Source organism: Sphingomonas sp. BL2 (assembly GCF_056680015.1).
The window spans coordinates 1200343-1257171 of the sequence record NZ_CM155261.1 but is presented as its reverse complement, the minus strand read 5'-3'; the positions used below and the strand labels follow the sequence as shown (position 1 = coordinate 1257171).

The following is a 56829-nucleotide window of genomic DNA, read 5'->3' as shown; positions in this document are numbered from 1 at the left end:
CAGCGTTACGCCGGCAAGACGTTCGTCGTGAAATACGGCGGCCACGCGATGGGCGACCCCGAACTGCAGCGCGATTTCGCCGAGGACATGGTCCTGCTCAAGGCGGTCGGCATCAACCCGGTGGTGGTGCACGGCGGGGGGCCACAGATCGGCGCGATGTTGAAGCGCCTCGGCGTCGAATCGCGCTTCGTCGACGGCTTGCGCGTCACCGATGCGGAGACCGCGCAGATCGCTGAGATGGTCCTGGCCGGCTCGATCAACAAGGAAATCGTCGGCTGGATCGGCCAGGCTGGCGGTCGCGCGGTCGGCATTTCCGGCAAGGACGCTGGCCTCGTCCTCGCGCAGAAAGTCGGCCACGGTCGCGAGCCCGACAAGCTTCAGGGGATCGAGCGCCACGTCGACCTCGGCTTCGTCGGCGAGCCGATCGCGGTCGACCGGACGATCCTCGACACGCTGATCGCCGCCGACATCATCCCGGTGATCGCGCCGATCGGTATCGGCGCGGACGGCCACACCTACAACATCAACGCCGACACGATGGCGGGCGCGATCGCCGCCGCGATGGGCGCGGCGCGGTTCTTTCTGCTGACCGATATCGTCGGCGTGCTCGACAAGCAGGGCGAGCTGCTCACCGACCTCGACCCTGCGCGGATCGCCGAACTGCGCGCCGATGGCACGGTGACCGGTGGCATGATCCCGAAGCTCGACACCTGCGTCGCGGCGGTCGAATCGGGCGTCGATGCCGCGGTCATCATCGACGGCCGCGTGCCCCACGCGATGCTGCTGGAGATCTTCACCAAGCAGGGTGCAGGCACGCTGGTCAGCGCCAACGGGCGCTCGCGGTAAAGGGGGTAGCCCTGGCCAACCCAACGATCCTCCCCCTGGCGGGGGAGGATCGCTCGGGGCGGGCATATGTGATGACGGTCCGTCGGTAGAATAGAGTTGGTACACCTCCCGACACCACAGGGCTTCTCGTTCTCCCCCCGCCACCTTATATCGGCAACACACCAGCGGAGACCCTTGCCTTGATCGCCCTTCTTCAGATCGTCCAGTTGCTGCTCACCGTCATCTGGTGGATCATCGTCGTGCAGGCGATCCTGTCGTGGCTGATTGCGTTCAACGTCATCAATACGCACAGCGATTTCGTCCGCACCGTGTGGACCGCGCTGCAGCGCATGACCGAGCCGATGTACCGCCCGATCCGCCGCGTGCTCCCCGATTTCGGCGCGCTCGACCTGTCGCCGCTGGTCGTGCTGCTGATCCTCTATATTCTCAGCAACATCGTCATTCCGAACATCGCGCAGAACTACCTCGTCGCGACCTATTGAGCGGGAAGGCCGCTTGGCGAGCGCTGGCTGACGGCTTGGCGCTGACCGCCGGGACTGACGAGCGTGTCGCTGGCAAGGTCGCTACGCTGGCGGAAATTGCCGCCGCGCTCTATGGGCCGCGGGCATGAGCGCAACCATCATCGACGGCAAGGCCTTCGCCGCCGGCCTCCGGGCCCGTATCGCAGACGGCGTCACCGCCTTCAGGGCGCAGGCCGGCCGAGCGCCGGGCTTGGCTGTGGTGCTGGTCGGCGAGGATCCCGCCTCCAACGTCTATGTCCGCTCGAAGGGCAGGGCGACGCGTGAAGCCGGAATGGAGAGCATCGAGCACCGCCTTCCCGCCGATGTGCCGGCCGACGAGCTGCTGGCGTTGGTCGCGACACTCAACGCAAACCGGGCGATCGACGGCATCTTGGTCCAGTTGCCTCTGCCAAAGCATATCGACGAGCAGGCGGTCATCTCGGCGATCGACCCGGAGAAGGACGTCGATGGGTTCCATCCGATCAACGCGGGGCGGCTCGCAACCGGCCTGCCCGGCTTCGTACCCTGCACACCGTTCGGCTGCGTGATGCTGTTGAAGAGCGTGTTGCCGAGCCTGAGCGGACTCGAGGCGGTCGTGGTCGGTCGTTCGAACATCGTCGGCAAGCCGATGGCGCAACTGCTGCTCCGCGAGAGCTGCACCGTGACCGTCGTGCATAGCCGCACCAAGGACGTGCCCGCGCACATTGGTCGCGCGGACATCGTCGTTGCTGCGGTCGGTATCCCGCAGATGATTAAGGGCGATTGGCTGAAACCCGGTGCGACCGTCATCGACGTCGGTATCAACCGGACCGATGCCGGCCTCGTCGGCGACGTGGACTTCGCGAGCGCGGTGGAGGTTGCGGGTGCGATCACGCCGGTGCCGGGCGGCGTCGGGCCTATGACGATCGCGTGCCTGCTGCGTAACACACTCGTCTCCGCAGGCCGCCGCGAAGGCGTCGCGATCGAGGAGGCAAGCCTGTGATCGAACTCTATATCTCGTCGCTGATCACGTTCTTCGTGGTCATCGATCCGCCCGGTTGCGCACCGATCTACGCCGGGCTGTCGGCGAGCGCCTCCGCGCTCCAGAAGCGCGCGATGGCGATCCGCGCGGTCGGCGTATCCGCGCTGATCCTGTTCGTCTTCGCGCTGTTCGGCGAGGCGTTGCTGAAAGGTCTAGGGATCAGTCTCGCCAGCTTCCGGATTGCCGGCGGCATCATGCTGTTCCTGATTGCGCTCGAAATGGTGTTCGAGAAGCGCACCGAGCGCCGCGAGGATCGTGCCGCCAAGGTGGCGAGCGATCCCGAGGTCGAGGACGTCTCGATCTTCCCGATGGCGATGCCGATGATCGCTGGGCCGGGCTCGATCGCGTCGGTGATGCTGTTGATGAGCCGGAACAGCGGGATCGAGCGTTCGCTGGTCGTGCTCGGCGCGATGGTGACGATCCTGCTGCTGACTTTGGTCGCACTGCTGGCGGCCGGGCCGATCATGCGCATTCTCGGCGCGAAGATAGAGGCGGTGATCACACGGTTGCTCGGCGTGCTGCTCGCCGCGCTGGCGGTGCAATTCGTGCTCGACGGCTTGTCGGTGGTGCTGCGCTGAGCCGTTCTCCCGCGGCAGCGGGCGAGCTCAGTCCACCTTGAACAACCGCAGCGGCGACTTAGCCGGCAGCGGGAGTGGGGTCAGCCACGCCGGGATCTTGTTCTTCGCCAGTTCCGAGTAGAACCCCTTCGGACTGCGCGCCTTATAGTTGGTCGATTCGGCCGCGTTCGGACACAGCAGCAGCATCGTCGCGCCGTGGCGCTTGATGATCGCATGCGCCTCGTCCGCAGACCGCCCGAACGCGTGCTGGACGTCGAGGATGGCGTCACCGTTCCGATGATACGGCCCCGCAATCGCGTCGTGATGCGTGATCGTGATCAGCCGCGGGCCCATGTCGACGAAGGTGAAGATCGTCTGCGCGGGATACTTGTTCAAAGCCAGTAGAACGGTCGTGCGCAGGCAGTCGCCGGTCGCCATGTTGACGCGCTTTTCATACGGCTTCGGCCGGTCGATCGGCAGGTATTTGAGCACCATACCGGCGAACATGCCCGAGACGATCAGGAACGCGGCAGCCGTCCCCAGTACGCGCACCGCAAGCGATCGGATGCCGAGCAACCGCGGGATGATCAGCCACGCCAGCGCGGTCGCCCCCGGGATCGCCAGCATCTGCGCGGCGGGTCCGGCACGGACCTGCCATAACAGCATCGCGCAGGCGAACGCGGTGAACAGCGCGACCGCCGCCCAGCCGACCGCGCTCGGTTCGCGACGTGCGCGCCAGGCTGCGATCACGGCCCCGATCAGGCCGATGATCGGTAGCGTCGCCAGCGCGAACCCGACGCGGAAACTATGGTTGTAGATCGGCTTGGCCTCGCGGACATTGTTCAGCCAGTTGCGCTGCAGCTCGGGTGAGATGCCTTCGGGTCGGCCCAGGCACTGCGGGAAGACGAGGGCAAAACCGGCGACGATCGCCGCCCCGGCCGCCACTGCGAGCGCCAGTCGCATCCCGCGCGACGCCGGCCCGAACCGCGCGAGCAGGAACAGCAGCATCCCCGCCGCGATCATCACGCTCAGCCATACCGGCGTCAGCGCATCGCAGCGCATCGCCTGGTTGGCGTTCGACGCGAACAGCGCGAACCCGAGCGTGCTGCCACCGCCCAGTGTCAGCGCGTAGATCGACAGACGCTCGGCTTCCGACCGGTCCCACACCCAGCGCAGCGCGATGATCGCGCCCGCCATCGCCGCATAGGGCAACAGTTCGAGCCCGATCGACAGCGACACCGCGCTCGCGATCCCGACCATCGCGCCGCCACGACGGCCGTTCGTATCGCACAGGCCCGCTACCGAGAGGCTCAGCATCGCGAGCTGCCAGCCGTGGTGATCGATCCGCTCCGGCATGAACATCAGCATCGTGCCTGTCGCGCCGACCATGAACACGACGGCGAGCGGCCACGCATATGGGCTGATCAACCGCCGCACCGTCGCGCCGATGCCGAGCATCGCGATCGACAGCGGCAGCAGCGGCGCGATCCCGCAGGCGAGCCTCTCCGCCCAGCTGTTGCTGGTGAAGAGGCGGAAGAACAGGATGAGGCCGGCGATCGGCAGGTCGACGATGCGGCTCCAGTGGATGTCGAAGCCGACCGGCGGGTTCATCCGGTAGTTGCGCAGATCGTACCAGCCCTGGCCGTCGAGCAGCGCGCGGACCTGCATCAGCCGCATGTTGTCGTCGGTATCGCCGAGCGACAGCCAGCGGATCTGGCCCCAGCGATCGACCATCGACCACGCCGCCACCGCCACCCAGGCGAGCAGCGTCAGCGCGATCCAATGCCGATCGAGCCAATGCCGATCGCGTTCGTCCAGCAACGTCCGCCGCTGAAGTGGTGCCTGATCCAAAACGCTTTCCTCCGGCCCGCACGCACTCTAGATGCGCGGGCTTGTCTTCGCGGCCGCTCTATCGCGGTGCGGGTAAAGAACAAGGCGGGCATGCAGGCGATTTGGCGACAGATGGAGCAGATGCGGGCGAGCGGCGTGCTCGGTCAGCTCGTGCGCTTCGGGATCGCCGGCGGGATCTCCAGCGTGGTGTATTCGCTCGTCTACCTGCCGCTGACGGCTTATGTGTTCCCGCCCCGGCAGGCGGTGGCGGCGGTGCCGTTCGCGTTTGCGGTCGCGGTGGTGGTCGGGTTCTTCCTGCACAGCCGCTGGAGCTTCAAGGGGCACGCGAAGGAACCGGGCGCGGGGCGGCATTTCAAGTTCGTGATCGTCCAGGGTTCGGGGCTCGCGCTCAATGCGATCATCACCTGGATCGGTACGGCGCTGCTGCACCTGCATCCGTGGATACCGCTGATTCCGGCCGTATTCCTTGCCGCGATCGTGACGTTCGTGCTCAACCGTTTCTGGGTTTTCAACTGATGCTTCCAATGAATTGGGCGACTTACTGATGGACCGCATCGTCTACGACCGGATGGCCGCCCACGATTCCACCCACTGGTGGTACCGCGCTCGTCGCGACATCCTCGCCGACTATTTGACGCGGTACGGGGCGTTGCCGAAGGATGCGAAGATCCTCGAGATCGGCTGCGGCACCGGGCATAATTTGCCAATGCTCGCCGCGTTCGGCAGCATCGACGCGATCGAGATCGACCCGGCCGCGCGCGAGATCGCGAGCGAGCGGCTCGGCAAGCGGGTGGGCGCGGCGCCCTTGCCCGAACTCCCGGGCGTGCCGCGGAAGCATTACGACCTGATCGCGGTGCTCGATGTTGTCGAGCATATCGAGGACGACGTCGCGGCCTTGAAGGCTATGGCGGATTGCCTCGCGCCCGGCGGCAAGATCCTGATCGCGGTGCCGGCGCATGCGTGGCTGTGGAGCGCGCACGACGTCGTGAACCACCACCATCGGCGTTATTCGAAGGCGACGTTGCAGTCGGCGATCGAGGCGGCCGGGTTGAAGCCGGAGAAGCTGGGGTATTTCAACTCGCTGCTGTTCCCGCTGGCGGCGGCGGCGCGGATAGCCGGGCGGATGACGGGGCGCGACGACAGCGACGATTCGCCGCCGCCGAAGCTGGTGAATGCGCTGTTCGAGAAGATCTTTCGGCTGGAACGCCATCTGGTCGGACGGGTGCCGATGACGCCGGGGGTTTCGATCGTGACGCTGGCGGTGCCACGGTAACGATCGAGGAACCGGGCGGCCCCCTTCCGTTCGTCCCGAGTAGCCGTCGAGTAGTGGCGAAGCCACGTATCGAGACGGCGTATCGAAGGATGGGTTGGCGCGCGGTACTCGTACCTCTATGCGAGCCCTCGATACGCTCCTTACGGAGCTACTCGGTCTCTACTCGGCACGAACGGCGTTGGGGGCACTCTTTGGTATTTCAGTCTCCACCGGCTCCGCGCGAAACCCCAAGGTCGCTTTCCCCTGGATCGGGCCGGCGACGTCGGCGACGATATACAACGGCCGACGCTTCGACTCGACGTACAGCCGCCCGAGATATTCGCCGATCATCCCCAGCACGAACATCTGCACCGCGCCGAGGAACACGGTGACCAGCATCGTCGAGGTCCAGCCCTGCACCGCGCTGCCCGAGAGCCAGCCGATCGCGATATAGACGAACAGGAGCAGCGACACGCCGGTCAGCGCGAGCCCCGCGTGGCTGGCGAAGCGCAGCGGCGCGGTGGAGAAGCCAGTGACGGCGTCGAACGCGAGGCGGATCATCTTCGCTAGCGGGTAGTTCGTCTCGCCCGCCAGCCGCTCGGCGCGATCATACGGGAAGGGCACCTGCTTGAAGCCGATCCAGGCGACCATGCCGCGGATGAAGCGGGCCTGCTCGGGGAGTGACAGGAACGCATCCAGCGCGCGCCGGCTCATCAGGCGGAAGTCGCCGGTGTCGAGCGGGATCGGCGTTTCGGTCATCCGGGTCAGCAGGCGGTAGAAGGCGGCGGCGGTGGCTTTCTTGAACACCGTCTCGCCCGCGCGCTGGCGGCGCACCGCGTAGACGACGTCGGCCTGACTCGCCGCCATCGCCGCGCGCATGTCGGACAGGAGTTCGGGCGGGTCCTGGAGATCGGCATCGATGATCAGGATCTGCTCGCCCGCGCACAGGTCGAGGCCGGCGGTCAGCGCCAGCTGGTGGCCGTGGTTGCGCGAAAGGTTGATCGCGACCAGCCGCGGATCGGCGGCGGCAAGGCGCTGCATCACCGGCCAGCTATCGTCGCGCGAGCCGTCGTTGATCAGGACGATCTCGTAATCGTCGCCGACCGCGACCTTCGCCGCGCCGGAAATGCGGGCGTGCAGGATGTCGAGGCACGCCGCCTCGTTATAGCAGGGGACGACGATCGAAAGAGACGGACGGTTCATCGCCCCCGTCTAGCGCCCGCCGCGCCCGCCGTCATCGGCAGATGTTTCTACACCCGCTCCACGGTATGCACCGCATCCGCCGCGCGCAAGCCCGCCATCAGCCGCATCAGCTGCTGCACGTCGTGCACCTCGACGTCGATCTCGTTGGTGTGGAAGCTCTTGTCGCGCGTGTCGAGCCGCAGGTTGATGATGTTGGCCTTGTGCCCGCCGATGATCGACGAGACGATACCGAGCGAGCCGGGCTCGTTCTTCACCATCACCGAAATCCGCGCCACCGCGCCCTCGGTCTCGTCACCCCAGGCGACGTCGACCCAGTCGGTCTCGTTCTCGGAGCGCTCGGCGAGTTCGCCCAGCACGCGGCAGTCGATCGCGTGGACCTCGATCCCGGCATCGGGCCGACGCAACCCGACGATGCGGTCGCCCGGTACTGGATGGCAGCACGTCGCCAGATCGTAGGCGACACCGGGGGTGAGGCCCTTGATCGAGATCGCGCTCGATTGCGGGGCGAGCGCATGCGTCACGTCCGCGCCTGCCGAGCCCGGCATTAGTGCTTCCATTACCGCAGCATCGGACAGCGTCCGCCGCGCGATCGCGACCATCAGCGATGAATCGTCGGGCAGCTTCAGGCGCTTCAGCGCGTGGCTCAGCGCATCGGTGCCGATCTGCGCGGGCAGGCGAGTGACGATATCCTCGTACAAGGTCTGGCCGAGCGCGATCTGCTCAACACGCTCCTTCTGCCGCAGGTGCCGGCGAATCGCGGCGAGCGCCTTACCCGTGGTCGCGACGTTGAGCCATTGCGGTTGTGGGGACTGGCCCTTCGAGCGCAGGATCTGCACTTGATCCCCGTTCTCGATCACCGTCGACAGCGGCACGACGCGGCCGTTGACCTTCGCACCGACCGCCTGGTCGCCGAGATCGGTGTGCACCGCGTAGGCGAAGTCGATCGAGGTCGCGCCCTTGGGCAGCTGGATCAGCTCGCCCTTCGGCGTGAACGCGAAGATGCGATCGGTGTACATCGCCATCCGCGTGTGTTCGAGCAGCTCTTCCGGGCTCTCGGCGGTGTCGAGGATCTCGACGAGATCGCGGATCCAGCTCACCTGCCGGTCGCTGCCGTTGATCTGCTGCTTGTACGCCCAGTGTGCTGCCAGCCCGAACTCGGCCTGCGCGTGCATGTCTGCGGTGCGGATCTGGATCTCGATCCGTGCGCTGTCGGCATGGATTACCGACGTGTGCAGCGAGCGGTACCCGTTGCGCTTGGGGGTCGAGATGTAATCCTTGAACCGGCCGGGCACCATCGGCCAACGCTGGTGGATGATCCCGAGCACGCGGTAGCAATCCTCCTCGGTCGGCACGATCGCGCGGAACGCCATCACGTCGGACAGCTGTTCGAAGCTGATGTGCCGCTCGGACATCTTTCGGAAGATCGAATAGGGGTGCTTCTCGCGGCCCGAGATATCCGCCTCGACCCCGGCGCGCGACAGGACCAGCTTGAGCCCGGACGCGATCTTGGCGATGCGGTCGCCGTCGCCCTTCTTCAACTGTTCGAGGCGGCGGTTGATCGATTCGGAGGCTTCAGGCTCGAGCTGTTCGAACGCCAGCGACTGCATCTCGCGCATGAACTCGTACATGCCGATCCGCTCGGCGAGCGGCGCGTAGATGTCCATCGTCTCCTTGGCGATGCGACGGCGCTTCTCGGGCTTGGCGATGTGGTGGAGCGTCCGCATGTTGTGCAGCCGGTCGGCGAGCTTGACCAGCAGCACGCGGATGTCGTCGGACATGGCGAGCAGGAATTTGCGCAGGTTCTCGGCGGCGCGTTCGTTCTCGGTCTGCGCCTCGATCTTGCTGAGCTTGGTGACGCCATCGACGAGGCGCGCGACGGAGGCACCGAACAGCCGCTCGATCTCCTCGGGCGTGGCGACGGTATCCTCGATCGTGTCGTGGAGGATCGCGGTGGCGATCGTCTCCGCATCGAGGTGGAGGTCGGTGAGAATACCCGCCACCTCGATCGGATGGCTGAAATACGGATCGCCGCTCGCGCGCTTCTGGCTCCCGTGCGCCTGCATCGAGAAGACATAGGCGCGGTTCAGCAGCGCCTCATCGGCATCGGGATCGTAGTCGAGGACGCGATCGACCAGTTCATATTGGCGCAACACCGGCCATAGATGGGGCCGGGTTGCGATGCATTGCAACAAATTCCTCGTTATTTCGCGTGGTTGTTGCACGCGGCCAGCGCGTCGGCGTCATAGGCCTTGCCGGCGACCGTGAAACTGGCGAGCGGCCCGACGCGCTTGGCGACCGCGGCGCAGAGGATCACGTCGCGCTGCGGTGCCTTGCTGGAGACGAACGCCGCGTTCTCCCAGCGCCACGGCGTGCCGTTGGTGATCAGCCGCGTCGAGGTGGGCGCCGCGGCGGGCACGGCTACATAATAATTGATGGGGGTCTGGGCCGATACCGGTGTCGCGACCAGTGCGGCGAACCCCGTCGTCAGGGCGGGAACGGCGGTCAGAAGGGCGCGGGTGATGACGGACATCGGTAGACTCCTAAAAGGTTTCTAATCGAGACCTATTCCGACTAGTTGCGAGTTGCAACTGAAATCCGAGGCATTTCGCTCCGGCCTTTTATGCGGTACCGTTGCTGTCCAATAAGGAAGACGCCGTGGGAAAATTGCGCGTACCCCAGCTCGAATGCAGCCTGCCTGCCGCGCTGGAGGCGATGGGCGAGCGCTGGTCGTTCCTGATCCTGCGCGCGTCGTTCAACGGCCTGCATCATTTCGAGGAGTTCCAGTCGGAACTGGGGATTGCGCGCAATATCCTCGCGAACCGGCTGGCGCGGCTGGTCGAGCACGGGATCCTGGAGCGGCAGCCTATCCCGGAGGATCGACGCAAGATCGCCTACGGTCTGACCGATAAGGGGTTCGCGCTGCTGCCAACGATGATCGCGCTGCGGCAATGGGGCGAGCGGTGGGAGACGTGCGTGCCGGCGTTCCCGATCCTGGTCGACGCGCGCGATCGGCGGCCTTTGCAGCCGGTGTCGGTGCGGTCGCATGACGGGCGTGTGCTGGGGAAGGGCGACCTGATCTGGGCGCTGCCTGGGGAGGTTGCCGGGGACGGGGTGGAGGCCGAGGCGGCGGAATAGCACCTCACTCCGTCATTCTGTCGGCGGTAGTGTCAGGTCAGGACGGTAGCGCTTCCAGCACCGTGCGGATCACGTCGGGCAGCGGGACTGGGCGGCCGGTCTCAAGATCGACGTGCACACTGACCATCGTGATCACCGTGTGCAACTCCCCAGTCTCCGCATGCGCGAGTTCGAAGCGCTTCGTCAGGCTCGTCGTCCCGATCTTCTCGATCCGCACGAACGCTTCGACCGTGTCGCCGAGGCGGAACGGCTTGAGGTAGTCGATCTCGGTCCGGCGGACGTTGAACTCGGTGGTCGGCCAGACGTCTGGCAGGGCCTCCGCGATCCCGGTCCATTCCCAGAACTCGGTGACCGCGACGTCGGCATATTCGAGATAGCGCGAGTTGAAGACGATGCGCTGGCCGTCGATCTCGGCATAGCGCACGCGGAACCGCGTCGAGAAGGCGAACCCCGGCCGCATGTCAGAAGATCAGCTTCACGCCGACCAGCGCCAGCACGGTCGCGAGCACCGGGACCAGCACGCGGTCCGAGACGCGCGTCGCGATCAGGCTGCCGACGATGATGCCCGGTATCGACCCGATCAGCAGCGACACGAGCAGGTCGACGTCGACCGAGCCGAGGATCCAGTGGCCGATCCCGCCGAGCAGCGTCAACGGCACCGCGTGGGCGATGTCCGACCCGACCAGCCGGTTGATCGGGAGGGTGGGATACAGGATTAACAGCGCGGTCATGCCCAGTGCGCCGGCGCCGACCGAGGTCAGCGAGACGAGCACGCCGAGGACGGCGCCGAGCAGGATCGTCAGCATCGCCTGACGCTCGCCGCCGACCGTGCCCACGCGAGGCGTCAGCCACGCGACGATCCTGCCGCGGAAGAAGGTCGCGACTGCCGAGAGGATCAGCGTGACGCCGAGCACGACGGTGATCGCATGGCCGGTGTCGGAGGATTTTTCGCCGAGATGGTTTAGCACGAGCAATGTCGCGATCGCGGCGGGGACGCTACCGGTAGCGAGCCGGCGCACGACCTGCCAGTCGACCGTGCCGCGCCAGCCATGCACCGTCGTCCCGACCGTCTTGGTCGCCGACGCGTAAAGCAGGTCGGTGCCGACCGCGGTGGCGGGGTGGAAGCCGAAGACGAGCACCAGCAGCGGCGTCATCAGCGACCCGCCGCCGACACCCGTCAGCCCGACGATGAGGCCGACGAGCACGCCGGCCACCGAATATAACGGATTGATATCCACGCTGGCGGGTTAGCCGGCGCCACGCGCGGGCGTGTTGACGCCCATCGACTGGAGATATTTCTTCACGTTGCGCGCCGCCTGGCGGAGCCGCTGTTCGTTCTCGACCATCGCGATCCTCACATAACCCTCGCCATTTTCGCCGTAGCCCACGCCTGGGGCAACGGCGACGTGCGCGTGAGTCAGCAATTGTTTGGTGAACTCAAGGCTACCTAAATGCGCGAGCGCCGGCGGCAATGGGGCCCAGGCGAACATGGATGCGCGAGGGCTTGGGATGTCCCACCCGGCGCGGCCGAAGCTCTCGACCAGTACGTCGCGGCGCTTGTGGTAGAGCTGGCGGTTGCGCTCGACGATGTCCTGCGGGCCGTTGAGCGCGGCACACGCGGCGGCCTGGATCGGCGTGAACGCACCGTAATCGAGATACGACTTCACGCGCGTCATCGCCGCGATCAGCGTCTTGTTGCCAACCCCGAAGCCCATCCGCCAACCGGCCATCGAATAGGTCTTGCTGAGCGAGGTGAACTCGATCGCGACGTCCTTCGCGCCCGGCACCTGGAGGATCGAGGGGGTCGGTTTGCCGTCGAAATACAGCTCCGAATAAGCGAGGTCGGAGATCACCCAGAGCTTGTGCCTCTTCGCGAATTCTACGACTCGCTCGTAGAAGGCGAGGTCGACGACTTCGGCGGTCGGGTTCGACGGATAGCCCATCACCAGCACCGACGGCGCGGGGACGGTGAACGCCATCGCACGCTCGAGGCTCTCGAAATACGCCTCGTCCGGCGTGGTCGGCACCGCGCGGATCGTCGCGCCGGCGATGATAAAGCCGAAGGTGTGGATCGGATAGGACGGGTTAGGCGCGAGCACGACGTCGCCGGGCGCGGTGATCGCGGTGGCGAGACTCGCGAGGCCCTCCTTTGAGCCCATCGTCACGACGACCTCGGTCTCGGGATCGACGTCGACCCCGAACCGGCGACCGTAATAGTTCGCCTGGGCTTTTCGCAGGCCGGGGATGCCCTTCGACTGCGAATAGCCGTGCGCGCTGGGCTTGCGCGCGACTTCGACGAGCTTCTCGATGACGTGCTCGGGCGGCGGCAGGTCGGGATTGCCCATGCCGAGATCGATGATGTCCTCCCCGCCCGCGCGCGCCGCCGCCCGCATCGCGTTCACTTCGGCGATGACATAGGGGGGTAAGCGTTTGATGCGGTAGAAGTCTTCGGACATGATCAGCCTCTAGCTGGAGGAGCGGGTGCTGTACCGCAGGTGAGCGGGGGCGTCATCCGCCTCATTCGTCGAGGGGGCGAAAGCTGGGGTATTCTGGTTGGGCTCCATTTTCGATCCTCCCCCGCCAGGGGGAGGTGGCACCGAAGGTGACGGAGGGGGAGGCAGGCGCAACCTCTGCTCCGTGTCCTCCCCCTCCGTCTGGCAAGGGCCAGCCACCTCCCCCTGGCGGGGGGGGATCGCGAAGTTTCCTGCGACCAACAATCGTCGATGTGACCATGGCTTCCGCCGAGCCGGTGTCTGCGTTAAGCTCCCGAAAAAGCAGAGGATGCCATGGCCGATACTCCTCCCGACGCCTCCACGCCGACCCTCCCCGATCTCCAGCATTGGACGTGGGTGATGGGGCGTGCGCAGCAGATGATGATGGAGCAGGGGCTCGCGGCGATGCAGGCCAAGCCCGAGGGAATGCCGGCGATTCCAGGCTTCACCGACCCCGCGACGCTGGAACGCGCGCGCGATTTCTGGGCCGAGAGCCTGACGTTGTGGCAGCGGTTTCTCGATCCGGCCAAGGCGCCCGAGGCCGCGCCGGTGACCGACAAGCGCTTCAAGGCGCCGCAGTGGCGCGAGCCGGTGTTCGATCTGATCCGGCAGAGTTATCAGTTGATCGGCGACCACATGCTCCGCGGCGTCGAGGCGGTGGACGGGCTCGACCCCAAGCAGAAGGAGCAGTTGCGGTTCGCGACCAAGGGGTTCGTCGATGCGATGAGCCCGACCAATTTCGCGCTGACCAACCCGCAGGTGATCGAGAAGACGATCGAAACGCGCGGCGAGAACCTGCTGAAAGGCCTGCAGAACATGATGGCGGATCTTGCCCGCGGGCAGGTGACGCATACGCCCGACGGCGCGTTCGAGCTCGGGCGCAACCTGGCGATGACGCCGGGCAGGGTGGTGAAACGCACGCCGCTCTACGAGCTGATCCAGTACAGTCCGACCACCGAGCGCGTGCTGGCGACGCCGCTCGTCATCTTTCCGCCGTGGATCAACCGGTTCTACATCCTCGACCTTACGCCGGAGAAGAGCTTCATCCGCTGGGCGGTCGAGCAGGGCATCACCGTGTTCATGGTGTCGTGGAAGTCGGCCGATTCGAGCATGAAGGATGTGGTCTGGGACGATTATGTCGGCGCGCAGGTCGAGGCGATCGACACGGTGCGCGCCGCGCTCGACGTGCCGGCGGTGCACACGATCGGCTATTGCGTGGCGGGAACGACGCTGGCCGCGACGCTGGCGCTGCTGGCGGCGCGGGGCGAGGCCGCGAAGGTCGCGAGCGCGACGTTCTTCACCGCCCAGGTCGACTTCGCGCAAGCTGGCGAACTGCAGCATTTCATCGATGACGAGCAGTTGAAGATGGTCGCGTCGCTGTCGCCCGAGGGGTTCCTCGACGGGCGCTACATGGCGACGACGTTCAACCTGCTGCGCGGGCGCGACCTGATCTGGAACTACGTCACGCAGAATTACCTGCTGGGGCAGGATTACGTGCCGTTCGATCTACTCCACTGGAATGGCGACACGACCAACCTGCCCGCGAAATGGCATCTGAGCTATCTGACCGATCTCTACCGCGACAATCTGCTCGTGACGGGCACGATGACGGTGGATGGTACACCGATCGACCTGACCAAGGTCGCGACGCCGAGCTATGTCCAGGCGGGGCGCGAGGATCATATCGCCCCGGCCGAAAGCGTCTGGAAACTCACGCACTTGTTTGCCGGGCCGCTGAGGTTCGTACTGGCCGGGTCGGGGCATATCGCGGGTGTGGTCAACCCGCCGGCTGCGGGGAAGTATCAATACTGGACCAATCCTGGCGCGCATACGACGCTTGAGGACTTCGTTGCCGGTGCGACCGAGACGAAGGGGAGTTGGTGGCCGGATTGGGTCGAATGGTTGCGTGCGCTGGATGACGAGACGGTGGCCGCGGACGGTGCGCGGCTACCGGGAGAGGGGGCTCTGAAGGCGCTTGGCGAGGCGCCCGGCGAGTATGTGAAGAGCCGATAGCGCTACCTTACGTTTGCGTCATGGTGCAGTGCACAATTTTATTGTGCGGCGCGAGAATTGGTGTATGAAGACCGCGACATAACTCCGAAGAGAGGTGCGTGGATGGTGGATATCGTGAAACGGACGGCCAAGGCCGGTTCGAAGCCTGCCGCCATCGCGAAGGCTCCTCGGACCGTCGCCAAGCCGGCGAAACCGGCATTCGAGCCGATCGCCAAGACGCCGGCACCTCAACCTCTCGCGGCTGCTTTTGTATCGCCGCACACGGACATTCCCGCCCCGATTCAGGCCGCCGCGCCAACGGGGATCCCAGCTAGCGAAACCCTAGCCAGCGAAACAAAGGACGCCACGATGGACACGATCCAGAGCATCACCGAGAAGACCAAGGCCCTCTTCAGCGGTTCGAACACTGCCGAATTCAACGAGCAGGCCAAGGGCGCGATGGAAAAGTCCGCGAAGATGGCGGAAGATTTCGTCGCATTCGGCAAGGGCAACATCGAGGCACTCGTCGAATCGTCGAAGATCGCTGCGAAGAACGTCGAGGCGCTCGGCCAGGAAGCTGCCGACTACGCCAAGACCTCGTTCGAGAGCGCGACCGAAGCCGCCAAGACGCTCGCTGCCGCCAAGTCGCCGACCGAGTTCATGAAGCTCCAGGGCGATTATGCGCGCACCGCGTTCGACACGATGATCGCTGAGGGTTCGCGCTCGACCGAGCGGATGCTGAAGATGTTCGGCGAGTTCGCGCAGCCGATCTCGAACCGCGTTGCGGTCGCGACCGACAAGATGAAGATCTCGGCCTAAGTCGACAGCGCGCCGCCTTCGGGCAGTGCGTTACGAAAGGGGCGGCCGTCACGCGACGGTCGCCCCTTTTGCGTTTGCGGTTTTCGCGCGACGGGTGCCGGCGCCCCCTTGCCCTTGCCCCCCGGCATGCCATATTTTGGCAGCATGCTTTTGACCCCTGAAATGACGACTCCCCAGCGGACGGGCGAGCAGATGGCCGAGCGCCGCGACGATAATGGCGAGGACGGCCATGATGGCACCGGGGGTGGCACCGGCGCCGGTATCGCGACCAAGACGCGCGCGAAGACCAAACAGCCGACGCCGTACCGCGTACTGATGCTCAACGACGACTATACGCCGATGGAGTTCGTCGTGCTGTGCCTTCAGCGCTTCTTCCGGATGGACATGGAAGCCGCGACTCGCGTGATGCTGCACGTCCACCAGAAGGGCGTCGGGGTGTGCGGCACTTTCAGCTACGAGGTGGCGGAGACGAAGGTGAGCCAGGTCATGGATTTCGCCAAGCAGAACCAGCATCCGCTACAGTGCACGCTCGAGAAGGCGTGAGCTCTACCGTTTGAGCCTTCTCGCTGATCCTCCCCCGCTAGGGGAGGTGGCACCGAAGGTGACGGAGGGGGAGGCAAGCGCCACCCCTGTTTCGTATCCTCCCCCTCCGTCTGGCCAGAGCCAGCCACCTCCCCCTTGCGGGGGAGGATTGAGAGTTACCGCGCTGGCGGCAACCAGCGCAGATCGAGCCCTTCGAAGCGGTCGATGTAGTTCGCGGCCTGCGCCAATTGCACCTCGTTGAGCAGCGTGACGCGACCCATTTCGCGGCGAATCAGGCCGTCCTCTTCTAGCTGGCGCAGCATGCGGTTGACGTGGACCGCCGTGAGCCCGGTGGCGTCGCCGATCTCTTCCTGTGTCAGACCGAGCGTGAAACTGTTGCCCATAGCGCGATCGCGCATCCGCATCCGATTGCGCATTTCGAGCAGCAACGCCGCGATCCGCGCCTTGGCCGAGGTGCGGCCGAGCGCGGCGAGGCGGTCGGTCAGCGCGACCTTCTCCATCTGGTTCATCACCATGATGAGCGCCGACAGCCGCGGATGATCTGTGACGAGCCCGGTCATCGCCGAGCGATCGAACGAACACACCGTGCAGTCGGTCAGCGCCACCACCGTCTCGGGCGAATCGCGGTACACGAGCGCCGAAACCGCCAGCATGTCGCCGGCATAGAGGAAGCGCAGAATCTGGCGGCTGCCGTCGTCGAGCAGCACATAGCTCATCGCCATGCCGCGTTGCAGGATGAAGAGCTCGGCCTGCGGATCGTTTTCGCGCACGAGGACCGCACCGCGACGCAAGTCTCGCGGCCGCTCCTCCAACCGCGCTAACGCAGCCTTCTCGTTCATCGACAGGTCGATGAGATCGCCGACGCGGTCGGCGAAGCAGCTGTCCGGCACTCTGTAATGGTCCCCAATGTTCGAGAACCACAGAGCAAAGCTAGGATTTCTGCGCATTAAAGTCGATCAAGCGGGGTGTGTTAGCGCTTCGGAAGGCGCGCCCGGTCCCGACACGGGACTCTACCCCCGGCCAGCATCCGCCTGTCGCCCGATCGATGCGCGGCCCTTGCGCAGAACGCCAGCCGCGATAGACACCCGGGATGGACCGTATTCTCATTCGCGGCGGCAATCGCCTGTCCGGGCGCTTGCCCATCTCCGGCGCGAAGAACGCCGCGCTCACGCTGATGCCGTGCGCGTTGCTGACCGAGGAACCGCTGACGCTGCGCAATTTGCCGCGGCTGGCGGATGTCGACGGCTTCGGCCACCTGCTCAACCAGCTTGGCGCGTCGACCGCGATCCAGGGCACGCGGCCCGAGGATTTCGGCCGGGTGATGACGGTCCGCGCGGGCAATCTCACCTCGACCGAGGCGCCTTACGACATCGTGCGGAAAATGCGCGCGTCGATCCTGGTGCTCGGGCCGTTGCTCGGGCGTGGCGGCGAGGCGACGGTGTCGCTGCCGGGCGGCTGTGCGATCGGCAATCGTCCGATCGATCTGCATCTGCGCGCTCTGGAGGCGATCGGCGCCGAGCTGGAGATGGCGGCGGGCTATGTGAAGGCGATCGCGCCGGGTGGGCGCCTGCCGGGCGGCCGCTTCCGCTTCCCGATCGTGTCTGTGGGTGCGACCGAGAATGTCGTGATGGCGGCAGTGCTCGCCAAGGGTACGAGCGTGATCGAGAACGCGGCGCGCGAGCCCGAGATCGTCGACCTTTGCAACTGCTTGGTCGCGATGGGCGCGTCGATCGACGGGATCGGCACCGAGACGCTGACGATCGAAGGCCGCGATCGGCTGCACGGCGCGACCTATGCGGTGATGCCCGACCGGATCGAGGCGGGCAGTTACGCGTGCGCGGCGGCGATCACCGGCGGCGATCTGGAGCTGGTCGGCGTGGCGATCCCGGACATGGGTGCGACGATCGATGCGCTGGTCGAGGCGGGCGTATCGGTGACGCCGACCAAGGACGGCGTGCGCGTTGCGTCCGACGGCGTGCTGAAGCCGCTGACGCTGTCGACCGCGCCGTACCCCGGGTTCGCGACCGACATGCAGGCGCAGTTCATGGCGATGCTGTGCAAGGCGGACGGTGCCAGCGTGCTGACCGAGACGATCTTCGAGAATCGCTACATGCACGTGCCGGAACTGGCGCGGATGGGCGCGGATATCCAGGTGCGCGGGCGGACCGCGGTTGTGCGCGGCGTCGACAAGCTGGTCGGAGCGCAGGTCATGGCAACGGATTTGCGGGCTTCGATGAGCTTGATCCTGGCGGGGCTTGCGGCGGATGGCGAGACGTCTGTGGGTCGGGTGTATCACCTGGATCGTGGGTATGAGCGGTTGGAGGAGAAGCTGAGCGCGGTCGGCGCGGATATCGAGCGGGCTAGCGATGGGTGATTATGGCGGGGTAGCTTGAGCCGGGGTTAGCCCTCTCCCCTTCGGGGAGAGGGTTGGGTGAGGGGCTCCACGGGCGACAGCGTTTGGAACTGCCCCTCTCCCCGGAGGGGAGAGGGAGTAGGTTGCCGAGCGTTTTGTGGTGGCATCCTTGTTCGTCGCGGACGCTGGGGTTCGGTCTCTGCAGCTACTCTTGCTCGTTCCCCCGCGAAGGCGGGGCCCAGTATCAAGCGATACCGTCCTCGGTAATCCGGTAGACATCTACTCAGCGCCGCCGGCAAAGCCGCCGTCGGACGGGTTCGGCCTAGCCGACCCGCCGGCCGTGCCGGGCGCTGCCCGCTCGCTTCGCTTGCCGGCATCGGCGCGGACGTTGCCGCACCTGCGCCCGTCAGTACATGTGCTGACCGCCATTGATGCTCAACGTCGAGCCGGTGACGAACCCGCCCTCCTCCGAACACAGGAACGCCACGCCGCGCGCGATCTCGGTAGCTTGGCCAAGGCGCCCGACTGGGATCTTCGCCACGATCTTCTCCAGCACGTCGGCCGGCACCGCCGCCACCATGTCCGTATCGATATACCCCGGCGCGATCGCGTTGACCGTTACGCCCGCACGTGCGCCCTCCTGCGCCAAGGCTTTCGTAAAGCCGTGGATGCCCGACTTGGCCGCAGCATAGTTCACCTGGCCGTACTGCCCGGCCTGGCCGTTGATCGAGCCGATGTTGACGATCCGCCCCCATTTGCGCGTGCGCATGCCGGGGAAGACGGCCTTGGCCATGTTGAAACAGCCGCCGAGATTGGTGTCCATCACCTCTTTCCAATCCTGGTACGTCATCTTCAGGATGGTGCCGTCGCGGGTAATGCCGGCGTTGTTCACGACGATGTCGACGTCGCCCAGATCGGCGGCGACCTGCGCGCAGCCGGCCTGGCACGCATCAAAGTCGGCGACGTCCCACTTGTACGCCTTGATCCCGGTGCGCTCGGTGAACTCGCGCGCGCGGTCGTCGTTGCCAGCATAGGTGGCAGCGACGGTCAGGCCCATGTCCTGCAATGCGAGACTGATCGCTTCGCCGATTCCGCGCGTACCACCGGTTACAATTGCGACGCGTGCCATCAGTCTCTCTCCTCAGTGTTTTGCCGAAGGCTAGCCAGCCCGCACCCATCCTTCAAGCTCGCGCGCCAAAATGCTGCGCAACATTTCCACGCCGACGGGGCTGTCGTTGAGGCAGGGGAGATAGGCGAAGTGCGTCCCGCCAGCCTCTTCGAAGCTCTCGCGCCCGCGGATCGACAGTTCCTCCAGCGTCTCCAGGCAATCGGCGGAGAAGCCCGGCGCGAAGATCGCGACCTTGGTCTTGCCCGCCTTGGCGAGCGCGACGAGCGTCTCGTCGGTCGCCGGCCCCAGCCACTTCTGCGGCCCGAACCGCGACTGGAAGGCGATCGTCAGCTCGCGCCCCATGCGCTCGCCGAGCAACCGCGAGGTCTTCTGGCAGTGGCAGTGATACGGATCGCCCTGCTGCAACGTCCGCTTCGGCATCCCGTGAAAGCTGGCCACGATCGCGTCGGGCGTGAAATCGAGCGCGGAAAGCCCCTCCTCGAGCGAGTCCTTCAGCGCGTCGATGTAGAGCGTGTCGTCGTAATAAGGTGGCAGCGTGCGGATAGCTGGCTGCCAACGAAGCCCCGCCAGATGCTTGAACGCCTTGTCGTTCGCGGTCGCGGTCGTTGCTGCGCAATATTGCGGGTAGAGCGGCGCGAGCAGGATGCGTTCGCAGCCCGCCGCCTTCATCGCCGTCAGCCGGTCCGAAATCGACGGATTGCCGTAGCGCATCGCCCAGTCGACGAGCACTTCCGGCCCGAACGAATCCTTCAGCGCGGCTGCCTGCAACCGTGTGATTGCGGCTAGCGGCGAGCCGTCCTCGCGCCAGACCTGCGAATAGGCGTGCGCGGACTTTTTCGGGCGGGTGTTGAGGATGATGCCGCGGAGGATCGGCTGCCAAGCGATCTGCGGGATCTCGACGACACGCGAATCGGACAGGAACTCGCCGAGATAGCGCTTCACCGATTTCGCATCGGGGCCATCGGGCGTGCCGAGGTTCATCAGCAACACGCCGATCTTGGGTTTCGGAATCGGGGGATGATCGGGGGGCAGGGTCATGGCGCTGGTCTTAAAGGCAAATTGCGGATGCGGAAGCCCGTTGACGCATAGAGTGCGTTGGCGATCGCGGGCGCGACTGCGGGGACGCCGAGTTCGCCGACGCCGCCGGGGGCTTCGTCGCTGCGGATGACCTCGACGGTGATGTCGGGCGTGTCGGCAAGGTGGGGCAGGGCGATCGTGTCGAACCCGCGCGCGTCGGCGAGGCCGCGGGTGAAGCCGGTCGAGGCGCCGAGTGCGGACGCCATGCCGAAGATCAGCCCGCCCTCGATCTGCTGGCGGACGATGTCGGGATTGATCTGCGCACCGCAATCGACCGCGGCGACGAGGCGGTCGACCACCGGGCGCTGGTCGGGGCCCATATGCGCCTCCGCCATGACGGCGATGTAGCTGCCGCGGAAGGCGTGCGCTGCAATCCCCTGGCCGCTGCCGGCGACGCCTCCGTCCCAGCCGCCGAGCGCCGCGGCGGTCGAGAGGCAGCGTGCGAGTCGCGGTTCGCCGCCGAGCATGGCGATGCGGAACGACATCGGTTCGGACTGCGCGGTGCGCGCGAGTTCGTCGAGGAAGCATTCGGTGAAGAATGCGGTGTAGCCATGCGCGCCGCCGCGGAGGTTGCCGGTCGGGATGCCGATCTCGGCGGGGTGGTGTTTAATCGCATAGGCGGGGATGCGATAGATGGGCGTCGCGCCCGCGACGGCGTAGCGGTCGCCTTTGACGCCGATCAGTGCGGCTTCGGTCGCGAGGCCCGGCATCATCCGGCGTGCCATCTCGGCGCCGGTGGAGGGGGCTGCGATGTTCGCGCTCCAGCCCATGATTGCGCCGTTGGGGGCGAGCCGCGCGGCCATTCTTGCGACTGCGGGTGGGCGGTAGTGATCGTGGAGCGAATCTTCCCCGCGCGACCAGACGAGACTGACCGGGCGGCGGAGCTTGACCGCGAGCACCGCGGCCTGCTCGGCGACGTCGTGCTCCAGCGCAGCGCCGAACGATCCGCCGATCAGCATCGGATGGACGACGACGGCGTCTTCGCTGAGGCTCGCCGCGCGCGCTGCTGCCGATCGTGCGAGCCCCGGCGCTTGAGTCGCGAGCCAGAGTTCGAGGCGGCCGTTCGATAAGGAGGCGGTCGCGCTGCGGGTCTCGATCGCTGCGTGCAGGCCCAGGCCAGCGCGGTAGGTTGCGGTGACGAGCTTGGCGCCTTGGAACGTCGCCGCGACGTCGCCTGCCGACGCCATCTGCGTGCCGGGACGGGCTAGCGCGGCGTCGAGTGCTGCGTCGATCGACCTGGTATCGGGGAGCGGGGCGTCGTTCTCGAATCGCGGGGAGAGCGCGTCGAGCGCCTTTTGCGCGGCCCACCCCGTCGTCGCGACGGCCGCGACCCAGCGCGGGTTCTCGACCACCGACAGCACGCCGCGGATTCGCTCGGCGGCAGCGCGGTCGACCCTAGTCAGGCGACCGCCGACGGGGCCCTGGCGGATCGCGGCGTGGACCATGTCGGCGAGGCGGACGTCGCCCGCAAAATTGGCCGAGCCGTCGACTTTCGACGGCGTGTCGAGGCGGGGGACGGATTTGCCGACCAGCTTGCCTGCACCCTGGATGCCGAGCGGGAGGGGATCGGGGAGGGTGAACTTCGCGGCCTCCTCGGCGAGTTCGGCGAAGCGGATGCGCTTGGTTTGGTAGGTGCAGAAGCCTGCGTCGACGTTGACCTGGGTCCAGTCGGCGTCCCAGCGCTTGGCCGCCGCCATGCAGAGCAGCGCGCGGGCGCCCGCACCAGCCTCGCGACAGGCTTGCTCGAACATCCGGATCGAGCTCGATCCGCCGGTCAGCATCGGTGGTTGCGGGGTGCCTTGCGGGAGGCGGTCGAACAGGCCTTCGAACACGTCGTGCACACCGATTGGGTTGGCGTAGAGCGGATTGAGCGGGGCGGGCTCGACGCCGATCGTGCGCCAGTCCGCGCCGAGCTCGTCCGCGACGATCTGGGGGAGGGTCGTGTAGACGCCCTGGCCGTGTTCGACCTGCGGGACGGCAACGGTGACGTGGCCGTCGGTGCCGATCTTGAGCCACGCGCCGAACGGGGTTTCGCCGGGGTTGGCGACGAGGTTGGGGGCGTAGGTTCGTGGCCACAGACCCCAGGCGACGACGAGTCCGATCCCCGCGCCGCCGCCGACTAAAATCTCACGCCTGCTGATCATGAGGTGGCTCTAATCCTTCTCCCCCACGGGGAGAAGGTGACGCGGTAGCGTCGGATGAGGGGAGTGGGTCTCCGGGGCCGTGCCGGGAGTCTCACGCCCCTCTCCCTTCCGTCGCCAAGCGGCTCCTCCCTCCCTCTCCCCGGAGGGGCGAGGGACTTTAGGTCAGGGCTCTATACGTGGCTTTCAGCGTCACCTTGTCGATCTTCTCCGTTCCGAGCCTCGGCAGCGGCTCTTCCGAAATCCAGATGCGCTGCGGTGTCTTGAACGCGGCGATGTGTTGGTGGAGGAACGCGGTCAGGTCGTCCGGGGTCAGCGTCTCGCCGTCCTGCGGGACCACCACTGCGCCCGGCACTTCGCCGAAGCGCTCGTCCGCCAGCCCGAACACGGCGGCCTCCGCGACCGCCGGATGTTCGTACAGTGCGGCCTCGACCTCCTGGCACGAGATGTTCTCGCCGCCGCGGATGATGATGTCCTTCTTGCGATCGACGATGAACAGATAGCCGTCCTCGTCGAGGTAACCGATGTCGCCGGTGCGGAAATAGCCGTCGGACGTGAACGCCGCGGCGGTCGCGTCGGGGCGGTTCCAGTATTCCTTGAAGTTGCAGATCGAGCGGATGCAGACCTCGCCGCGCTGGCCCTGGTCGACCGGGTGGCCGGCATCGTCGAGGATCGCGAGGTCGACCAATGGCGCGCCGGGGCGGCCGGCGGAATTGGGCTTGGCGAGGTAATTGCCGCGCCAGTTGCCGGTGCCGACCGCGTTGGTCTCGGTCAGGCCGTAGCCGATCAGCGGCGCGCTTCCGCCCATTTCCTCGTCGATGCGGCGGACGTGATCGACCGGGCGGGGTGCGCCCCCCGCGGCGAAATCGGTGACGGTCGACAGGTCGTACTTCGCGCGATCCGGATGGTTGAGAATCTCGAAGCTCATCAGCGGCACGCCGACGAAATAGGTGACGCCTTCCGCCTCGATCAGCCGCATTGCCTCGCCTGCATCCCATTTCGGCATCAGCACCAGTTTGCGCCCCATCGCGAAGCTCTGGAGGAACACGGGCACCTCCCCGGTGATGTGGAACAGCGGGATCGTCAGCAGCGTGACCGGCTGGCCGACCGGCGGATTGCCTTGCGCGGTGGCGATCCCGACCATCATCATCGCCTGGCCGAGATAATTGAAGATGCCCTGAACGACCGCACGGTGTTCGGAGAGCGCGCCCTTCGACTGGCCGGTCGAACCGCTCGTGAACAGGATCGTCGCGTGATCCTCGGGTCCGAGCAGCGGCAGGTCGGCGGTGTGATCGTCTTTCGCGAACACGGCTCCAAGCGCGGCGTCGAGCTCGCGCGAATCGTCGATCTCGACCACCGGCGCGCGTAGGCCGGCGATTTGCGCGAGCCGCTTCACCCGCGGCGGATCGGCGAACACGAGCGCGCAGTCGACTTCGCCGATCGCGGTCTCCAGTTCCTCCGCCTGCCACCAGCCGTTGAGCAACGTCGCGACGCCGCCGGCCATGATGATGCCCATGTACAGCACGATCCACGACGGTGAATTGCGCATCGCGATGCCGACTCGGTCACCCTTGGCGATGCCGTAGCCACCGACAAGCGCCCGCGCGGTGCGCTCGGCGGCGGCGTAGACCTCGCCGAAGGTCAGCCGTTCATTGCCCGAGACGAGGAAGACGGCGTCGCGGTGCTCGTTGGCATAGTGTGCGAAATAATAGCTGAGCGCGGGCGGGGCGGCGGCGATCGTCGGCAGCGTGACGCCGAACCGCTCGACCGATCCGAGCGCGAGCATCCCGTCGGGCGCGGTCAGCGCGGCCATCGTCGAATCCATAGCTAGGTCTAGCTCGGTCCGCATATCGCTCTCCTACTTGGTCTTATCGTTATCGGTCTTTATGCAGGGGCGAACGCGTGGGGAAAAGCCTTTGATCCTGTCGACCATAACCGCCGCTGCGGGTGCCGTAGCGCCTGCCGTCGGCAGTCACATCCGCTTCGAGGATCTGGGGCTGCACCCCGATGTCTTCTCGATCGGCTTCTTCACGCTCCGCTGGTATAGCCTCGCCTATATCGGTGGGATCCTGCTCGGCTGGTGGTATCTGCTCAAGCTGCTGGCCCAGCCCGGCGCACCGATGGCGCGGCGGCATGCCGACGACCTGGTGTTCTACGCGACGCTCGGCATCATCCTCGGCGGGCGGCTCGGGTACGTGATCTTCTACGCGCCCGAGATGTTCCTGCATCCCTTGCGTATCTTCCGGCTGTGGGACGGCGGCATGTCGTTCCACGGCGGGGTGATCGGCACGTCGATCGGGCTGATCCTGTTTGCGCGGAAGCACCAGCTCAACTGGTTGCGCGTACACGATTATATCGCGTGCTGCGTACCGTTCGGGCTGTTCTTCGGACGGCTGGCGAACTTCGTGAATGGCGAGCTGTGGGGCAAGCCGACCGACGTCGCGTGGGGCATCATCTTCGAGCGCACCGTGCCGTTCGGGATGGTCGAGCCGGCGCGGCATCCGAGCCAGCTTTACGAGGCGGGGCTGGAGGGCGTGCTGCTGTTCGCGTTGCTCTGGTTCGCGTTCTGGAAGACCAAGGCGCGCTATGATCCGGGCAAGCTCGTCGGTCTGTTCGTGCTGGGCTACGGCCTCGCGCGGTTTACCGTCGAGTTCTTCCGCGAGCCGGATTCGCAGCTGCGGGCGTTTGCCGAGCATACCGGGCTGCACATGGGGCAGTGGCTGTGTGTGCCGATGATTGTCGGTGGCGCGTATCTGGTGGCGACGTCGGCGAAGCGACGCGTGCGCGTGGAGTCGATCGCGGGGACGGCGAGCGTCGCTTAAGCTAAGTTTTTGATTGGAAGCACCACCCCGGCGGAGGCCGGGGCCCAAGTGGAATGTCCATAGTGACGTGCGTTGCGCGTCGTTACATCGACCTTTCCAATTGGGCCCCGGCCTCCGCCGGGGTGGTAGAGATTTAAGATGACTGACACCGCCCTCCCCGAACGTCTCGCCCGCGCGATTGCGCTCGCGGGTCCGATCCCCGTTGCGCAGTATATGGCGGCGGCGAACGCGCACTATTATGCGACGCGCGATCCGTTGGGGGCGGGGGGCGACTTCACCACTGCGCCCGAGATCAGCCAGATGTTCGGCGAGCTTGTCGGGCTGTGGTGTACGGATCTGTGGGATCGCGCGGGGCGCCCCGAGGTGGCTTGGGTCGAACTTGGACCGGGCCGCGGGACGCTGGCCGCCGATGCCGCGCGGGCGATGGCGAAGGCCGGGCTCGAGCCGCCGGTACATTTCGTCGAGACCAGCCCGGCGTTGAGAAAAGCTCAAGCCGAGCGTGTGCCCGCTGCGACGTGGCACGACTCGATCGATTCGCTGCCGACCGATCGTCCGCTGATCGTCGTCGCCAACGAGTTCTTCGACGCGCTGCCGATCCGGCAGTTGGTGAAGCGCGAGCAGTGGCACGAACGGCTCGTCGCGGCGCAGGACCTGCTGTTCCTGCCGATCGCCGGCAAGCCGCTTCCGGATGCCGTCATCCCCGAGCCGTTCCGCGACGCGCCCGCAGGCTCGATCCTCGAAACCTCGCCTGCTGCCGTGACGATCATCCGCGGTCTCGCCAAGCGACTCGCCGCGCAGGGCGGTGCGCTGATTGCGGTCGACTATGGCTATGAGGGGCCCGCGCTCGGCGACACGTTGCAGGCGGTGCGCGGGCATGCGTTCGCCAATCCGTTCGAGGCGCCCGGCGAGCATGACCTGACCGCGCATGTCGACTTCACCACGCTGGCCGCTGCGGCGCAGACCGAGGGCGCGGTCGCGTGGGGGCCGGTGACGCAGCGCGACCTGCTCGGTGCGCTCGGCATCGATTCGCGGACATCGGCACTCGCCAAGGCGTCGCCTGCGCGGGCGGAGGCATTGGCAGCGGATCGAAGGCGGTTGATGGACGATATGGGTACGCTTTTCAAAGCGCTGGCGATCACCGCGCCGTCCTGGCCGACCCCCGCGGCGTTTGCATGATCGCCTATCGCGATGCGGTGCCCGCCGACGGTGCAGAACTCGCTGCGATGGCGAAGCGGTCGTTCACCGACACGTTCGGTACACTGTATCGGCCCGAAGACCTCGCCGCGTTCCTCGAACAGACGTTCGGCGAGAAGGGGCTGCCGGCGCAGCTGTCCGATCCCGCCTTCACGGTGCGTGTCGCGGTGGACGAGGCGGGTGAGATCGTCGGATTTGCGAAGATCGGCCCGGTGGCGTTTCCTGGCGATTGGCCTGCAACGGCGATCGAACTTCACCAGCTTTATGTGCGCGGCGACCAACATGGTGCGGGTGTCGGCCCGGCGTTGATGGATTGGGCGATCGATGTCGCGCGCGCCGAGGGGCGGACGGAGATGATCCTCAGCGTGTATGTGGATAACCACCGGGCGCACCGGTTCTATCAGCGGTACGGCTTCGTCGAGATCGGGCGGTATGTGTTCATGGTGGGCGAGCAGCCTGATGATGACCGGATCATGCGGCTTGTGCTGTGATGCTTGATGCCTCCAGAGATATCGTAGCGAAAGGCCACCACCCCGGCGGAGGCCGGGGCCCAGTTGGAAAGGTCTTGGTAACGGCGCGATGCCTGCTGTTAGCAACGTCACCCAACTGGGCCCCGGCCTCCGCCGGGGTGGGGGCTGTGTTTGATGTTGGGTGACCTAAAATGACCATCGACCTCCTCCGCGCGAAGGCGCTTGGCAACATTCCGCATGGCTTTCTCGGCCGGCGTGGTGGCGTCTCGACCGGCGCGTATGCGAGCCTCAATGTCGGCATCGGGTCCGACGACGACCCCGCCGCCATCGCCGAGAACCGTCGTCGTGCGACCGAAGCCGTCCTGCCTGGCGCGAGACTCGTCGGTCTCTACCAGGTCCATTCCGCCGACGCGGTCACCGTGATCGAGCCGTTCGACGACGCGATCCGTCCGCATGCCGATGCGCTGGTCACCAACCGTCCCGGCCTGGCGCTCGGCATCCTTACCGCGGACTGCGCGCCCGTGCTGTTCGCTGACCGCGAGGCCGGTGTCGTCGCGGCGGCGCATGCCGGGTGGAAAGGCGCGCTCGGGGGCGTCACCGATTCCACGATCCTCGCGATGGAGGCGATCGGTGCGCACCGCGACCGGATCGTCGCCGCGGTCGGGCCGTGCATCGCGCGCGCCAGCTATGAGGTCGACGACGGCTTCATCCGCCGGTTCTGCGAGGCCGATCCGGAGAACGAACGCTTCTTCGCGGACGGTCGCGCCGTCGAGAACAGGGGCGATCATTACCAGTTCGACCTGGAGGCCTATGTCGTCAGCCGTCTCGCGGTCGCCGGGATCGGCCGGATCGAGGCGCTCGGGCTCGACACTTACGCCGATGACGATCGCTTCTTCAGCTATCGGCGCGCGACCCATCGCGGCGAGCCCTCCTATGGGCGTCAGATCAGCATCATTGGCCTATAGCGGGTCCCAAATCCCGCATCGCTCGTTTAGGCTCCGCACATCGGCCCGCATAAGACGGGCCACGCAGGAGCATATTGATGTCCGATACCCCCGAAAACGCCGGCGCCGTACCCGCTGAGACAGAAGCGGACCTGACCGGTGTAGCGGCGCGCGTCGCGCCGAAGCCCGAGGTCGAGAAGATCGGCGGGCGCAAGTTGAAGCCGTCGACGCTGATGATGGGCCACGGTTACGACCCCGCGCTGTCGGAAGGCTCGCTGAAGCCGCCGATCTTCCTCACCTCGACGTTCGTGTTCCCCAACGCGGCGGCGGGCAAGCGCCACTTCGAAGGCGTTACGGGCAAGCGTCCGGGCGGGGCCGAGGGCCTCGTCTATTCGCGCTTCAACGGGCCGAACCAGGAGATTCTCGAGGATCGCCTTGGCGTCTGGGAAGAGGCGGAGGATGCGCTCGCCTTCTCGTCGGGCATGTCGGCGATCGCGACGCTGTTCCTCGCGATGGTCAAGCCGGGCGACACGATCGTCCATTCGGGGCCGTTGTACGCCGCGACCGAGACGCTGATCGGCCGCGTGCTCGGCAAGTTCGGGGTCAAGTGGCTCGACTTTCCGGCGGGTGCGACTCGTGAAGAGATCGACGCCGTGATGACCGAGGCGGCGACCGGTAACGTCGCGCTTATCTATCTGGAAAGCCCCGCGAACCCGACCAACGCGCTGGTCGACGTCGAGGCGGTCGCGGCCAGCCGCGATGCGATCTTCAAGGGTGAGAAGCCACCGATCGCGATCGACAACACCTTCCTCGGGCCGCTGTGGTTCCAGCCGCTCAAGCATGGCGCAGATATCGTGGTGTACTCGCTGACGAAGTATGTCGGCGGGCATTCGGATCTCGTCGCCGGCGGCGTGCTCGGCACCAAGGAGCACATCAACACGATTCGGACGATGCGGAACACGATCGGGACGATCACCGATCCGAATACCGCGTGGATGTTGCTGCGCTCGCTGGAGACGCTGGAACTGCGGATGAGCCGCGCGGGCGAGAATGCCGCGAAGGTCTGCGCTTTTCTCCGTCACCATCCGAAGGTGGAGCGGGTCGCATATCTGGGTTTCCTCGAGGACGAGCCGGGCATGGAGCGTCAGGCGGACATCTATCGTCGCCATTGCACCGGCGGCGGTTCGACCTTCTCGCTGTATCTCAAGGGAGGCGAGCGCGAGAGCTTTGCGTTCCTCGATGCGCTGAAGATTGCCAAGCTGGCGGTGTCGCTGGGGGGGACCGAGACGTTGGCTAGCCATCCTGCGGGGATGACGCATCTGTCTGTGCCGGATGCGCGCAAGCAGGCGCTGGGGATCACGGACAATCTTGTCCGTATCTCGATCGGGGTCGAGGATCCGGACGATCTGATCGCCGATTTCGAGCAGGCGCTGGATACGATCTGACGTTAAAACTTGTTCTCCCGCGAAGGCGGGAGCCCAGTCTGGGTCCCCGCCTTCGCGGGGAAACAAGATGGCGATGTGGCGGGTTTTGGGTGAAGTCTTCGCCCTGACCCGTTAGCATCCGGAAATGCCGATCTTTACCCCTATCCCGCAGCACGAGTTTGTCGCGGCCGTACACATCCTCGCCGCCAAGCTGGTCGAGGATACAGCGTGGAAACCCAATTATATCATCGGCATCGGCCGGGGCGGGCTCGTGCCGGCGGTTTTCCTCAGCCATGCGATCGGGCTGCCGACTCTGTCGGTCGATTATTCGAGCCAAGTGAAGGACTTTGCCGACGAACCGCTGGTGAAGCTCGCTGCGCGGACGCGGGAGGGCGAGCGGTTGCTGTTCGTCGACGATATCAATGATTCGGGGCGGACGATCACGCATCTGCGGCACGCGCTGGCGGCGGCGGGGGCTGTCGAGGGCTCGGTGCGGTTTGCGATGCTGATCGATAACGTCAGTTCGGCGGAGCGGATCGAGTATTGTGCGCGGACGATCGACCGAGCTGTGACGAAGGATTGGTTCGTGTTTCCTTGGGAAGCGGTGGCGCCCGATGCGGCAATTGCCGAGGATGCGGCGGAAGTGCCTGAGCGGATCTCCTGACTGGCCGCCCACTTACATCTGATCCACGCATTACCGTCATCCTGACGAAAGTCAGGACCCAGGGTAACCGAACCCCGTCGATCGTGGCTCTGGATACTGACTTTCGCCGGGATGACGGAGCAGGGGAGGCGGCGCTATCACTATCTATGGTGCCGGATTCAGACGAACAAAGGGCCGGCTCCCGTACGGGAAGCCGGCCCTCGCCCTCGATACGCTACGCGAGGGAACTGGGAAACTGGTGGGACTCGAACGGGCGCGACGTCGGCAAAGCCGTCGTCGGTCGGGTCAGGCTGAGCCTGCCCGCCGTCCGTGCCGACGGTTGCTCGCTTTCGCGAGCACCGGCCCGGGCGTTGCCGGGCTTACCGCCGGCAATACCCGGGGTTATCCGACTTATCGATCGCGTTGCCCGCGAGGCCACCACCGGCTGCACCGAGGACTGCGCCTAGCGTCCGGTCACCACGACCGGCGATGGTGTGACCGAGCAGGCCGCCGGCGAGGGCGCCGATGATCGTGCCGCCGGTGTTGTCGCACCCGCGACGGCTGCGGTAGTTGTAGCGGCGGTCGTTGCCGCGATACTCGCGGTAGTCGCCGCGGTAGCCGCGATCGTAGCCACCGTCGCGGTAGCCGCCACCCTGGTAGCCATCGTAGCCACGCTCGTAGCGCGAGCCCCAGCGCTGCGCATCGGCGGCGGCGGGAACGAGGGCGGTCGCACCCAATGCGAGGGCACTGGCGGCGAGTGTAAAAGTCTTGAACATCGTGCGTCTCCCGTTGGGGATTTCGGCGGCGGCGGGGGCCGTGCTTCCATCCTCGATGAGACGCTTATGAGTGATTCGCATTGAGCTAAGCCTGAATGCCTCCGTTATCCGCTGTTCATGCTTCCGCGGATCGCCGGACACCCTATGAGGGACGCGATGCGGCGCCTGATCACTGTCCTGTTCGTCGCCGTGAGCGTCTGCGCGATCGTGCCGACCTGGTCGGGCGAAGCGCGGCTCGACCTGCTCGGCAAACGGGCGCAGCTGACCGCGACGCGCGTGGTGCTCGATCGCACCGACCCGCGGCATGTCCGCGTCGGCGGGCTGACGTATCTGGGCGGAGTGGCGCTCGACAGTCGCGATCCGGCGTTCGGGGGATTCTCGTCGCTCGACGTTGCGCCAGCGCCGACCGGCAATCGGTTCACACTACTGAGCGACGGCGGCAATATCGTCCAGTTCGACATGGGCGCCGACTGGCTCCCGCACCGGGTCGTGTTCGAGAACCTGCCTGCGGGTCCCGGCATTGGCTGGGAGAAACGCGACCGCGACAGCGAATCGATGGCGATCGATCCGGCGACCGGCAGGATCTGGGTCGGCTTCGAAGATGACAACTCGATCTGGCGCTATGCTGCGGGGTTCGCGCGGTACGAGGCGCGGGTGATGCCGGAGGCCATGCGGAAATGGCCGTCGAATGGCGGGCCCGAATCGATGGCGCGGCTGCCCGATGGGCGATTCGTCGTGATCAGCGAGGAGGCGCATGTGCGTCGGCCGGACTGGGCCGGGTCGGACGAGGAACGGTTGCACACGCGGCAGGCGCTGATCTTCGCGGGCGATCCGACCGGGACGGGGGTACCTGAGCGATTCGCGTACGAACCGTTCGGGCGATACGATCCGTCGGACGTCACTGCGTTGCCGAATGGCGACCTGCTCGTGCTCGATCGTGGTTTTCGGCTGCCGTTCACGTTCTCGGCGCGGATATCACGGGTCGCCGCGCGCGACGTCGCGGTGGGGCGAATCGCACGCGGCCGGCTGATCGCGACGATCGACGCGCCGCTGATCCATGATAATTTCGAGGGGATCGACACGACGGTCGAGAACGGTGCGACGATCGTGTGGATCGTGTCGGACGACAACCAGATGTTTCTCCAGCGCACGCTGCTGCTGAAGTTCCGGCTGGATCGCTAGCCTTACTAACGCCGACGGCCCGCCCTGCTAGGTGCAGGGCGGGCCGCGGTGATCGCAATACGACGTCGCTGTTAGGCGGCGACGGCCGATGCTGCGATCTTCTTGACGACTTCGCGCTTCAGGCGACGAACGCGGAGCGACAGCTTGTCGTCCGAGACCTTCACCAGCCAGTTGTCGAGGCCACCGTTATGCTCGACGGTACGCAGGCCGTGCGTCGAGACGCGCAGCTTAACGCCCTTCTCGAGCGAATCGGAAAGCAGCGTGACGTTCTGTAAGTTCGGGAGGAACGTGCGCTTGGTCTTGTTGTTGGCGTGGGAGACGTTGTTCCCGACCATCCGGCCCTTGCCGGTCAGTTCGCAGATGCGCGACATGTGATTACCTATTCAAGTGTCGGGAGGAACCCCGGAAAGGCGCGCGGATAGCTGGCACGCCGGCTTTCGTCAACCGATTCACGTCGAACGTGCCTGCGGTTGTCCGCAATGGGCATTGTGCAACCCACGGCGATCGACGACGTTGTTACGCTATCGAACTGTTCAATAAAAGGGGATGTCCCATGCGTACGCTCTTGTCTCTCGTCGCGATCGTCGTGCTGGTCGTGGTCGGCCTGATGTATTTCGGGATCATCAACATCGACCAGACCCGCCAGGGCGTCGTTCAGGCGCCGAAGTTCCAGGCCGACGTCGCCAAGGTCACGCTCGGCACCGAGAACAAGACCGTGGCGGTGCCGACGATCAATGTCGAGAAGCCGGGCAACAGCCAGGCGCCGAACTGACCTTTACGCGGGGGAGCTTGCGGGGCAGGGCCTGAGGCCATGTTCCCCGTTCCCGACCCTATGCGCCGCGCGCTCGACGCGGCACGCGATGCGGCGCTGGCTGGGGAAGTCCCGGTCGGCGCCGTTATCGTTAAGGACGGGGTGATTATCGCGACTGGGGCGAATGCGCCGCGGGCGTTGTGCGATCCGACTGCGCATGCCGAGATCCAGGCGATTCGCGCTGCTGCTCTGGTTTTGGGGAGCGACCGGCTCGAGGGATGCGATCTCTGGGTGACGCTGGAACCGTGTGCGATGTGTGCCGGGGCGATCGCGCATGCCCGGATCGCGCGGCTCTATTATGGGGCGGCGGATGTTAAGGGCGGTGCGGTGGAGCATGGGCCGCGGTTTTTCGGGCAGCCGACGTGTCATCATCGGCCTGAAGTCTATGCGGGGATTGCCGAAACCGAGGCTGCGGGGATTTTACGCGAGTTCTTCGCCACGCGCAGGTAAGATTCCGAATTGGGCGCGCCCCTACATACTTCCGTTCGCCCTGAGCGCAGTCGAAGGGCATGCCCCAAGAGAGGGTGCTTCGACTTCGCTCAGCACGAACGGGTGAGGGGGTGATCGCGTGATCCTCCCCCGCAAGGGGGAGGTGGCGCCGAAGGCGACGGAGGGGGAGGACGCCGCAACAGCGGTAATCGCTTTCCTCCCCCTCCGTCTGGCAAGTGCCAGACACCTCCCCCTGGCGGGGGAGGATCAGATCCGGTTCAGCCCTCCAGACTCTTCGACGCCTGCTCGAACACATCCTTCGACAGTCCCGGCGTCCGCACGATCCGCTCCAGTTCCGCGCGCATCAACCCTGCGCGCGCCGCGTCGAACCGGCGCCAGCGGCCGAGCGGCGGCAGGAGTTTCGCCGCGGTCTGCGGGTTGAGGCGGTCCAGCGCGATCAGCTGGTCCGCGAGGAACCGGTATCCACTCCCATCGGCGTTATTGAACGCCCGCTGGTTCGCGCCGAACGCGCCGATCAGCGCGCGCGCGCGGTTGGGGTTGGTCAGCGTGAAGTCAGCATGCTCGGCCAGCCCCGCGACGATCGCACCGGTATCGCCGCGCGACGACTGCGCCTGCGCCTGGAACCACTTGTCGAGCACCAGCGGGTTGTCGCAATATTGACTGTAGAAGATGTCGAGCGCGGTCGTGCGGATCTCCGACTCGCTGCTGACCAGCGTCGTCAGCGCACCCATCCGGTCGGTCATGTTGTCCGCCGAATCGAACTGCGCGAATGCGAGGTCCGCCGCATCCGCCGCACCGCTTGCCGCTATATAGCCGAGTGCGACGGTTCGCAGGCGACGCAGGCCCTTGCCCTCAGGCGTATAGGCGTAGGGCTGGCCCTCCCCGCGCGCGTACGCCTGCCGCCATCGCGCATCCAGCCGCGCGCCGAGATCGCGGCGCAGCGCTTCGCGGGCGCGGAAGATCGCGTCGGGATCGACAACGTCCATCTGGTCGCCGATGAAGCTTTCCGACGGCAGCAACACCGCCTCCGCGACGAACGCCAGATCGAGATCGGTATTGGCGAGTGTGTTCGCGACCGCGGCGATGACGCCCTCGTGATCCGCATGCCCGCCCGCCGAGGCGACCAGCGTGTCGAGCATCAACTGCTGCATCGCCTCGTAGCGCGCGAACGGATCGTCGTCGTACGCGCTGAGGAAGGCGAGATCGGCGGCGGTGCGGTCGCTCTCGACCACTACCGGGGCAGAGAAGCCGCGGTTGATCGACAGCACCGGGCGTTCGGCCAGACCTTCGAAATCGATCGTGTCGAGTGTGTCGTCGAACAGGACGAGGCGTTCGTCGGTCAGCGCCGCACCCGACTCGGCACCGAACAACTTCACGCGCAACGGCAGCACCATCGGCGACTTCACCGGCTGGCCGGGCGTCGCGGGTACCTGCTGCGCGAGCCGCAACGTGGCGCGGTCGCCGTCATGCGACAGGCTAGCCGAAACGCGCGGCGTTCCCGCCTGCGAATACCAGAGGCGGAACTGGGTGAGGTCGACCTTGCCGCCTTCCTCCATCGAGGTGACGAAATCCTCACAGGTCGCCGCCGTCCCGTCGTAGCGGTCGAAATACAGGTCGGTGCCCGCACGGAAACCCTCGGGTCCGAGGATCGCGGCCATCATCCGAATCAGTTCGGCGCCCTTGTTGTAGATCGTCGCGGTGTAGAAGTTCGAGATCTCCTGATACGATTCAGGCCGTACCGGATGCGCGAGTGGGCCCGAATCCTCGGGAAATTGCGAGGCGCGCAGGCCGCGGACGTCCTCGATCCGCTTGACCGCGCGCGAACCCTGGTCGGCGGAGAAGCCCTGGTCGCGGTAAACCGTGAAGCCTTCCTTCAGCGACAGCTGGAACCAGTCTCGGCAGGTGATCCGGTTGCCCGACCAGTTGTGGAAATATTCGTGCGCGACGACCGCGGCGATCGCGTCGTAATCGTAGTCGGTCGCGGTATCCGGGTCGGCCAGGATATAGCGCGAGTTGAAGATGTTGAGGCCCTTGTTCTCCATCGCGCCGAAGTTGAAATCGTCGACTGCGACGATGTTGAACACGTCGAGATCATACTCGCGGCCATAGGTCGTCTCGTCCCACGCCATCGCGAGTTCGAGCGCTTTCAACGCGTGGTCGGTCTTGGGCAGGTCGGCCTCGCGCACCCAGATGCCGAGCGACACCTCGCGGCCCGACATCGTCGTGAAGCTGCTGCGGTTTACCGCGAGGTCGCCGGCGACCAGCGCGAACAGGTAGGAGGGCTTGGGGAACGGGTCGTGCCAGGTCGCCCAGTGGCGGCCGTCGTCCGAGGCGCCCTGTTCGACCGGGTCGCCGTTCGCGAGCAGCACCGGGAAGTGCTTCTTGTCGGCGGTCATCTTGACCGAATAAACGCTGAGCACGTCGGGGCGGTCGGGGAAATAAGTGATGCGGCGGAAGCCTTCTGCCTCGCACTGGGTGCAGAGATTGCCGCCCGATGCGTAGAGCCCCATCAACTGCGTGTTGCGATCGGGGGCGATCTCGACCTGCGTCTCGACGACGTGCGCGGCGCCGGTGAGCGGGATGACGAGCTGTTCGCCGTCGATCCGCCAGTCGTTGATCGCGACGCCGTCGACCATGACCGAGAGCGGCTTCTGGCCCGCGCCGTCGAGCCGCAGCGGTGCGGCGTGATCGCCGTTGCGCGTGACCGACAATGTTGCCGTTACGCGGGTGGTGGAGGGATCGAGGTCGAACGCCAGTTTCGTCTCGGGGACCAGCCACTCGGGCGGGGTATAATCCTCGCGGCGAATGACGAGCGGGTTGGCGAGACTGTTCTGGATATCGAGCATATGCTTGCGAATATAGGGCCGTGGCTCCCTACCGCCAGCCAAAGCTTGGGGCCCGTCCGGTTCGATCACTTGCACCTCCCCGGCGAACGCCGGGGTCCAGTTGGAGAGGTTGTAGTAACGGAACGCAGCCTGCGTCAGCACCGTTTCCCAACTGGACCCCGGCCTCCGCCGGGGTGGTACTTCTCTGCGGAGAAGGTCTTTGCTCCATGCCCCAAAGCTTGCGCGGGTGACGGTGGATGCTACGCCGCTGCAACACGTTCCCTTTGCAAGGATTTCCGGATGTATCGTCCTATCGGCGCGCTCGCGGTGCTCGCGCTTTCTAGCTCTGCCCTTGCTCAGACCGCGCCCCAAGCTGCCCCCGCGCCGGCTCCGGTGACCGCGCCGAATATTGCCGAGTTGAACGCGAAGCTCGCCGCGCCGCTGCCGGCGGATCAGGCGGCGATGAAGGCGCATGTGCTGTTTCTCGCGTCGGATGCGATGAAGGGTCGCGAGGCTGGCAGTCCCGAGTTCGACATCGCCGCGCAATATGTCGCCGCGCAATTCTATGCGGCGGGGCTTCGTCCCGGTGGCGATCAGGGCGGGTATCTCCAGACCGTGCCGCTCGTGTCTTACAAGGCGGCGAGCAAGGGCGATTTTGTCTGGACCGGTCGCGGGCCTGTGCAGCCGCTCGTGTTCGGTGAGGATTATGTGCCCGCCGCGAACGGCGCGAAGGCGGAGACCAGCGTTTCAGCACCGGTGGTGTTCGTCGGCTACGGCATCGACGCGCCGCAATATGGCCAGGACGATTACAAGGGCGTCGATGTGCGCGGCAAGATCGTCGCGTATTTCGGCGGCTCGCCCGCGCGGTTCGGCGGCGAGGAGCGCGCGTTCTTCGGGTCGGGCGGGACCAAGGCGGCGATCGCGCAGGCCAAGGGCGCGGTCGGCGTGATCACGCTGGAGAGCCCGCGCTCGGCCAAGGTGCGGACCTTCGGCAAGATGGCTGAGTTCTACGCGACGCCGCGGATGACGTGGGCGAACCCCGACGGCACCGGCAAGGTCGATGCGCCTAGCGCGCCGTCGCTCGGGACGGTCAGCATGGTCGGCGCGGCCAAGCTGTTCGCGGGTGCGAAGACGCCGTGGAGCCGGATCGTCAAGCAGGCGGACCGCGACAATGCCAAGTTCAAGGCGGTGCCGCTGGTCGGCATGCTCACCGTCGCGACCAAGACGAACTTTGTGCCCGCTGCCAGCAGCAACGTCGTCGGCATTATCCCCGGCAGCGATCCGGTGGTCGGCAAGGAGGTCGTCGTGCTGTCGGCGCATCTCGATCACATCGGCATCACCAAGCCCGTCGCCTCTGATAAAAAGGGGGGCGACGCGCTCAACAACGGCGCGCTCGACAATGCGATCGGCATCGCCAGCCTGATCGAGGAGGCCAAGCGCTTCACGGCCAGCGGGCAGGGGCCCAAGCGTACGATCATGTTCCTCGCGGTCACCGGCGAGGAGAAGGGGCTGGTCGGCAGCGATTACTTCACCAATCACCCGACCGTGCCGCTGACCTCGATCGTCGCGGACGTGAACCTCGACATGCCGATCCTCACCTACAAGTTCGAGGACATGGTGGTGTTCGGTGCCGAGCGTTCCACCATCGGTCCGATCGTCCAGAAGGCGGTGGCGGCGATCGGCGTCGGCCTGTCGCCCGATCCGATGCCGGAGGAGGGCATCTTCGTCCGCTCGGATCATTTCCGCTTCGTCCAGAAGGGGATCCCGTCGGTATTCCTGTGGCCGGGTCAGAAGGGGCCGGGCAAGGCGGCGGTCGCGTATTTCATGGCGAACAATTATCACAAGCCGTCGGACGATTTGACGCAGCCGATCCTGTGGGATCAGGGCGTGCGGTTCGTCGATGCGAACTACCGGATCGCGCGCGAGATCGCGGATGGGGCGCAGCGGCCGGTATGGAATGCGGGCGACTATTTCGGGACGTTGTACAAGGGGCCGATGGCCGGCGCGGCGGTGGCGCCATGAGCCGGCTGCTGGTCTTCGGTCTCGGCTACACCGCGTCGCGGCTGGCCGAGCGGCTCGCGGCGGACGGCTGGCATGTCGTCGGCACGACGCGGGACGGGCGGGGTGATACGCTCCGGTTCGACGATGTGGACGCGGTGACGGCGGAGATCGCGGCGGCAACGCACATCCTGTCGTCGGTGCCGCCCGAGCATGAGGCGGACCCGGTGCTCGGGCGCTACGGTTCGCTGTTGCTGCGGACACGCGCTTGGCTCGGGTATCTGTCGTCGACGGGCGTTTACGGCGATGCGCAAGGCGCGTGGGTGGACGAAACGGCGCCGATCGGTGGCGGTCGTCGGAGCGCACGGGCAGCGGCAGATGCGGACTGGCTGGCCATTGGCGCGCGGACGTTCCGGTTGCCGGGGATCTATGGTCCGGGACGCTCGCCGCTCGACCGGGTGCGGCAGGGCAAGGCGCACCGGATCGAGCAACCCGGCCAGGTGTTCAGCCGCGCGCATGTCGACGATATCGTCTCGGGCGTGATCGCCGGGTTCGATGCGCCGGCGGGGGCGTATAATCTGGCGGACGACGTGCCTGCGTCGCAGAACGACGTGGTGGCGTTCGCGGCGATGTTGCTCGGGATGCCCGCGCCGCCGTTCGTGACGCTCGAGGAACTCTCGGCGATGGGGCGCGGATTTTATAACGAGAACCGGCGGGTGGCGAACGGCAAGGCCAAGCGGGTGCTCGGCTGGACGCCCGCCTGGCCCGACTACCGCGCGGGTCTGCGTGCGCTGAGTGCGATGACTAGTCCGATGCCCGACAGGATCGCGCCGGCGACGGCCAGCGTCGACCAGTGATAGCGCTCGAAGATCGTCGATAGCAGCATCGCGATCACCGGCACAATGACGCCCGAATAGGCCGCCTTGGCCGGACCGATCGCGCGGATGACGTTGAAATACAGCGGGAAGGCGAGCGCCGACGCGAACACGCCGAGATAGAGGATGCCCGCGACATAGCCGAAGCGCGGCTCGAAGACCGGCGGTCCGGTGGTGATCCAGGCGAACGCCGCATCGAGGCACGCGCCGATCAGCATCGCCATCGCGAGCGTCGGTGCCATCGGATAGCGCTTGGCGAACGCGCTGCCCTGGATGACGTTGGCGACCGACGCGGCCATCACGCCGCACAAGGTCAGGACGATGCCGATCGTCGCCGAGCGTGGCCCGTGCGGATCGACCCGCGCCTCGTTGACGAACAGCAACGCGACCCCCGCCATCGCGACCGCGCACCCGACCATCAGCTGCCGCCCAAGGCGTTGCTTGAGGAAGATGCGGCCGAAGATCGCGTTGGGGACGAGCAGGAGGGCGAACACGACCGCGACGAGCCCCGAGGTCACGTAATGCTCGGCGCGGTAGACGAAGTTGAAGTTGAACGTGAACAGCGCGATGCCGATCACGGCCGCGAACGCGTAGCCGCGGGCGTCGAACTTGAAGCTCTCGCGCTTGATGGAGGCGTAGATCGCCATTGCGATGCCGGCGACGAGGAAGCGGTAGCTGATCGACCAGCTCGGCGGCACCACCGCGATCTGGTCGCGGATGACGAGCCAGGTCGAGCCCCAGATCAGCGTGACGATGCCGAACGGAATCAGTACGGCCGCACGGGTCGACTGTGGTGGGTCGGTTGGGCCGGGGGTCATAACTCCCGGATCGCGTCGGCGAGCAGCCCTACCGCGTCCACCGGGCTGTCCCATGCGGCGACGAGGCGAATCTCGCCCGCCGCCCAGTCGTAGAAGTCGAAGCCTTTTGCGCGAAGGGCTGCGGCTTCATCCGGCGTCGCGCGGAGGAAGACCTCGTTTGCCTCGACCGGGTGGACGAGGCGGTTGCCGGCCGCGGCGGCGAGCTTGGCGGCGCCGTCGTTCGCGGCTTTAGCGTTGGCGAGCCAGAGGTCGTCGTCGAGCATGGCCAAGATCTGCGCGGCGAGGTAGCGGCCCTTCGACAGGAGCAGGCCCGCGCGCTTGCGGCGGTATTGCGTGACGGCGGCGAGGTCGGGCTTGAAGAAGACCAGCGCCTCCGCGCTCATCGCGCCGTTCTTGACGAAGCCGAAGCTGAGCGCATCGACGCCCGCGCGCCACGTCATGTCAGCGGGGGAGCAGCCGACGCGTGCCATCGCGTTGGCGAAGCGCGCGCCGTCCATGTGGAAGCCTAGCCCGCGCTCCTTTGCCAGCGCGCCGATCGCAGCAACTTCGTGCGGTTGGTAGACGCGGCCATATTCGGTGGCGTTGGTGATCGAGATCGCGTGCGGCTGGACGCGGTGGACGTCGTCGGGGATCGCGTCGAGGACGGTGCGGATCGTGTCGGGGGTCAGCTTTGCGCCGTCGCCGTCGGCGAGGAACAGCTTGGCGCCGTGCGTGTAGAATTCGGGCGCGCCGCCCTCGTCGTTCTGGATGTGCGCGTCGCGGTGACAGACGATGCCGCCGTGCGGGGGGCAGAGCGCGGCCAGTGCGAGGCAGTTGGCGGCGGTGCCGGTTGGTACCCAGAGGACTGCGACGTCGGTCTCGAACAGCGCGGACAAGCGGCCGTCGAGCTGCTGGCTCCAGGCGTCGCCGGCATAGGCGGTGTCGAGCGTGTCGGCGGCGGCGATCGAGGCCATGACCTGCGGGTGGATCGTGGCGGCATTGTCGGAGAAGAAGCGCATGAGTGAGACATGCTGCGATGCGGTGGTGGCGTCAACGGGGGTGCACTTGCTGGGGTGCAGATCCCCGCTTCTACTCTTCCACCCCGGCGAAGGCCGGGGCCCAAGTGGGGGCGGTAGGTGGCGAAGGCTGCGCGTCGTTACCACGACCTTTCCAATTGGGCCCCGGCCTCCGCCGGGGTGGTGCCTAATAGCCGAGGGTGGTGCCTAATCTCTGAAGTGGTGCTGAGTGACGGATGGTGCCGATCAGGGTTCTACTGCCCCTCGTCGGGCCCTTGTTCTTCCTCCGGGGGCCGGCGATCGTCGCGAGGTGGCGGGCCTTCCTGGCGGTCGCGGCGGGAGGGGCCAACCGAGATGGTGCCGTCCTCGCCCATCTTCAGGTTGAAGCCCATCCCCTCGATCTCCCCGCCTAGCGGCAGGATCGAATTGTCCTGATCGTCCGCCGGCAGCGCGTCCGGATCGACTTCCTCGACCACCGGAGCCGGCGCGGCGATCGGGGCGATGCCCAGCGCGCTCTGCATGAAGTCGCGCCAGATCCGTGCGGGGATGCCGCCGCCCGACAGGCCGGGGTTCGACGAATTGTCGTCGTTGCCGACCCACACGCCGACCACCAGATCGCGCGCGAAGCCGACGAACAGCGCGTCCTTGTTGTCCGACGTCGTACCGGTCTTGCCGAACGCGTCGACCGTCAGGTTCGCGCCGCGCCCGGTGCCGGTGCGGATCGAGGCCGCCAGCAGGTCGAGCATCTCGTCGTGGATCTTCGACGGCATCTCGGTCGCGCCACCTGTGAGCGACTGGTACCAGCCCTTCTCGCGCACGTCGGCGAGGCCGCGCGGCTGGACCGGATATTGCTCGCGCGCGATCGCGGCATAGGCGGCGGTGAGTTCAAGCAGCGACACGGTCGAGGTGCCGAGGCCGATCGTCGCCTCATTCGGGATCGGCGTCGAGATGCCGAGGTCGCGTGCCGCCTTGATCACCGCCTTGACGCCGACTTGTTGCGTCAGCCGCGCGGCGGCGACGTTGGACGAGCGCGCGAACGCTTGGCGCAGCGTGATCGTCCCCTGGTAGCGGCCGTCGCTGTTCTTCGGGGTCCAGTCGCCGATCGTCACCGGGCGGTCCTCGATCGTCGAATCGGGGGTGAGGCCTTGGCGCATCGCGGCGAGGTAGACGAACAGCTTGAAGGTCGAGCCGGGCTGACGGCGGGCCTGCGTCGCGCGGTTGAACGGGCTTTTCGCGTAGTTCTTGCCGCCGATCATCGCGACGACGCGACCATCGGGGCGCATCGCCACCAGCGCGACCTGCGCCTGACGCAATCCCGCGCGCGCGATGGTGCGTTCGGCGGCGCGTTGTAACCGTGGATCGAGCGTGGTCTGGACGGTTGCCTCGGTCTTGATCTCGCCCGCCTGGTCGCGCGCTTCGGGGAGGATCCAGTCGGCGAAATAGGTGCCGTTGGGGAGCTGCGACGGGCGGCTGCCGAGCACGCGCTGTGGCTGGACCGCGTCGCCCTCCGCCTTGGTGAGGAAGCCCGCGTCGACCATCGCGCCGACCACGACGGCCTCACGCTTGCGCGCGCCTTCGAGGTTCGAGGTGGGAGCGAGACGCGATGGTGCCTTCACCAGCCCGGCGAGCATTGCCGCCTGGCCAACGTTGAGCTTGTCGGGGGTGCGGCCGAAATAATGCTTGGCGGCCGCGCTGATCCCGTAGGTGTTGTCGCCGAAATAGACGTTCGAGAGATAGCGCGAGAGGATCTCGTTCTTCGACAGCCACGCCTCGAGCCAGAAGGCGATCATCGCCTCGCGGATTTTGCGCGTCGCGGTGCGGTCCGAATCGAGGAAGGCGTTCTTCGCGAGCTGTTGCGTGATCGTCGAGCCGCCCTGGCGGACGCCGCCCGAGCCCATGTTCGCCCAGGCCGCACGCGCGATGCCGCGCGGATCGACGCCCCAGTGCGAATAGAAGCGCCGGTCCTCGATCGCGAGAAACGCCTGCGTGACGTGCGGCGGGAGCTTCGAGGCATCGACCGACTTGCCGATGATCGCGCCGCGCCGCGCGATCGGCGTGCCGTCGTCCGCGGTCAGCGTGATCGAGGGCGGGGTCGGCGGCTGAAGCGACTTCGACAGCGGCGCGGTGATCGCCAGCCAGATGATCGCGATCACCAGCAGGACGATGCCGATGCCGAAGCCGCGCAGGATCCAGCGACCGATCGGACGCTTGCGTCGCGGCGCGCTGGGGGTGGCGTAGGCCGCGCCGAAGTCCCGACCATAGGGCTCCGGGTCGCTGCCGTCCCGCTCGGCCTCGTATTTCTGGCGCAGGCGTTCGCGCTCGGTGATCAGCTGCTCGCGCTCATAGGCGTAGGGCTCGCGGTCGCCGCTGGAGCTGGAACGGTTGGGGTCGAAGGGATCGGGGCGCATCGGTCGTTCCAGCGGGTCGGCCAAGCGGCGGACGTCAGGTGTATTATCGTTCTATGACAGCTCGGGCAAGTCTGTGCTTGCGCCGTCCGTTCCTACGCATGCTTAACGTGTACAGGGGCTTAGCGACAGCGGCACGACGGCTGCGCGACGAGAACCGACCGAAGCTGTTGTCATCGCGCGACGAAACGGGAAAGAGCATCGCATGACGTTCGAACAGGATAAAACCGTGGCCGCTTCCGACACTCCCCCCGCCGTTCAGCCGCTGGTCGTCGGCATCGGCGGCACGATCGGCGGCGTCTCGTCGACCGAGCGTGCGCTGCGGATCGCGCTCGATGCGGTTGAGAAGCAGGGCTATCGTACGCAGATGTTCGGCGGGGCCGACATGGCGCGGCTGCCGCTCTACGATCCGAAGGCGACGACGCGGACGCCCGACGAGCAGGCGTTCGTCGCGGCGGTGCGCGAGGCATCGGCGGTGATCATCGCGAGCCCCGGCTATCACGGGAGCATTTCCGGCGTGGTGAAGAACGCGCTCGACTTGCTGGAGGAAACGGCGCGCGATCCCGAGCGGCCGTATCTGGCGGACATGCCGGTCGGACTGATCGCCACGGCGTACGGCTGGCAGGCGACGGGGAGCACGATCGCGGCGTTGCGCTCGATCGTCCATGCGTTGCGCGGGTGGCCGACGCCGTTTGCCGCCGCGATCAATACGCAGGTGACGAAGTTCGACGATGAGGGCGGGGCGAGCGATCCTGCGGTGCTCGAGCAGTTGCGGCTGGTCGGGCGACAGGTCGCGCGGTTCGCGCCGTTGTCCGAGCCGGCGAACTAGGGCGCTGCAATCCTCCCGCGCCAGGGGGAGGTGTCGCCGTAGGTGACGGAGGGGGAGGAACACGCAACGACCGTTGCCCTTTCCTCCCCCTCCGTCTGGCAAGCGCCAGCCACCTCCCCCTGGCGGGGGAGGATTAGCGTTTACTTTAGGCCACCACCTAGCGAGCGATAGAGTTCGACCGCGTTGCTGTCGCGGACGAGGCGCGTCGCCAGCAGGCTCTGCTGGGCCGTGTAGAGCGCGCGTTGCGAATCGAGCGTGTTGAGGAACGGGTCGATACCGGCGCGGAAGCGGAGCTGCGATAGGTTGTACGCGCCGGCCGCGTTGTCGCGCAGCGACGTCTGCGCCTCCAACTGGCTGTTGATCGTGCCGCGACGTGCCAGCGCGTCGGCGACTTCGCGGAAGCCGGTCTGGATGCTCTTCTCGTACGTGGCCAGCATCGCGTCGCGCGTCGCCTTGGCGTATTGCAGGTTGCCCTTGTTGCGACCGAAATCGAAGATCGGCTGCGTGATCGACGGCGCGACCGACCATTGCTGGCTGCCGCTGCCGAACAGGTTGGACAGGCCAAGGCTGAGCGTGCCGAATGCCGCGGTCAGCGAAATGTTCGGGAAGAACGCCGCGCGCGCCGCGCCGATATTCGCGTTGGCGGCGATCAAATTGTGCTCGGCCGCGGCGACGTCCGGACGGCGCAACAGCACCTCCGACGACAGGTTGGCAGGCAGATTCTCCAGCGTCGGCGTCTTGTCCGGCATCCGGGCGGGCAGCAGATCCTGCGTCACGGTCGTCCCGGCGAGCAGGTTCAGCGCGTTCTGGTCCTGCGCGATCAGCGTGGTCGCGTCGGCAATGTCCGAGCGCGCCTGATCATAGGTGGTGCGCGCCTGACGCACTTCGAGCTCGGACGCGATGCCGATCCGGAAGCGATCCTGCGTGAGCTTCAGCGTCTGGCCGAACGCACGCTCGGTATCCTGCGCGATCTTGAGGCGGTCCTGGTCCGCGGCCATCGTCAGCCACGCGGTCGCGGTCTCCGAGATGAGCGACACCTGGGCTGCGTTGCGGTTTTCCTCCGCTGCGAAATACGCTTCCTGCTGCGCCTGCGTCAGGTTGCGGATGCGGCCGAAGAGATCGATTTCCCATGCCGAGATGCCGACATTGGCCGAATAGATGTCGGCGCGCCCGCTGCCGGTGACAGCCGTGCCAGCGCCGCCGGTACCGCCACCGGTGCCGCCACCCGTTCCGGTACCGCCACCGACGCCGCCCGTGCCACCGCCCGTGCCACCACCAGTGCCGCCGCCGACACCGCCTACGCCGCCGCCAACCGCGCCGAACGGCGACTTCTGGTAGGTCGCACTGCCGGTTGCGCCGATCGTCGGGAACAGGTCCGCGCGCTGCACGCGGTATTGCGCGCGCGCCTGTGCGACGTTGGCGACCGCGATGCGGACGTCGCGGTTATTGTCGAGCGCGAGGCGGATCACGCCGCGCAGGCGGTCATCCGTGAAGAACGCTTCCCATGCGGTGTCCGCCGGCACGATCGCGTTCGCGGCGTTGCCGGCCGAATAGGCTGGCCCGGTCGGTCCGCTCGGCGCGACGGGAAGCTCCGGGCGGACGTATTTGGGGGCGAGGTTGCACCCGGCGAGCGTGAGCCCGGCGGCGAACGTGAGCGCCGTGCGGCTGGAGATCTTGGTCGAGAACATCTGGATCAGGCCTCCTGCGGCCGCTGGTCGTGGGGCGGATGGCCGCCGTCACGGTTGTCGTCACGGTTGCCGTCGTGGTCGGGCACCTGGTCGCGGTCCTGCCCCGAGCCGGCCTTGTCCTGCTTAAAGACACGCTTCACGAGCAGGAAGAACAGCGGCACGAAGAAGATCGCGAGGACAGTCGCGGACAGCATGCCGCCGACCACCGCCCAGCCGATCGCGTTCTGGCCGCCGGCGCCGGCACCGCTCGACAAGGCGAGCGGCAACACGCCGAAGATGAACGCGAACGACGTCATCAGGATCGGGCGAAGGCGAAGCTTGGCCGCCTCGACCGCGGCATCGGCCGCGTTCATCCCGTCGCCCATCTTCTCCTCGGCGAACTCCACGATCAGGATCGCGTTCTTCGCCGCCACGCCGATCGTCGTGATCAGCCCGACCTGGAGGTAGATGTCGTTGTTCAGCCCGAAGATCATCGCCGCGCCGACCGCGCCGAGGACGCCGAGTGGCACCACCAGCAGGACGGCGATCGGGATCGACCAGCTCTCGTACAGCGCCGCGAGGCAGAGGAACACGATCAGCAGCGACAGCGCATAGACCGTGGTCGACTGGCCGCCCGACAGGTTTTCCTCGTAGCTGAGGCCGGTCCATTCATAGCCGATGCCGGGGGGCAGCTTGGCCGCCATCTCCTCCATCGCCTTGATCGCGGTGCCGCTGCTGACGCCCGGCGCCGGCGAACCCATGATCTCGAACGAGGCTACGCCGTTGTATCGTTCGAGTCGTGATGGCCCGTAGTTCCAGCTCGTCGTCGAGAAGGACGAGAATGGCGCCATCGCGTTGCTAGTCGTGCCGCGGACGTAGAAGTTGCCGAGATCGGCGGGCGAGGTGCGGAACGGTGCGTCGGCCTGCACGAACACCTTCTTCACGCGACCGCGGTCGATGAAGTCGTTGATGTACGCGCCACCGAACGCGGTGCTGACGGTGGTGTTGATGTCCTGCTGGCTGAGGCCGAGTGCCCCCGCCTGCGCCTGGTCGACGTTCAGTTTCAGCTGCGGCGCATCCTCAAGCCCGTTCGGGCGGACCTGCATCAGGCGCTTGTCCTGGCTGGCCATGCCGAGCAGCATGTTGCGCGCCTCGAGCAGCTTCTCGTGACCGACGCCGGCATTGTCCTTCAGCATGAAGTCGAAGCCGTTGGCGTTGCCGAGTTCCTGCACGGCGGGCGGCACGAAGCCGATCACCATGCCGGCGCGGATCCCGGCGAGCGCCTGGTTGGCGCGTGCCGCGACCGCGGCGACGCTGTTCTCCGCGCCGCTACGATCTTCCCAGGGCTTCAGCTGGATGAAGGCGATGCCGACATTCTGGCCCTGGCCGACGAAGCCGAAGCCGCTGATCGTGAAGATACCCGCGGTATTGGCCTTCTCGTCGATCATGAAGTGATCGCGGACCTTGTCCATCGTCCGGGCGGTCTCCTCCATCGGCGTACCCGACGGCATCGACACCTGCGCGAACATCACGCCCTGATCTTCCTCGGGAAGGAAGCCCGACGGCAGGCGGACGAAGATGAAGGCCATCGCGACGACGATCACGGCATAGACCAGCATCGTGCGGACCCAGCCCTTCTCGACGCGGCGCAAGCCGTTGCCATATTTGCCGACACCCTTGTCGAAGGTGCGGTTGAACCAGCCGAAGAAGCCCTTCTTCTCGCCATGCCCTTCCTTGGCAGGCTTGAGGATCGTTGCGCAGAGTGCGGGCGTCAGGATCAACGCGACCAGCACCGAGAGCGCCATCGACGACACGATGGTGATCGAGAACTGACGGAAGATCACGCCGGTCGAGCCGCTGAAGAACGCCATCGGCAGGAACACCGCCGACAGCACCAGGCCGATACCGACCAGCGCGCCGCTGATCTCGTCCATCGACTTCTTGGCGGCTTCCTTCGGACTGAGCCCTTCCTCTTGGATGAGGCGCTCGACGTTCTCGACGACGACGATCGCGTCATCGACGAGCAGGCCGATCGCCAGCACCATGCCGAACAAGGTCAGCGTGTTGATCGTGAACCCCGCGACCTGAAGCACGGCAAGCGAGCCGAGCAACACGACAGGGACCGCGATCGTCGGGATCAGCGTGGCGCGGAAATTCTGGAGGAACAGGAACATCACGAGGAAGACGAGGACGATCGCCTCGATCAGCGTGTGGATGACCTGCTCGACCGACAGCCGCACGAACGTTGAGTTGTCGATCGGGAACGCGACCTTGACGTCGGGCGGGAACTGCTTGGCGATCCGGTTGACCTCGGCCTTGACCAGCTTGACGGTATCGAGCGCGTTCGCACCTGGTGCCAGCTTCACGCCGAAGCCTGCTGCCTGCTTGCCGTTATAGCGTGCCTGGAAGCTGTAGTTCTCCGAGCCCATCTCGACGCGGGCGACGTCCGACAGGCGCACGGTCGCGCCGCTGGTCGCCGAGCGGACGATGATCGCGCGGAACTGTTCCGGCGTCTGGAGGCGCGACTGTGCGGTCACGGTGGCGTTGAGCGACTGACCCTTCACGGCGGGCAGACTGCCGACCTGACCGGCCGAGACCTGTGCGTTCTGCGCAGTCAGCGCCGACGTGATGTCGGTGACGGTGACGCCGAGGTTCGACATCTTGAACGGGTCGACCCAGATCCGCATCGAATATTGCGCGCCGAACACCTGCGTATCGCCGACGCCCTTGATGCGGCTGAGCGGATCCTGGAGCTTCGAGGCGATCATGTCGCCGAGATCGACCTGGTCGTGGTCGCCATTTTCCGAATAGGCGGCGATGATGAGCAGGAAGTTGGCGGTCGCCTTGGTCACGCGCAGCCCGGCCTGCTGCACTTCCTGCGGCAGGAGCGGCGTCGCCTGTTGCAGCTTGTTCTGCACCTGGACCTGCGCGATGTCGGGATCCGTCCCCTGCTCGAAGGTGAGCGTGATCGCGAGGTTGCCCGAGCCGTCCGACGTCGAGGCGAAGTAGCGAAGGTTGTCGATGCCCTTCATCTGCTGCTCGATGATCTGCGTCGTTGTGTTCTCAAGCGTCTGTGCGTCGGCGCCCGGATAGGACGTCGCGACTGTCACCTTGGGAGCGGCGATCTCAGGGAACTGCGCGATCGGCAGCGACCGGATCGCGAGGATGCCGGCCAGCATCAGGATGATGGCGATGACCCACGCGAAGATGGGTCGATCGATGAAATAGCGTGACATGGGCGGTTACTTCCCGGCCTGCGCGGAACTGTTGCTGGTCGCACCGGACGCGTCGCCGCCTCCGGGCGCCGCGCCAGGTGCACCGGCGGGCTTGGCGACCTGCTGCGGAGCGGCCGGCTTGACGGTTGAGCCGGGACGCAGGTTGAGCAGACCTTCGACGATCAGCTTGTCGCCGGGCTTCAGGCCGCTGGTCACGATCCACTTGTCGCCGATCACGCGATCGGTGGTGACATTACGCTGCTCGACCTTGTTCTGCGCGTTGACGACCAGGGCGGTCGCACCGCCGCGCGGATCGCGCGTGATGCCGGCGGTGGGCGCCATGATCGCCTGGCGACGCGTTCCCTCGACCAGCTTGGCACGGACATACATGCCCGGCAGCAAGAGGCCATTGGGGTTGGGGAAGCTCGCGCGCAGCGTCACCGCGCCGGTGGTCTGGTCGACCGTGACTTCGGCGAACTGCAGGCGACCCTCAATCGGATAGGTCGTGCCGTTCGGCAGGATCAGCTGGACGCGCGCGCTGCCGTCGCCGCGGGTCACGCCGCCGCTCGCCATCGCCTGCTTCAGATCGAGCAGCTGCGCCGCCGACTGGACGACGTCGACATAGACGATGTTGGTGCGCTGGATCGTCGCGAGCGGATCGGTCTGGCCGGTCTGGACCAGCGCGCCGACGGTCACGAGCGACCGACCGATGCGGCCCGAGATCGGTGCCTTGATCCGCGTGAAGCCGAGGTTGACGCGCGCCGACTGGACCGCTGCCTGCTGCGCTGCAACATTGGCGCGAGCCTGTTGTGCGGAAGCGTTTGCGTTGTCCGCTTCCTGCTTGCTGACCGCGTTCAGCTGGACGAGCTGGCCGTAGCGCTGCGCCTGCAGGCGGGTCGCGTTGATCTGCGACTGGGCGGCGCCAAGCTGGCCCTGCGCGCTGGCGAGCGCCGCGCGGTAGGGCGCGTCCTCGATCGCGTAGAGGACCTGGCCCTTGCTGACCATCGCACCCTCGGTGAAGAGGCGATCGCGGACCACGCCGCTGACCTGCGGACGGACCTCCGAGGTCTCCACCGCGGCGATACGGCCGGGAAGCTCGGAGGTAAGGACGACCGCTTCCTCGCCGACGGTGACGACGCCGACGGTCGGTGTGGGCGGAGGCGGCGGAGCCTGCTCCTTGCCGCAAGCCGACAGCAGGGCGAGCGCGAAGAGCGCCACCGATCCCTTGAGGTTCAATTGCTGCATGTTAAGCATCCCGACGTCCGTGCAGATTAGGTTCACCGGAATGAACGTTCATTCCGCTTGCTTGCCCGCTAGGATTGTGCGAGCGGCCGGTCAACCTAAAAACGCGTCGGGAACATGGTTTTGAGTGCAGTGCAGCATGAAATGGGAAGTCGGGAGCGTATCGTCTCGTCGGCCCGTCATCTGTTTGCGACACAAGGGTTTCACCAGACCCCCATGTCGGAACTGGCGGTGGCGGCGGGTGTGTCCGTCGGCCAGATCTATCGCCTGTTCACCGGCAAGAACGCGGTGATCCAGGCGATCGTGATGGAGGATGCGGCGGCCAAGATGGGCGAGCTGCAGACGATGAACGACTCGGTCAAGTCGGAGCGATTCTCGATCGAGGAAGGGTTCGTCGAGCTGGCGCGGCGTGCTTTGTCGAAGGGTGACGAGGCGCTGTCGTTCGAGATCATGGCGGAGGCGCATCGCAACGCCGATGTCGCCGACACGATCGCCGACCTATGCCGCGATTTCCGGCGAATGATCCGCGAACTCGCCTGCGTCGCCAATCCGGACTTGCAGGAGAACGAACTGGAGGGCGCGGAGGAACTGATCCTCGCCTTCATGTTCGGATTGGGCCACCGGACCCTGTCGCGGCCGCGTTTGTCGGAGGACGAGACGGCGCGGTTGACCGGGCGGATGATTCTGGCTGCGGTGCGCGCGCTCTAAAATCCCGTAGAAAATCCCGTTCGTGCTGAGTAGCGACCGAGTAGCTTCGCAGAAGCGTATCGAGGGCGCGTATCGAAGCATGGGTTCCGCGCGCCAACCTGTCCTTCGATACGCCCTCTCGATACGCGGCTATGCCGCTACTCGATGGCTACTCAGGACGAACGGTGGAGGGCTCGACAGACGAATCATTCCGTCGTTGTAGCCGGCGCGTCTTACCGTACCGCGGCGCGGAGGGTGGCGCGGACGCCGGTGTGGGTCGGGTCGTATTCGACGATCGACTGCAGGCTCTGCGCCATCGCGCGGATGAGCTTCGTGCCGAGACCGGTGCCGCGCGGGACGGCGTCTTCGGGGATGCCACAGCCATCGTCCTCGACCGCGAGCAGGAACACGTCGTCGTCGATCCGGCGCAGTGCCACGCGGACTTCCCCGCCGCTGTTGGGATAGGCGTATTTGCACGCGTTGGTGACGAGTTCGGTAACGATCACGCCGAGCGACACCGCGCGGTCGGTAGGCAGGCGGATCGGTTCGGCGGCGAGGCTCAAGGCGCGGGGGAGCGCCTCGGTCGACCAGGTCTCGGCGAGTTCGTCGACCAGCGCGCCGAGATATTCCTGCATGTCGACGCTGTCGACGTCGTTACTGGTGTAGAGCCGGCGGTGGACCTGCGCGATCGCCTGGATCCGGCGTTGCGTATCCTCAAGAGCTTCTCGCGCGGAGGGGTCGGTCAGCGCGGTTGCCTGGAGGCGGACCATTGCGGAAACGAGTTGCAGCGAGTTGGCGACGCGGTGGTTGACCTCGCCGAGCAACGCCTCGAGCCGCGCGTTGCTGGCGCGCAGGTCTGCCTCGGCGGCAGCTTTTTCGTGCTCCAGCAACGCCCGTGCGCGCACCTGTTCGAAGGAGGCGGCGAGCAGGTCGAAGAAGTCCTCGCCGATCGTCTTCACGACGTAATCGGCGGCACCGGCCTTCAGCGCGGCGACCGCGATGCGGCCTTCCTCGGAGCCGGTGACGTATACCACGGGGGGCGGATCGGGCAGGCGGCGGAGTGCTTCGAGGGTTTCGAGGCCGTCCATGCCGGGCATGTAATGATCGACCGCGATCAGGTCGAAGCGTTCTGCGGCGGCCTTCACGACGCCCTCCGCCCCCGTCTCGGCAACGGTCATCCGGTAGCCGCGGCGTTCGAGCGCACGCGCCGCCAGCCGCCGTATGCCGGCGTCGTCGTCGATGTAGAGGACGCGCGTTTCGCTCACTCGGCTTCGGGGACCTGGATCACCGACAGGAACAGCCCGAGCTGGCGGATTGCCTGCGCGAAGCTCTCATAGTTGACGGGCTTGGTGATGTAGACGTTGCAGCCGAGATCGTAGCAGCGCTCGATCTCGACCTTGTCGTCGGTGGTGGTGAGCACGACGACCGGCGTGCGCTTGAGCGGGCTGCCCTCCGCCTTGATCCGGGCGAGGATGTCGGTGCCGCTCATGTCGGGCAGGTTCAAGTCGAGCAGGATCATCGCCGGGCCGCTCTTTGCAGGGCCGTCGGCGGCGTTGAACAGGAAGTCGAGCGCGGTGGTGCCGTCGGTGAAGTGGCGGATATCGTTCAGGATCCCGGCGCGGCGGATGTTCTTCTCGATGAGGCGGGCATGGCCCTCGTCATCCTCGATCATCACGATACCGACGGTCTTGTGATCGTTCATGCTGCGTCCTGGATGGTCATGTGGGTCGGCAGGTTGAGCCGGAAGGTCGCGCCGTCGCCGAGTGTCGATTGCACGTCGATCGTGCCGCCCAGACGATAGGCGAGTGCGCGGACATGCGCGAGTCCGATGCCTTCGCCCGGCTGGTCCTGCGCGCCCGAGCGGCGGAACAGGTCGAACACGCGCTGGTGATCGCGCGGATCGATGCCGCGGCCGTTGTCGATCACCGACAGGATGACGCGGCCGCGTTCGGTATGGCCCTTGACCGTGATCTCGCCGGGGCGGCCGGGTTTCAGGTATTTGGTCGCGTTCTCGATCAGGTTCGACAGGATCTGTTCGAGCGCGAGGCGATCGGTGACGATCGTGGGCATGGGCCGCTCGACGCGGACCACGGCGCCGCGATCGTCGACGATGTGTTGCATCGCACCGACGATCGTGTCGACCAGTTGCGCGGGGTCGATATGCTCGGGGGTGATCGTGCGGCGACCTTCGCGCGCGAGCTTGAGGATGGCGTTGATCAGCCGGTCCATCTTCTGCGTCGAGGTGCGGATGAAGCCGATCGCCTCGGGCAAATCTTCGCGCGCCGCCAGACGCGCGTCTTCCGTCAGGATGTGCGGCGCTTCGGCCTCGGCGCGGTCGACCAGCTCGGCGAGCGGCCCGGCGGCGGTGGCGAGTTCGGCGGTGAAGCCCATCACGTTGACGAGCGGCGAGCGCAGATCGTGGCTGACGATATAGGCGAAGCGCTGGATTTCCTCGTTCGCGCGGCTGAGGTCGGCGGTGCGTTCCGCGACCTGTTCCTCGAGCGTCTCGTTGAGGGTGCGCAGGCTGTCGCGCGAGGCGGCGAGGTCGGCGGTGTAGCGGCGGATCAGCAGGACCGCGAGGATCGCGACGACCAACAGCAGCGCCGCGGCGAGCCCTGCGACCGAGAGGAACAGCGCACTGGTGCGTTCCTGCCGCTCGGTGCGGATCGCGAGCAGACGGACCTCGCCGGCGGCCATCGCCTGGGTGCGGTAGCGGATGCCACGCATCAGCGGCACGCTGGCATCGACCGCGAACCGGCGCTGCGCTTCGGCGATCCGACCCGCGGCGACCAGGGTCATCGATTGCGTCCGGAGCGCGCGCAACTGGACGAAGCGCGGCTCGATCAGGTCGAGGCGGGCACCTTGCCGCGGATTGTCGCGGGTCAGATGGCGCAGCTTGCGGATCGACGGGACGAGGTTGCCCGCAGTCCGCGCATAGGCGGTGGCGAACAGCGGTTTGCCGGCCAGGATGTAGCCGCGCCGCGCCGTCTCGGATTGCTCCATCTGGATCTGGAGCGTGGCGATCGCCTGGCGGACGTCCTGCGTATGGAGGATCTCGGCGGTATAGGTGCGGTTGCGGACGGTGATCCAGCCGATTGCGATCGCCGCAGCGGCCAGCGCGATAAAGCCGAGAGTCATGAACGCGACCAGCCAGCGTGCGACTCGCCCTTCCGAAGAGGGCAGTTTCAAGCGTACGCGCACCATAGGACGGACGGTGTAGGCTGGCAGATGTCGTTACGCCAGCGATACTGCCGCGTCCGCCAGCGCAACGATATTGATTAGAGCAGCAGATCCTGCGCGCTGGCCTTGCCGACGCGGCCGCCACCGCTGCGCCGGTCCATCTCGTGGTTGGCGGTGAAACGGATGTCGGGATCGCGGTCGGTCATGAACGCCATCAGCGTCTCATGATCGAGTTCGGACCATTCCTTGCCGCGGTCAGGGCCGTAGCGGACGCGCGGGATGAGGCCGGGGTCGCGCGACCATTCGAGTAGCTGCGCAAGGCTTGCCTCGTTGAGCATGTCGCGCAAGTGGAACGCGGTGACGTAGGCGTCGGGGAACGCGCGGTGTGCGGGGAGTCCGCGCTCATGCTCCATGCCGTGCGGTTTGCGCCAATAGCGCAGTACCTGGTTCGAGAAGCTCGGTGAGTCGGGCCAGAGCCTCAGCGCACATTTCCACGTGCAGATCCACTCGGCGTCGCGGGTGAGCGCTGGGGTGCAGAATTTCTGCTCGAAATCGGCGCGGTGCGCGGCGAGCGCGAGCCGGCGCGGCCACGGGTCGAGCACCTGGCGGGCGCAATCATGCCAATACGGCGCGTCGGCGACATGCTCGTCGAGGATGTGGTGGATCGCCTGAGTCACCGGCGGGATCAGCCGACCGGGATTGACGAGCAGGCTGCCGCCTTCGCCGTAGATCTCCCAGCGGCCATCCTCGCCGAGCGCGACGTCCTGCCAGCCGATCTCGCACACGCCGTGCGCGGGCGGGGCCGAACCGGTCGTCTCGAGGTCGACGACCCGGATCATCTGGGGTTGCGGTTTGGGCTTGGGGTAGGGGGGCGCCATGCCCGCCATGTGGGGACAAAAGCGCGCTTAATCCAGCGCGTATGCGTCATCCACGTCGAGTTCTCGGACGCCGCGGCGCTGGCGGGCGCGGTCGACGAGCTTGCGCAGGCCTTCGCGACGGTCGCGTGCCATCGGGATATCGCGGAGCGTGAACTCCCCGCCGCTCGTCGTGCGGTCGCTGGAGGTCAGGATGATCGTGCCGATGTCGGTCATCTGGTTGAGCAGCGAATAGCCGAGCCGGACGTCCTTGATCCGGTACAGCTCGATCTCGTCGATCGTCTTGAACAGGATGCCGCGCTTGATGATCAGCCGCTGGTCGGTGATCTCGTAGCTGGCGCTGCGGTTCTTGAGCCAGCGGACGCCGATGATGACGAAGCCCACGCCGGCGAGGCAGATGAGCAGCGTGCCCCAACCGGCAAAGCTGCCGAGCAGCCAGCGCCGCGTGCTGGAGCGGAATTCGTCGACTGGGCGCTCCACTGGGGGACTCCTTGGGGTGGTGGCGGGACGGTAGGCGAGGGGAATGGCGTGTCAATCATGTGTGGCTGCCATCCAACCACCACCGTCATCCCCGCGAAGGCGGGAATTCATATTCTCCGAACGGTTGCAAACCCTTGGGAGGCCAGTCAGTCTGGGTTCCCGCCTCCGCGGGAATGACGGGGGAGGGGGCGGCACCTCACGGGCTACAGTGAGTTCCTCGTCTAGTTCTGCGAGCGCCCCCTCTACCTAAACCACCCCGGCGGAGGCCGGGGCCCAGTTGGGGGACGTTGCTAACGGAGCGCTGCGCTTCGTTACATCCACCTTTCCAATTGGGCCCCGGCCTTCGCCGGGGTGGTGGCTTATTATGGCTGTCCGGCGCGGATCACGCCACTCGCCGCGAGGTGCGCGTCGACTTTCCCGAGCAAGGCATCAAGGGCCGCATGGTCCTTTGCCTCCGCCCGTACCGTCAGCATCGCTTGAGTGTTCGAGGCTCGCAGCAGCCACCACCCTTCGGCGGTGGTCACCCGCGCGCCATCGGTGAGGTCCATATCCGCACCCTCCGACTTCAGCCGCGCAATCACCTCGTCCACCACCACGAACTTGCGCACATCCTCGACCGGAAACCGCAGGTCGGGCGTCGCCACCAGCGCCGGCATCGCGTCGCGCAACTCGGTCAGCGACCGCCCCGACAGATGCACCGCGCGGATCAGCCGCACCGCCGCATAGTGCGCGTCGTCGAAGCCGTAATATTCGCCCGCGAAGAACAGATGCCCGCTCAACTCTCCCCCGATCGGCGCGCCGGTGCGCGTCATCGCGGTCTTCATCAGGCTGTGGCCTGTGGCGGCCATCACCGGCTCGCCGCCCAACTGGGTGATTCGATCGAACAACGCTTGCGACGACTTCACGTCGGCGACGATCGGCGCGCCGGGGTGTTCGCGCAGGGCAGGCTCGACCAATATGGAGAGAATCTGGTCGCCCCAGATCACGCGTCCCAGTCCGTCGACCGCACCGATCCGGTCGCCATCGCCGTCGAAGGCCAGTCCGAAATCGAGGTTCTTCTCCGCGACCAGACGCTTGAGATCGGCGAGGTTCGCCTCTTCGGTAGGATCGG

At 66.4% G+C, this 56829-nt stretch carries 51 protein-coding genes (2 of these 51 cut by a window edge); 24 read left to right on the top strand and 27 right to left on the bottom strand.

Going from position 1 to position 56829, the window contains the following annotated elements; genetic code table 11:
* The 4 genes from argB to AC1ME3_RS05725 all read left to right on the top strand — a co-directional run.
* On the top strand, positions 1 to 846 hold the 3' portion of the coding sequence (gene argB / locus AC1ME3_RS05740) for an acetylglutamate kinase (RefSeq protein ID WP_060526005.1). Its footprint begins 72 nt before the window's first position; 846 of the gene's 918 nt are visible here — the last part of the coding sequence; the start codon falls outside the window, past its left edge; the stop codon is at positions 844 to 846.
* A gap of 179 nt (positions 847 to 1025) precedes the next feature.
* Positions 1026 to 1328, top strand: coding sequence for a YggT family protein (locus AC1ME3_RS05735; RefSeq protein ID WP_056066456.1), 303 nt, complete (start codon positions 1026 to 1028; stop codon positions 1326 to 1328).
* Positions 1329 to 1452: 124 nt separating this feature from the next.
* Complete coding sequence (gene folD, locus AC1ME3_RS05730; RefSeq protein WP_480955210.1) at positions 1453 to 2328, top strand: bifunctional methylenetetrahydrofolate dehydrogenase/methenyltetrahydrofolate cyclohydrolase FolD; 876 nt, start codon at positions 1453 to 1455, stop codon at positions 2326 to 2328.
* On the top strand, positions 2325 to 2945 hold the full coding sequence (locus tag AC1ME3_RS05725) for a MarC family protein (protein ID WP_132737007.1): 621 nt from the start codon (positions 2325 to 2327) through the stop codon (positions 2943 to 2945). Before folD ends, AC1ME3_RS05725 begins: the two co-directional genes overlap by 4 nt.
* Positions 2946 to 2972: 27 nt before the next feature.
* Here the strand turns inward: AC1ME3_RS05725 and AC1ME3_RS05720 are convergent, their stop codons facing one another.
* Complete coding sequence (locus AC1ME3_RS05720) at positions 2973 to 4775, bottom strand: AcrB/AcrD/AcrF family protein (protein ID WP_480955209.1); 1803 nt, start codon at positions 4773 to 4775, stop codon at positions 2973 to 2975.
* A gap of 66 nt (positions 4776 to 4841) precedes the next feature.
* Here AC1ME3_RS05720 and AC1ME3_RS05715 point away from each other — a divergent pair, with 66 nt between their 5' ends.
* Complete coding sequence (locus AC1ME3_RS05715; protein ID WP_480955208.1) at positions 4842 to 5291, top strand: GtrA family protein; 450 nt, start codon at positions 4842 to 4844, stop codon at positions 5289 to 5291.
* A 28-nt stretch (positions 5292 to 5319) separates the two neighbouring features.
* Positions 5320 to 6048, top strand: a complete 729-nt coding sequence (locus AC1ME3_RS05710; protein ID WP_480955207.1) for a class I SAM-dependent methyltransferase — start codon at positions 5320 to 5322, stop codon at positions 6046 to 6048.
* A 159-nt stretch (positions 6049 to 6207) separates the two neighbouring features.
* On the opposite strand, the gene AC1ME3_RS05705 is transcribed toward AC1ME3_RS05710, so the two are convergent.
* The 3 genes from AC1ME3_RS05705 to AC1ME3_RS05695 are packed head-to-tail and all read right to left on the bottom strand — an operon-like array spanning position 6208 to position 9760.
* Positions 6208 to 7230: a glycosyltransferase family 2 protein gene (locus tag AC1ME3_RS05705; protein WP_480955206.1), complete on the bottom strand. Its 1023-nt coding sequence runs from the start codon at positions 7228 to 7230 to the stop codon at positions 6208 to 6210.
* 47 nt (positions 7231 to 7277) lie between these two features.
* Positions 7278 to 9383 carry a RelA/SpoT family protein gene (locus AC1ME3_RS05700; RefSeq protein ID WP_480955205.1) on the bottom strand — a complete coding sequence of 702 codons (2106 nt, stop codon included), beginning with the start codon at positions 9381 to 9383 and terminating at the stop codon, positions 7278 to 7280.
* A 47-nt stretch (positions 9384 to 9430) separates the two neighbouring features.
* Complete coding sequence (locus AC1ME3_RS05695) at positions 9431 to 9760, bottom strand: CC_3452 family protein (RefSeq protein WP_480955204.1); 330 nt, start codon at positions 9758 to 9760, stop codon at positions 9431 to 9433.
* A gap of 182 nt (positions 9761 to 9942) precedes the next feature.
* Between AC1ME3_RS05695 and AC1ME3_RS05690 the strand changes: the two genes are divergently transcribed.
* Positions 9943 to 10365, top strand: coding sequence for a winged helix-turn-helix transcriptional regulator (locus tag AC1ME3_RS05690; RefSeq protein ID WP_192238688.1), 423 nt, complete (start codon positions 9943 to 9945; stop codon positions 10363 to 10365).
* Between the two features lie 37 nt (positions 10366 to 10402).
* Here AC1ME3_RS05690 and AC1ME3_RS05685 read toward each other — a convergent pair whose 3' ends face one another.
* From AC1ME3_RS05685 to AC1ME3_RS05675, 3 genes are read right to left on the bottom strand one after another with little or no spacing between them, the layout of a single operon-like run.
* Entirely contained in the window at positions 10403 to 10825 is a 423-nt protein-coding gene (locus AC1ME3_RS05685) for an acyl-CoA thioesterase (protein WP_480955203.1), read from the bottom strand.
* Between the two features lies 1 nt (position 10826).
* Positions 10827 to 11603: a sulfite exporter TauE/SafE family protein gene (locus tag AC1ME3_RS05680; RefSeq protein WP_480955202.1), complete on the bottom strand. Its 777-nt coding sequence runs from the start codon at positions 11601 to 11603 to the stop codon at positions 10827 to 10829.
* Positions 11604 to 11612: 9 nt separating this feature from the next.
* Positions 11613 to 12821: an LL-diaminopimelate aminotransferase gene (locus AC1ME3_RS05675; protein WP_480955201.1), complete on the bottom strand. Its 1209-nt coding sequence runs from the start codon at positions 12819 to 12821 to the stop codon at positions 11613 to 11615.
* A gap of 330 nt (positions 12822 to 13151) precedes the next feature.
* Here AC1ME3_RS05675 and AC1ME3_RS05670 point away from each other — a divergent pair, with 330 nt between their 5' ends.
* The 3 genes from AC1ME3_RS05670 (at position 13152) to clpS (ending at position 16211) form a co-directional block, all read left to right on the top strand.
* Positions 13152 to 14870 (top strand): PHA/PHB synthase family protein, encoded by a 1719-nt coding sequence (locus AC1ME3_RS05670; protein ID WP_480955200.1) that lies wholly within the window; start codon positions 13152 to 13154, stop codon positions 14868 to 14870.
* Positions 14871 to 14984: 114 nt separating this feature from the next.
* Positions 14985 to 15668 (top strand): phasin family protein, encoded by a 684-nt coding sequence (locus AC1ME3_RS05665; RefSeq protein ID WP_480955199.1) that lies wholly within the window; start codon positions 14985 to 14987, stop codon positions 15666 to 15668.
* A gap of 192 nt (positions 15669 to 15860) precedes the next feature.
* Positions 15861 to 16211 (top strand): ATP-dependent Clp protease adapter ClpS, encoded by a 351-nt coding sequence (clpS, locus tag AC1ME3_RS05660; RefSeq protein WP_056066412.1) that lies wholly within the window; start codon positions 15861 to 15863, stop codon positions 16209 to 16211.
* Between the two features lie 155 nt (positions 16212 to 16366).
* Here the strand turns inward: clpS and AC1ME3_RS05655 are convergent, their stop codons facing one another.
* Positions 16367 to 17050, bottom strand: coding sequence for a Crp/Fnr family transcriptional regulator (locus tag AC1ME3_RS05655; protein WP_480955770.1), 684 nt, complete (start codon positions 17048 to 17050; stop codon positions 16367 to 16369).
* Between the two features lie 251 nt (positions 17051 to 17301).
* Here AC1ME3_RS05655 and murA point away from each other — a divergent pair, with 251 nt between their 5' ends.
* Positions 17302 to 18585, top strand: coding sequence for a UDP-N-acetylglucosamine 1-carboxyvinyltransferase (gene murA, locus AC1ME3_RS05650; protein WP_480955198.1), 1284 nt, complete (start codon positions 17302 to 17304; stop codon positions 18583 to 18585).
* 385 nt (positions 18586 to 18970) lie between these two features.
* Here the strand turns inward: murA and phbB are convergent, their stop codons facing one another.
* The 4 genes from phbB to AC1ME3_RS05630 form a co-directional block, all read right to left on the bottom strand.
* Positions 18971 to 19693, bottom strand: a complete 723-nt coding sequence (gene phbB, locus AC1ME3_RS05645) for an acetoacetyl-CoA reductase (protein WP_480955197.1) — start codon at positions 19691 to 19693, stop codon at positions 18971 to 18973.
* Positions 19694 to 19723: 30 nt separating this feature from the next.
* Positions 19724 to 20731 (bottom strand): ferrochelatase, encoded by a 1008-nt coding sequence (gene hemH / locus AC1ME3_RS05640; protein ID WP_480955196.1) that lies wholly within the window; start codon positions 20729 to 20731, stop codon positions 19724 to 19726.
* Positions 20728 to 22914 (bottom strand): xanthine dehydrogenase family protein molybdopterin-binding subunit, encoded by a 2187-nt coding sequence (locus AC1ME3_RS05635; RefSeq protein WP_480955195.1) that lies wholly within the window; start codon positions 22912 to 22914, stop codon positions 20728 to 20730. The genes hemH and AC1ME3_RS05635 overlap by 4 nt, the downstream gene beginning before the upstream one ends.
* 157 nt (positions 22915 to 23071) lie before the next feature.
* Positions 23072 to 24760, bottom strand: a complete 1689-nt coding sequence (locus AC1ME3_RS05630) for a class I adenylate-forming enzyme family protein (protein ID WP_480955194.1) — start codon at positions 24758 to 24760, stop codon at positions 23072 to 23074.
* A gap of 37 nt (positions 24761 to 24797) precedes the next feature.
* Here AC1ME3_RS05630 and lgt point away from each other — a divergent pair, with 37 nt between their 5' ends.
* From lgt to AC1ME3_RS05600, 6 genes are all read left to right on the top strand, one after another.
* Complete coding sequence (gene lgt, locus AC1ME3_RS05625; protein ID WP_480955193.1) at positions 24798 to 25733, top strand: prolipoprotein diacylglyceryl transferase; 936 nt, start codon at positions 24798 to 24800, stop codon at positions 25731 to 25733.
* A 138-nt stretch (positions 25734 to 25871) separates the two neighbouring features.
* On the top strand, positions 25872 to 26909 hold the full coding sequence (locus AC1ME3_RS05620; protein ID WP_480955192.1) for a class I SAM-dependent methyltransferase: 1038 nt from the start codon (positions 25872 to 25874) through the stop codon (positions 26907 to 26909).
* Positions 26906 to 27418 carry an N-acetyltransferase family protein gene (locus tag AC1ME3_RS05615; RefSeq protein ID WP_480955191.1) on the top strand — a complete coding sequence of 171 codons (513 nt, stop codon included), beginning with the start codon at positions 26906 to 26908 and terminating at the stop codon, positions 27416 to 27418. The genes AC1ME3_RS05620 and AC1ME3_RS05615 overlap by 4 nt, the downstream gene beginning before the upstream one ends.
* A 170-nt stretch (positions 27419 to 27588) precedes the next feature.
* A complete protein-coding gene (gene pgeF, locus AC1ME3_RS05610; RefSeq protein WP_480955190.1) occupies positions 27589 to 28362 on the top strand; it encodes a peptidoglycan editing factor PgeF in 774 nt (257 codons plus the stop codon).
* A gap of 77 nt (positions 28363 to 28439) precedes the next feature.
* Positions 28440 to 29786: a cystathionine gamma-synthase family protein gene (locus AC1ME3_RS05605; protein WP_107954100.1), complete on the top strand. Its 1347-nt coding sequence runs from the start codon at positions 28440 to 28442 to the stop codon at positions 29784 to 29786.
* A 124-nt stretch (positions 29787 to 29910) separates the two neighbouring features.
* Entirely contained in the window at positions 29911 to 30429 is a 519-nt protein-coding gene (locus tag AC1ME3_RS05600; RefSeq protein WP_480955189.1) for a phosphoribosyltransferase, read from the top strand.
* Between the two features lie 359 nt (positions 30430 to 30788).
* Here AC1ME3_RS05600 and AC1ME3_RS05595 read toward each other — a convergent pair whose 3' ends face one another.
* Positions 30789 to 31184 carry a glycine zipper 2TM domain-containing protein gene (locus AC1ME3_RS05595; protein ID WP_056487390.1) on the bottom strand — a complete coding sequence of 132 codons (396 nt, stop codon included), beginning with the start codon at positions 31182 to 31184 and terminating at the stop codon, positions 30789 to 30791.
* Between the two features lie 156 nt (positions 31185 to 31340).
* Between AC1ME3_RS05595 and AC1ME3_RS05590 the strand changes: the two genes are divergently transcribed.
* On the top strand, positions 31341 to 32366 hold the full coding sequence (locus AC1ME3_RS05590) for an esterase-like activity of phytase family protein (RefSeq protein ID WP_480955188.1): 1026 nt from the start codon (positions 31341 to 31343) through the stop codon (positions 32364 to 32366).
* A 71-nt stretch (positions 32367 to 32437) separates the two neighbouring features.
* Here AC1ME3_RS05590 and rpmB read toward each other — a convergent pair whose 3' ends face one another.
* Positions 32438 to 32737, bottom strand: a complete 300-nt coding sequence (gene rpmB / locus AC1ME3_RS05585) for a 50S ribosomal protein L28 (protein WP_056053386.1) — start codon at positions 32735 to 32737, stop codon at positions 32438 to 32440.
* 182 nt (positions 32738 to 32919) lie between these two features.
* Here rpmB and AC1ME3_RS05580 point away from each other — a divergent pair, with 182 nt between their 5' ends.
* Positions 32920 to 33138 (top strand): hypothetical protein, encoded by a 219-nt coding sequence (locus tag AC1ME3_RS05580; protein ID WP_056487387.1) that lies wholly within the window; start codon positions 32920 to 32922, stop codon positions 33136 to 33138.
* 60 nt (positions 33139 to 33198) lie between these two features.
* Positions 33199 to 33627, top strand: a complete 429-nt coding sequence (locus AC1ME3_RS05575) for a nucleoside deaminase (protein ID WP_480955769.1) — start codon at positions 33199 to 33201, stop codon at positions 33625 to 33627.
* Between the two features lie 257 nt (positions 33628 to 33884).
* Here AC1ME3_RS05575 and pepN read toward each other — a convergent pair whose 3' ends face one another.
* On the bottom strand, positions 33885 to 36473 hold the full coding sequence (pepN, locus tag AC1ME3_RS05570; RefSeq protein ID WP_480955768.1) for an aminopeptidase N: 2589 nt from the start codon (positions 36471 to 36473) through the stop codon (positions 33885 to 33887).
* A gap of 279 nt (positions 36474 to 36752) precedes the next feature.
* On the opposite strand from pepN, the gene AC1ME3_RS05565 reads away from it, so the two are divergent.
* Together AC1ME3_RS05565 and AC1ME3_RS05560 are read left to right on the top strand one after the other, a co-directional pair.
* Positions 36753 to 38474 carry a M28 family metallopeptidase gene (locus AC1ME3_RS05565; RefSeq protein ID WP_480955187.1) on the top strand — a complete coding sequence of 574 codons (1722 nt, stop codon included), beginning with the start codon at positions 36753 to 36755 and terminating at the stop codon, positions 38472 to 38474.
* Positions 38471 to 39307 (top strand): Rossmann-fold NAD(P)-binding domain-containing protein, encoded by an 837-nt coding sequence (locus AC1ME3_RS05560; protein ID WP_480955186.1) that lies wholly within the window; start codon positions 38471 to 38473, stop codon positions 39305 to 39307. The genes AC1ME3_RS05565 and AC1ME3_RS05560 overlap by 4 nt, the downstream gene beginning before the upstream one ends.
* Here the strand turns inward: AC1ME3_RS05560 and AC1ME3_RS05555 are convergent.
* From AC1ME3_RS05555 to AC1ME3_RS05545, 3 genes are all read right to left on the bottom strand, one after another.
* A complete protein-coding gene (locus tag AC1ME3_RS05555) occupies positions 39220 to 40143 on the bottom strand; it encodes a DMT family transporter (protein WP_192977118.1) in 924 nt (307 codons plus the stop codon). The genes AC1ME3_RS05560 and AC1ME3_RS05555 overlap by 88 nt on opposite strands.
* Positions 40140 to 41141: a threonine aldolase family protein gene (locus AC1ME3_RS05550; RefSeq protein ID WP_480955185.1), complete on the bottom strand. Its 1002-nt coding sequence runs from the start codon at positions 41139 to 41141 to the stop codon at positions 40140 to 40142. Before AC1ME3_RS05550 ends, AC1ME3_RS05555 begins: the two co-directional genes overlap by 4 nt.
* Before the next feature lie 251 nt (positions 41142 to 41392).
* Entirely contained in the window at positions 41393 to 43546 is a 2154-nt protein-coding gene (locus tag AC1ME3_RS05545) for a transglycosylase domain-containing protein (protein WP_480955184.1), read from the bottom strand.
* Between the two features lie 202 nt (positions 43547 to 43748).
* On the opposite strand from AC1ME3_RS05545, the gene AC1ME3_RS05540 reads away from it, so the two are divergent.
* On the top strand, positions 43749 to 44372 hold the full coding sequence (locus AC1ME3_RS05540; protein WP_192238527.1) for an NADPH-dependent FMN reductase: 624 nt from the start codon (positions 43749 to 43751) through the stop codon (positions 44370 to 44372).
* 140 nt (positions 44373 to 44512) lie between these two features.
* Here the strand turns inward: AC1ME3_RS05540 and AC1ME3_RS05535 are convergent, their stop codons facing one another.
* From AC1ME3_RS05535 to AC1ME3_RS05525, 3 genes are read right to left on the bottom strand one after another with little or no spacing between them, the layout of a single operon-like run.
* Positions 44513 to 46060, bottom strand: coding sequence for an efflux transporter outer membrane subunit (locus AC1ME3_RS05535; protein ID WP_480955183.1), 1548 nt, complete (start codon positions 46058 to 46060; stop codon positions 44513 to 44515).
* Positions 46061 to 46065: 5 nt separating this feature from the next.
* The gene (locus AC1ME3_RS05530) at positions 46066 to 49275 is read right to left on the bottom strand and encodes an efflux RND transporter permease subunit (RefSeq protein ID WP_480955182.1); all 3210 of its coding nucleotides are present in this window, start codon (positions 49273 to 49275) and stop codon (positions 46066 to 46068) included.
* Positions 49276 to 49281: 6 nt separating this feature from the next.
* Positions 49282 to 50499, bottom strand: a complete 1218-nt coding sequence (locus tag AC1ME3_RS05525) for an efflux RND transporter periplasmic adaptor subunit (protein WP_480955181.1) — start codon at positions 50497 to 50499, stop codon at positions 49282 to 49284.
* Positions 50500 to 50712: 213 nt separating this feature from the next.
* Here AC1ME3_RS05525 and AC1ME3_RS05520 point away from each other — a divergent pair, with 213 nt between their 5' ends.
* Complete coding sequence (locus AC1ME3_RS05520; RefSeq protein ID WP_243650215.1) at positions 50713 to 51204, top strand: TetR family transcriptional regulator; 492 nt, start codon at positions 50713 to 50715, stop codon at positions 51202 to 51204.
* 212 nt (positions 51205 to 51416) lie between these two features.
* On the opposite strand, the gene AC1ME3_RS05515 is transcribed toward AC1ME3_RS05520, so the two are convergent.
* From AC1ME3_RS05515 to pgmG, 6 genes are all read right to left on the bottom strand, one after another.
* Positions 51417 to 52448 (bottom strand): sensor histidine kinase, encoded by a 1032-nt coding sequence (locus tag AC1ME3_RS05515; protein ID WP_480955180.1) that lies wholly within the window; start codon positions 52446 to 52448, stop codon positions 51417 to 51419.
* Complete coding sequence (locus AC1ME3_RS05510) at positions 52445 to 52885, bottom strand: response regulator (RefSeq protein ID WP_056053360.1); 441 nt, start codon at positions 52883 to 52885, stop codon at positions 52445 to 52447. Before AC1ME3_RS05510 ends, AC1ME3_RS05515 begins: the two co-directional genes overlap by 4 nt.
* Positions 52882 to 54372 carry a sensor histidine kinase gene (locus tag AC1ME3_RS05505; protein ID WP_480955179.1) on the bottom strand — a complete coding sequence of 497 codons (1491 nt, stop codon included), beginning with the start codon at positions 54370 to 54372 and terminating at the stop codon, positions 52882 to 52884. Before AC1ME3_RS05505 ends, AC1ME3_RS05510 begins: the two co-directional genes overlap by 4 nt.
* 89 nt (positions 54373 to 54461) lie before the next feature.
* Positions 54462 to 55241, bottom strand: a complete 780-nt coding sequence (locus tag AC1ME3_RS05500) for an exonuclease domain-containing protein (protein WP_056066586.1) — start codon at positions 55239 to 55241, stop codon at positions 54462 to 54464.
* Between the two features lie 27 nt (positions 55242 to 55268).
* Positions 55269 to 55718, bottom strand: coding sequence for a PH domain-containing protein (locus AC1ME3_RS05495; RefSeq protein ID WP_480955178.1), 450 nt, complete (start codon positions 55716 to 55718; stop codon positions 55269 to 55271).
* A gap of 362 nt (positions 55719 to 56080) precedes the next feature.
* Positions 56081 to 56829: the 3' portion of a phosphoglucomutase/phosphomannomutase PgmG gene (gene pgmG / locus AC1ME3_RS05490; protein ID WP_480955177.1), read on the bottom strand. It continues 628 nt past the right edge of the window; only the last 749 of its 1377 coding nucleotides appear in the window; its start codon lies beyond the right edge, outside the window; it ends in the stop codon at positions 56081 to 56083.

Coding starts and splice junctions, on each gene's coding strand:
- folD (WP_480955210.1), top strand. CDS start 1,453: ATGAGCGCAACCATCATCGACGGCAAGGCCTTCGCCGCCGGCCTCCGG.
- AC1ME3_RS05710 (WP_480955207.1), top strand. CDS start 5,320: ATGGACCGCATCGTCTACGACCGGATGGCCGCCCACGATTCCACCCAC.
- AC1ME3_RS05705 (WP_480955206.1), bottom strand. CDS start 7,230: ATGAACCGTCCGTCTCTTTCGATCGTCGTCCCCTGCTATAACGAGGCG.
- AC1ME3_RS05695 (WP_480955204.1), bottom strand. CDS start 9,760: ATGTCCGTCATCACCCGCGCCCTTCTGACCGCCGTTCCCGCCCTGACG.
- AC1ME3_RS05690 (WP_192238688.1), top strand. CDS start 9,943: ATGGGCGAGCGCTGGTCGTTCCTGATCCTGCGCGCGTCGTTCAACGGC.
- AC1ME3_RS05685 (WP_480955203.1), bottom strand. CDS start 10,825: ATGCGGCCGGGGTTCGCCTTCTCGACGCGGTTCCGCGTGCGCTATGCC.
- AC1ME3_RS05675 (WP_480955201.1), bottom strand. CDS start 12,821: ATGTCCGAAGACTTCTACCGCATCAAACGCTTACCCCCCTATGTCATC.
- AC1ME3_RS05670 (WP_480955200.1), top strand. CDS start 13,152: ATGGCCGATACTCCTCCCGACGCCTCCACGCCGACCCTCCCCGATCTC.
- clpS (WP_056066412.1), top strand. CDS start 15,861: ATGGCCGAGCGCCGCGACGATAATGGCGAGGACGGCCATGATGGCACC.
- AC1ME3_RS05655 (WP_480955770.1), bottom strand. CDS start 17,050: ATGAACGAGAAGGCTGCGTTAGCGCGGTTGGAGGAGCGGCCGCGAGAC.
- murA (WP_480955198.1), top strand. CDS start 17,302: ATGGACCGTATTCTCATTCGCGGCGGCAATCGCCTGTCCGGGCGCTTG.
- phbB (WP_480955197.1), bottom strand. CDS start 19,693: ATGGCACGCGTCGCAATTGTAACCGGTGGTACGCGCGGAATCGGCGAA.
- hemH (WP_480955196.1), bottom strand. CDS start 20,731: ATGACCCTGCCCCCCGATCATCCCCCGATTCCGAAACCCAAGATCGGC.
- AC1ME3_RS05635 (WP_480955195.1), bottom strand. CDS start 22,914: ATGATCAGCAGGCGTGAGATTTTAGTCGGCGGCGGCGCGGGGATCGGA.
- AC1ME3_RS05630 (WP_480955194.1), bottom strand. CDS start 24,760: ATGCGGACCGAGCTAGACCTAGCTATGGATTCGACGATGGCCGCGCTG.
- lgt (WP_480955193.1), top strand. CDS start 24,798: ATGCAGGGGCGAACGCGTGGGGAAAAGCCTTTGATCCTGTCGACCATA.
- AC1ME3_RS05620 (WP_480955192.1), top strand. CDS start 25,872: ATGACTGACACCGCCCTCCCCGAACGTCTCGCCCGCGCGATTGCGCTC.
- AC1ME3_RS05615 (WP_480955191.1), top strand. CDS start 26,906: ATGATCGCCTATCGCGATGCGGTGCCCGCCGACGGTGCAGAACTCGCT.
- pgeF (WP_480955190.1), top strand. CDS start 27,589: ATGACCATCGACCTCCTCCGCGCGAAGGCGCTTGGCAACATTCCGCAT.
- AC1ME3_RS05605 (WP_107954100.1), top strand. CDS start 28,440: ATGTCCGATACCCCCGAAAACGCCGGCGCCGTACCCGCTGAGACAGAA.
- AC1ME3_RS05600 (WP_480955189.1), top strand. CDS start 29,911: ATGCCGATCTTTACCCCTATCCCGCAGCACGAGTTTGTCGCGGCCGTA.
- AC1ME3_RS05595 (WP_056487390.1), bottom strand. CDS start 31,184: ATGTTCAAGACTTTTACACTCGCCGCCAGTGCCCTCGCATTGGGTGCG.
- AC1ME3_RS05590 (WP_480955188.1), top strand. CDS start 31,341: ATGCGGCGCCTGATCACTGTCCTGTTCGTCGCCGTGAGCGTCTGCGCG.
- rpmB (WP_056053386.1), bottom strand. CDS start 32,737: ATGTCGCGCATCTGCGAACTGACCGGCAAGGGCCGGATGGTCGGGAAC.
- AC1ME3_RS05580 (WP_056487387.1), top strand. CDS start 32,920: ATGCGTACGCTCTTGTCTCTCGTCGCGATCGTCGTGCTGGTCGTGGTC.
- AC1ME3_RS05575 (WP_480955769.1), top strand. CDS start 33,199: ATGCGCCGCGCGCTCGACGCGGCACGCGATGCGGCGCTGGCTGGGGAA.
- pepN (WP_480955768.1), bottom strand. CDS start 36,473: ATGCTCGATATCCAGAACAGTCTCGCCAACCCGCTCGTCATTCGCCGC.
- AC1ME3_RS05565 (WP_480955187.1), top strand. CDS start 36,753: ATGTATCGTCCTATCGGCGCGCTCGCGGTGCTCGCGCTTTCTAGCTCT.
- AC1ME3_RS05560 (WP_480955186.1), top strand. CDS start 38,471: ATGAGCCGGCTGCTGGTCTTCGGTCTCGGCTACACCGCGTCGCGGCTG.
- AC1ME3_RS05555 (WP_192977118.1), bottom strand. CDS start 40,143: ATGACCCCCGGCCCAACCGACCCACCACAGTCGACCCGTGCGGCCGTA.
- AC1ME3_RS05550 (WP_480955185.1), bottom strand. CDS start 41,141: ATGCGCTTCTTCTCCGACAATGCCGCCACGATCCACCCGCAGGTCATG.
- AC1ME3_RS05545 (WP_480955184.1), bottom strand. CDS start 43,546: ATGCGCCCCGATCCCTTCGACCCCAACCGTTCCAGCTCCAGCGGCGAC.
- AC1ME3_RS05540 (WP_192238527.1), top strand. CDS start 43,749: ATGACGTTCGAACAGGATAAAACCGTGGCCGCTTCCGACACTCCCCCC.
- AC1ME3_RS05535 (WP_480955183.1), bottom strand. CDS start 46,060: ATGTTCTCGACCAAGATCTCCAGCCGCACGGCGCTCACGTTCGCCGCC.
- AC1ME3_RS05530 (WP_480955182.1), bottom strand. CDS start 49,275: ATGTCACGCTATTTCATCGATCGACCCATCTTCGCGTGGGTCATCGCC.
- AC1ME3_RS05525 (WP_480955181.1), bottom strand. CDS start 50,499: ATGCAGCAATTGAACCTCAAGGGATCGGTGGCGCTCTTCGCGCTCGCC.
- AC1ME3_RS05520 (WP_243650215.1), top strand. CDS start 50,713: ATGTCGGAACTGGCGGTGGCGGCGGGTGTGTCCGTCGGCCAGATCTAT.
- AC1ME3_RS05510 (WP_056053360.1), bottom strand. CDS start 52,885: ATGAACGATCACAAGACCGTCGGTATCGTGATGATCGAGGATGACGAG.
- AC1ME3_RS05500 (WP_056066586.1), bottom strand. CDS start 55,241: ATGGCGCCCCCCTACCCCAAGCCCAAACCGCAACCCCAGATGATCCGG.